Annotated in this window: 54 protein-coding genes and 1 riboswitch (2 of these 55 running past the window's edge); of the genes, 32 read left to right on the forward strand and 22 right to left on the reverse strand. The window is 41.3% G+C overall.

Features of this window, described 5'->3' with window-relative positions:
• Both IWX76_RS11095 and IWX76_RS11100 read right to left on the reverse strand, forming a co-directional pair.
• Nucleotides 1-600: the 5' portion of a fumarylacetoacetate hydrolase family protein gene (locus tag IWX76_RS11095; protein WP_196859946.1), read on the reverse strand. It extends 12 nt beyond the left edge of the window; the window shows 600 of its 612 coding nt (coding positions 1-600); the start codon lies at nucleotides 598-600; the stop codon falls past the left edge of the window.
• Between the two features lie 150 nt (nucleotides 601-750).
• The gene (locus IWX76_RS11100; RefSeq protein WP_334641742.1) at nucleotides 751-1,260 is read right to left on the reverse strand and encodes a T9SS type A sorting domain-containing protein; all 510 of its coding nucleotides are present in this window, start codon (nucleotides 1,258-1,260) and stop codon (nucleotides 751-753) included.
• Between the two features lie 112 nt (nucleotides 1,261-1,372).
• On the opposite strand from IWX76_RS11100, the gene IWX76_RS11105 reads away from it, so the two are divergent.
• Complete coding sequence (locus tag IWX76_RS11105) at nucleotides 1,373-3,325, forward strand: KUP/HAK/KT family potassium transporter (protein ID WP_196859947.1); 1,953 nt, start codon at nucleotides 1,373-1,375, stop codon at nucleotides 3,323-3,325.
• Nucleotides 3,326-3,620: 295 nt separating this feature from the next.
• Here IWX76_RS11105 and IWX76_RS11110 read toward each other — a convergent pair whose 3' ends face one another.
• Both IWX76_RS11110 and IWX76_RS11115 read right to left on the reverse strand, forming a co-directional pair.
• Nucleotides 3,621-4,412 carry an anti-sigma factor gene (locus IWX76_RS11110; protein WP_196859948.1) on the reverse strand — a complete coding sequence of 264 codons (792 nt, stop codon included), beginning with the start codon at nucleotides 4,410-4,412 and terminating at the stop codon, nucleotides 3,621-3,623.
• Nucleotides 4,409-4,960 carry an RNA polymerase sigma factor gene (locus IWX76_RS11115; RefSeq protein ID WP_196859949.1) on the reverse strand — a complete coding sequence of 184 codons (552 nt, stop codon included), beginning with the start codon at nucleotides 4,958-4,960 and terminating at the stop codon, nucleotides 4,409-4,411. Before IWX76_RS11115 ends, IWX76_RS11110 begins: the two co-directional genes overlap by 4 nt.
• A gap of 116 nt (nucleotides 4,961-5,076) precedes the next feature.
• On the opposite strand from IWX76_RS11115, the gene IWX76_RS11120 reads away from it, so the two are divergent.
• The 4 genes from IWX76_RS11120 (at nucleotide 5,077) to IWX76_RS11135 (ending at nucleotide 7,786) form a co-directional block, all read left to right on the forward strand.
• Nucleotides 5,077-5,751 (forward strand): ferritin-like domain-containing protein, encoded by a 675-nt coding sequence (locus tag IWX76_RS11120; protein WP_334641743.1) that lies wholly within the window; start codon nucleotides 5,077-5,079, stop codon nucleotides 5,749-5,751.
• A gap of 10 nt (nucleotides 5,752-5,761) precedes the next feature.
• Nucleotides 5,762-6,589: a ferritin-like domain-containing protein gene (locus tag IWX76_RS11125; RefSeq protein WP_196859951.1), complete on the forward strand. Its 828-nt coding sequence runs from the start codon at nucleotides 5,762-5,764 to the stop codon at nucleotides 6,587-6,589.
• Nucleotides 6,590-6,794: 205 nt separating this feature from the next.
• Nucleotides 6,795-7,364 carry a YdeI/OmpD-associated family protein gene (locus IWX76_RS11130; RefSeq protein WP_196859952.1) on the forward strand — a complete coding sequence of 190 codons (570 nt, stop codon included), beginning with the start codon at nucleotides 6,795-6,797 and terminating at the stop codon, nucleotides 7,362-7,364.
• 2 nt (nucleotides 7,365-7,366) lie between these two features.
• The gene (locus IWX76_RS11135; RefSeq protein WP_196859953.1) at nucleotides 7,367-7,786 is read left to right on the forward strand and encodes a DUF1801 domain-containing protein; all 420 of its coding nucleotides are present in this window, start codon (nucleotides 7,367-7,369) and stop codon (nucleotides 7,784-7,786) included.
• Nucleotides 7,787-7,799: 13 nt separating this feature from the next.
• Here IWX76_RS11135 and IWX76_RS11140 read toward each other — a convergent pair whose 3' ends face one another.
• The 4 genes from IWX76_RS11140 to yihA are packed head-to-tail and all read right to left on the reverse strand — an operon-like array spanning nucleotide 7,800 to nucleotide 13,061.
• Nucleotides 7,800-9,761, reverse strand: coding sequence for an amino acid permease (locus IWX76_RS11140; protein ID WP_196859954.1), 1,962 nt, complete (start codon nucleotides 9,759-9,761; stop codon nucleotides 7,800-7,802).
• Between the two features lie 50 nt (nucleotides 9,762-9,811).
• Nucleotides 9,812-11,527, reverse strand: a complete 1,716-nt coding sequence (locus IWX76_RS11145; RefSeq protein WP_196859955.1) for a M3 family oligoendopeptidase — start codon at nucleotides 11,525-11,527, stop codon at nucleotides 9,812-9,814.
• A gap of 10 nt (nucleotides 11,528-11,537) precedes the next feature.
• Entirely contained in the window at nucleotides 11,538-12,398 is an 861-nt protein-coding gene (locus IWX76_RS11150) for a UbiA-like polyprenyltransferase (protein WP_196859956.1), read from the reverse strand.
• A gap of 21 nt (nucleotides 12,399-12,419) precedes the next feature.
• Nucleotides 12,420-13,061 (reverse strand): ribosome biogenesis GTP-binding protein YihA/YsxC, encoded by a 642-nt coding sequence (yihA, locus tag IWX76_RS11155; protein WP_196859957.1) that lies wholly within the window; start codon nucleotides 13,059-13,061, stop codon nucleotides 12,420-12,422.
• 53 nt (nucleotides 13,062-13,114) lie between these two features.
• On the opposite strand from yihA, the gene ubiE reads away from it, so the two are divergent.
• From ubiE to IWX76_RS11225, 14 genes are all read left to right on the forward strand, one after another.
• Nucleotides 13,115-13,846: a bifunctional demethylmenaquinone methyltransferase/2-methoxy-6-polyprenyl-1,4-benzoquinol methylase UbiE gene (gene ubiE, locus IWX76_RS11160; protein WP_196859958.1), complete on the forward strand. Its 732-nt coding sequence runs from the start codon at nucleotides 13,115-13,117 to the stop codon at nucleotides 13,844-13,846.
• 10 nt (nucleotides 13,847-13,856) lie between these two features.
• The gene (gene porT / locus IWX76_RS11165) at nucleotides 13,857-14,600 is read left to right on the forward strand and encodes a type IX secretion/gliding motility protein PorT/SprT (protein WP_196859959.1); all 744 of its coding nucleotides are present in this window, start codon (nucleotides 13,857-13,859) and stop codon (nucleotides 14,598-14,600) included.
• Between the two features lie 50 nt (nucleotides 14,601-14,650).
• Nucleotides 14,651-15,409: an SDR family oxidoreductase gene (locus tag IWX76_RS11170; protein WP_442952257.1), complete on the forward strand. Its 759-nt coding sequence runs from the start codon at nucleotides 14,651-14,653 to the stop codon at nucleotides 15,407-15,409.
• A 4-nt stretch (nucleotides 15,410-15,413) separates the two neighbouring features.
• On the forward strand, nucleotides 15,414-15,860 hold the full coding sequence (locus IWX76_RS11175) for a GatB/YqeY domain-containing protein (protein ID WP_196860069.1): 447 nt from the start codon (nucleotides 15,414-15,416) through the stop codon (nucleotides 15,858-15,860).
• Nucleotides 15,861-15,964: 104 nt separating this feature from the next.
• Nucleotides 15,965-16,729, forward strand: a complete 765-nt coding sequence (locus tag IWX76_RS11180) for an alpha/beta fold hydrolase (protein WP_196859961.1) — start codon at nucleotides 15,965-15,967, stop codon at nucleotides 16,727-16,729.
• On the forward strand, nucleotides 16,729-17,391 hold the full coding sequence (locus tag IWX76_RS11185; protein WP_196859962.1) for a CBS domain-containing protein: 663 nt from the start codon (nucleotides 16,729-16,731) through the stop codon (nucleotides 17,389-17,391). The genes IWX76_RS11180 and IWX76_RS11185 overlap by 1 nt, the downstream gene beginning before the upstream one ends.
• The gene (locus tag IWX76_RS11190) at nucleotides 17,392-18,273 is read left to right on the forward strand and encodes an NAD kinase (protein ID WP_196859963.1); all 882 of its coding nucleotides are present in this window, start codon (nucleotides 17,392-17,394) and stop codon (nucleotides 18,271-18,273) included.
• A gap of 1 nt (nucleotide 18,274) precedes the next feature.
• Complete coding sequence (locus IWX76_RS11195; RefSeq protein ID WP_196859964.1) at nucleotides 18,275-19,066, forward strand: type IX secretion system protein PorG; 792 nt, start codon at nucleotides 18,275-18,277, stop codon at nucleotides 19,064-19,066.
• Between the two features lie 96 nt (nucleotides 19,067-19,162).
• The gene (locus IWX76_RS11200) at nucleotides 19,163-19,903 is read left to right on the forward strand and encodes an isoprenyl transferase (RefSeq protein ID WP_196859965.1); all 741 of its coding nucleotides are present in this window, start codon (nucleotides 19,163-19,165) and stop codon (nucleotides 19,901-19,903) included.
• 62 nt (nucleotides 19,904-19,965) lie between these two features.
• On the forward strand, nucleotides 19,966-22,530 hold the full coding sequence (gene bamA / locus IWX76_RS11205) for an outer membrane protein assembly factor BamA (RefSeq protein ID WP_334641748.1): 2,565 nt from the start codon (nucleotides 19,966-19,968) through the stop codon (nucleotides 22,528-22,530).
• 10 nt (nucleotides 22,531-22,540) lie between these two features.
• Entirely contained in the window at nucleotides 22,541-23,071 is a 531-nt protein-coding gene (locus tag IWX76_RS11210; protein ID WP_196859966.1) for an OmpH family outer membrane protein, read from the forward strand.
• 42 nt (nucleotides 23,072-23,113) lie between these two features.
• Entirely contained in the window at nucleotides 23,114-23,683 is a 570-nt protein-coding gene (locus IWX76_RS11215) for an OmpH family outer membrane protein (protein WP_196859967.1), read from the forward strand.
• A 61-nt stretch (nucleotides 23,684-23,744) separates the two neighbouring features.
• Nucleotides 23,745-24,581 (forward strand): glutamate racemase, encoded by an 837-nt coding sequence (gene murI / locus IWX76_RS11220; protein ID WP_196859968.1) that lies wholly within the window; start codon nucleotides 23,745-23,747, stop codon nucleotides 24,579-24,581.
• An 81-nt stretch (nucleotides 24,582-24,662) separates the two neighbouring features.
• Entirely contained in the window at nucleotides 24,663-26,564 is a 1,902-nt protein-coding gene (locus IWX76_RS11225) for a class II glutamine amidotransferase (RefSeq protein WP_196859969.1), read from the forward strand.
• A 67-nt stretch (nucleotides 26,565-26,631) separates the two neighbouring features.
• Here IWX76_RS11225 and IWX76_RS11230 read toward each other — a convergent pair whose 3' ends face one another.
• Complete coding sequence (locus IWX76_RS11230; RefSeq protein WP_196859970.1) at nucleotides 26,632-27,261, reverse strand: LysE family translocator; 630 nt, start codon at nucleotides 27,259-27,261, stop codon at nucleotides 26,632-26,634.
• Between the two features lie 115 nt (nucleotides 27,262-27,376).
• On the opposite strand from IWX76_RS11230, the gene IWX76_RS11235 reads away from it, so the two are divergent.
• From IWX76_RS11235 to IWX76_RS11255, 5 genes are all read left to right on the forward strand, one after another.
• Nucleotides 27,377-28,984 carry an MFS transporter gene (locus IWX76_RS11235; protein ID WP_196859971.1) on the forward strand — a complete coding sequence of 536 codons (1,608 nt, stop codon included), beginning with the start codon at nucleotides 27,377-27,379 and terminating at the stop codon, nucleotides 28,982-28,984.
• 73 nt (nucleotides 28,985-29,057) lie between these two features.
• On the forward strand, nucleotides 29,058-29,504 hold the full coding sequence (locus tag IWX76_RS11240) for a deoxycytidylate deaminase (protein ID WP_334641752.1): 447 nt from the start codon (nucleotides 29,058-29,060) through the stop codon (nucleotides 29,502-29,504).
• Nucleotides 29,505-29,514: 10 nt separating this feature from the next.
• Entirely contained in the window at nucleotides 29,515-31,044 is a 1,530-nt protein-coding gene (gene guaA, locus IWX76_RS11245) for a glutamine-hydrolyzing GMP synthase (protein ID WP_196859972.1), read from the forward strand.
• Complete coding sequence (locus tag IWX76_RS11250) at nucleotides 31,001-32,236, forward strand: ABC transporter substrate-binding protein (RefSeq protein ID WP_196859973.1); 1,236 nt, start codon at nucleotides 31,001-31,003, stop codon at nucleotides 32,234-32,236. Before guaA ends, IWX76_RS11250 begins: the two co-directional genes overlap by 44 nt.
• Nucleotides 32,233-33,399, forward strand: a complete 1,167-nt coding sequence (locus IWX76_RS11255; RefSeq protein ID WP_196859974.1) for an RsmB/NOP family class I SAM-dependent RNA methyltransferase — start codon at nucleotides 32,233-32,235, stop codon at nucleotides 33,397-33,399. Before IWX76_RS11250 ends, IWX76_RS11255 begins: the two co-directional genes overlap by 4 nt.
• Nucleotides 33,400-33,422: 23 nt before the next feature.
• On the opposite strand, the gene IWX76_RS11260 is transcribed toward IWX76_RS11255, so the two are convergent.
• From IWX76_RS11260 to IWX76_RS11270, 3 genes are all read right to left on the reverse strand, one after another.
• Nucleotides 33,423-33,989 carry a MarC family protein gene (locus IWX76_RS11260; RefSeq protein ID WP_196859975.1) on the reverse strand — a complete coding sequence of 189 codons (567 nt, stop codon included), beginning with the start codon at nucleotides 33,987-33,989 and terminating at the stop codon, nucleotides 33,423-33,425.
• Nucleotides 33,990-34,102: 113 nt separating this feature from the next.
• Entirely contained in the window at nucleotides 34,103-35,611 is a 1,509-nt protein-coding gene (locus IWX76_RS11265; protein ID WP_196859976.1) for an amino acid permease, read from the reverse strand.
• A gap of 144 nt (nucleotides 35,612-35,755) precedes the next feature.
• Nucleotides 35,756-37,972 carry a sodium-translocating pyrophosphatase gene (locus IWX76_RS11270; protein ID WP_196859977.1) on the reverse strand — a complete coding sequence of 739 codons (2,217 nt, stop codon included), beginning with the start codon at nucleotides 37,970-37,972 and terminating at the stop codon, nucleotides 35,756-35,758.
• 118 nt (nucleotides 37,973-38,090) lie between these two features.
• On the opposite strand from IWX76_RS11270, the gene IWX76_RS11275 reads away from it, so the two are divergent.
• Nucleotides 38,091-39,524 (forward strand): APC family permease, encoded by a 1,434-nt coding sequence (locus IWX76_RS11275; RefSeq protein ID WP_196859978.1) that lies wholly within the window; start codon nucleotides 38,091-38,093, stop codon nucleotides 39,522-39,524.
• A gap of 436 nt (nucleotides 39,525-39,960) precedes the next feature.
• The gene (locus tag IWX76_RS11280; protein ID WP_196859979.1) at nucleotides 39,961-40,299 is read left to right on the forward strand and encodes an iron chaperone; all 339 of its coding nucleotides are present in this window, start codon (nucleotides 39,961-39,963) and stop codon (nucleotides 40,297-40,299) included.
• Between the two features lie 38 nt (nucleotides 40,300-40,337).
• On the opposite strand, the gene IWX76_RS11285 is transcribed toward IWX76_RS11280, so the two are convergent.
• Nucleotides 40,338-41,036 carry a protein-L-isoaspartate(D-aspartate) O-methyltransferase gene (locus IWX76_RS11285; protein WP_334641757.1) on the reverse strand — a complete coding sequence of 233 codons (699 nt, stop codon included), beginning with the start codon at nucleotides 41,034-41,036 and terminating at the stop codon, nucleotides 40,338-40,340.
• Between the two features lie 443 nt (nucleotides 41,037-41,479).
• Here IWX76_RS11285 and IWX76_RS11290 point away from each other — a divergent pair, with 443 nt between their 5' ends.
• On the forward strand, nucleotides 41,480-42,085 hold the full coding sequence (locus IWX76_RS11290; RefSeq protein WP_196859980.1) for a DUF6624 domain-containing protein: 606 nt from the start codon (nucleotides 41,480-41,482) through the stop codon (nucleotides 42,083-42,085).
• A gap of 97 nt (nucleotides 42,086-42,182) precedes the next feature.
• On the opposite strand, the gene IWX76_RS11295 is transcribed toward IWX76_RS11290, so the two are convergent.
• The 6 genes from IWX76_RS11295 to IWX76_RS11320 all read right to left on the reverse strand — a co-directional run bounded on the left by IWX76_RS11295 (nucleotide 42,183) and on the right by IWX76_RS11320 (nucleotide 48,260).
• Nucleotides 42,183-42,749, reverse strand: a complete 567-nt coding sequence (locus tag IWX76_RS11295; RefSeq protein WP_196859981.1) for a DUF6580 family putative transport protein — start codon at nucleotides 42,747-42,749, stop codon at nucleotides 42,183-42,185.
• Nucleotides 42,749-43,312: a histidine phosphatase family protein gene (locus IWX76_RS11300; RefSeq protein ID WP_196859982.1), complete on the reverse strand. Its 564-nt coding sequence runs from the start codon at nucleotides 43,310-43,312 to the stop codon at nucleotides 42,749-42,751. The genes IWX76_RS11295 and IWX76_RS11300 overlap by 1 nt, the downstream gene beginning before the upstream one ends.
• Nucleotides 43,297-44,067, reverse strand: coding sequence for an adenosylcobinamide-GDP ribazoletransferase (locus IWX76_RS11305; protein WP_196859983.1), 771 nt, complete (start codon nucleotides 44,065-44,067; stop codon nucleotides 43,297-43,299). The genes IWX76_RS11300 and IWX76_RS11305 overlap by 16 nt, the downstream gene beginning before the upstream one ends.
• Before the next feature lie 72 nt (nucleotides 44,068-44,139).
• Nucleotides 44,140-45,159: a nicotinate-nucleotide--dimethylbenzimidazole phosphoribosyltransferase gene (gene cobT / locus IWX76_RS11310; RefSeq protein ID WP_196859984.1), complete on the reverse strand. Its 1,020-nt coding sequence runs from the start codon at nucleotides 45,157-45,159 to the stop codon at nucleotides 44,140-44,142.
• A gap of 35 nt (nucleotides 45,160-45,194) precedes the next feature.
• The gene (locus IWX76_RS11315; RefSeq protein ID WP_196859985.1) at nucleotides 45,195-46,265 is read right to left on the reverse strand and encodes a YncE family protein; all 1,071 of its coding nucleotides are present in this window, start codon (nucleotides 46,263-46,265) and stop codon (nucleotides 45,195-45,197) included.
• 12 nt (nucleotides 46,266-46,277) lie between these two features.
• Nucleotides 46,278-48,260: a TonB-dependent receptor plug domain-containing protein gene (locus IWX76_RS11320; RefSeq protein WP_196859986.1), complete on the reverse strand. Its 1,983-nt coding sequence runs from the start codon at nucleotides 48,258-48,260 to the stop codon at nucleotides 46,278-46,280.
• A gap of 92 nt (nucleotides 48,261-48,352) precedes the next feature.
• A riboswitch (cobalamin riboswitch) is annotated at nucleotides 48,353-48,547 on the reverse strand.
• A gap of 62 nt (nucleotides 48,548-48,609) precedes the next feature.
• Between IWX76_RS11320 and IWX76_RS11325 the strand changes: the two genes are divergently transcribed.
• The gene (locus tag IWX76_RS11325; RefSeq protein WP_196859987.1) at nucleotides 48,610-50,076 is read left to right on the forward strand and encodes an aminoacyl-histidine dipeptidase; all 1,467 of its coding nucleotides are present in this window, start codon (nucleotides 48,610-48,612) and stop codon (nucleotides 50,074-50,076) included.
• A 41-nt stretch (nucleotides 50,077-50,117) separates the two neighbouring features.
• Here IWX76_RS11325 and IWX76_RS11330 read toward each other — a convergent pair whose 3' ends face one another.
• The gene (locus IWX76_RS11330) at nucleotides 50,118-50,537 is read right to left on the reverse strand and encodes a Dabb family protein (RefSeq protein WP_196859988.1); all 420 of its coding nucleotides are present in this window, start codon (nucleotides 50,535-50,537) and stop codon (nucleotides 50,118-50,120) included.
• 197 nt (nucleotides 50,538-50,734) lie between these two features.
• On the opposite strand from IWX76_RS11330, the gene IWX76_RS11335 reads away from it, so the two are divergent.
• Complete coding sequence (locus IWX76_RS11335; protein WP_196859989.1) at nucleotides 50,735-51,685, forward strand: TIGR01212 family radical SAM protein; 951 nt, start codon at nucleotides 50,735-50,737, stop codon at nucleotides 51,683-51,685.
• A gap of 4 nt (nucleotides 51,686-51,689) precedes the next feature.
• Here the strand turns inward: IWX76_RS11335 and IWX76_RS11340 are convergent, their stop codons facing one another.
• Nucleotides 51,690-52,157: an SRPBCC family protein gene (locus IWX76_RS11340; protein ID WP_196859990.1), complete on the reverse strand. Its 468-nt coding sequence runs from the start codon at nucleotides 52,155-52,157 to the stop codon at nucleotides 51,690-51,692.
• A 251-nt stretch (nucleotides 52,158-52,408) separates the two neighbouring features.
• On the opposite strand from IWX76_RS11340, the gene IWX76_RS11345 reads away from it, so the two are divergent.
• Nucleotides 52,409-53,803 (forward strand): ammonium transporter, encoded by a 1,395-nt coding sequence (locus tag IWX76_RS11345; RefSeq protein WP_196859991.1) that lies wholly within the window; start codon nucleotides 52,409-52,411, stop codon nucleotides 53,801-53,803.
• A 38-nt stretch (nucleotides 53,804-53,841) separates the two neighbouring features.
• Nucleotides 53,842-54,882 (forward strand): outer membrane beta-barrel protein, encoded by a 1,041-nt coding sequence (locus IWX76_RS11350; RefSeq protein ID WP_196859992.1) that lies wholly within the window; start codon nucleotides 53,842-53,844, stop codon nucleotides 54,880-54,882.
• Between the two features lie 2 nt (nucleotides 54,883-54,884).
• Here the strand turns inward: IWX76_RS11350 and IWX76_RS11355 are convergent, their stop codons facing one another.
• Complete coding sequence (locus tag IWX76_RS11355) at nucleotides 54,885-55,358, reverse strand: ribonuclease H-like YkuK family protein (protein ID WP_196859993.1); 474 nt, start codon at nucleotides 55,356-55,358, stop codon at nucleotides 54,885-54,887.
• A gap of 169 nt (nucleotides 55,359-55,527) precedes the next feature.
• Here IWX76_RS11355 and IWX76_RS11360 point away from each other — a divergent pair, with 169 nt between their 5' ends.
• Nucleotides 55,528-57,671, forward strand: the 5' portion of a protein-coding gene (locus IWX76_RS11360) for a bifunctional alpha,alpha-trehalose-phosphate synthase (UDP-forming)/trehalose-phosphatase (RefSeq protein WP_196859994.1). It continues 31 nt past the right edge of the window; only the first 2,144 of its 2,175 coding nucleotides appear in the window; the start codon lies at nucleotides 55,528-55,530; its stop codon lies off the right edge, out of view.

The following is a 57,671-nucleotide window of genomic DNA, read 5'->3' on the forward strand; positions in this document are numbered from 1 at the left end:
AAAGTCCATCATTTTCTCGCCTTCCAGCCAGGCTTCCAGGTGGTCGCCGGCTTTAACCTGGCCAACACCTTCCGGTGTTCCTGTAAAAATGAGGTCTCCTTTTTTAAGGGTTATATATTGTGATACAAAAGCAATTATTTTCTCAAACGAAAACAGCAGGTTTTTAGTGTTACCTATTTGTCGAGACTGCTGATTGATTTGTAGTTCAAAGTTTAATTGGTATAGGTCTTCAAACTTTGATTTTGGCACGAACAGACTAACCGGGGCCGAATTGTCAAATGATTTAGCCAGTTCCCAGGGTAAACCTTTTTCTTTATGGCGACTTTGAATATCACGTGCCGTAAAGTCGACACCCAAGCCGATTTCCTCGTAATAATTAGCAGCAAATTTCTCCTGTATGTGTTTACCTTCCTTACTCACTTTGAGTACCACTTCCAGCTCATAATGGATATCACTGGAAAAATCGGGCAGGTAAAAAGGTTTATTATCTTTCAGCACGGCCGTATCTGGTTTCATAAAAATTACGGGGCTGGTTGGGATGGGGTTGTTTAATTCTTCAGCGTGCGCAGCGTAGTTGCGGCCAATGGCAATAATTTTCATCTATGTTCTATTTGTTTTTATCGGTAATGAAGCTATTCTAGATTGCTTATAAAGCTACATAAACGTGCATTCCTAATTCTGAGGCATGCAAAAAGTAGCAGTGCCGATGAGGGTACGTTTTCGTAAAAGTAATAAAGAAAATGTTTAAAACTATAAAACAGAGATGCGTTTTACATTTGTTTCTCCCCCAGCAACGATGCGAAGGAAATAGATGCCACTGTTTAAGCGGTTGGGAATCATATAGTTCTTAGTGGATTCACCTGCGGGGAAACGTTCATTGGCTAAAGTGATCACTTCGTTTCCTAACAGATCCATGATTTTAATGGAAAGCAGGGCTTCACGTTCTAACTTTAAAGTGATGTTAATCTGATCATCAACAGGATTTGGAGATACCTTAATGACCGTTAAAATTTTATCAGATTTACTGAGGGTAGCTTTAGCCGGACTTACTAGAAAATTATTATAAGGGATAAAGCCTAACAATGGACGATAAGGCTGTATATTTGTTTTTATTTGCGGAGTTTTACTATCGCTTTTTGAAACATTCTGATAATATACACGATTTGAATTTTGGGCCAAAACATGAGCACTACCAAATACACCCATGCAGATGATGCATAGATAGGATAAGAAGAGCGTTATTTTGGATCGTTTCATCATTTGGCTTCGGGACAAAAATATAAATTATAAAACAAAGAAATCAAACATTTTGTTTAAAAGATGTTATTTAACAATATTTAACAAAAATTCTCAATCAATCACCATTTAGGACGTGTCAGACCATAAAAGTTTTAATAAGTTAACAGCCGGAGGCTTACTCATTAGTTTAGGAATAGTATATGGTGATATTGGTACCTCCCCCTTATACACACTTCGGGCAATTTTTAACACGGTAGCCCACTCAGGCCAGGCCGTTACGCCCTTAATTGTACTGGGGGCATTATCCTGTATCATCTGGACCCTTACTTTACAAACCACCATCAAATATGTGTTGATCACACTCAGAGCCGACAACAAAGGTGAAGGTGGTATCTTTTCCCTGTATTCGCTCGTGCGAAAAAAGGCCAAATGGCTCGTGGTGCCCGCCATTCTGGGTGGCTGCGCTATGCTCGCCGATGGGATCATCACACCCAGCATTACCGTAACCAGTGCCATAGAAGGGCTGCAGGTAAAATTTCCCTGGGTACAAGTCACGCCTATCGTCATCGGTATCATTGTGTTCCTTTTTGTAATACAACAATTTGGAACCAGTTTAGTTGGTAAATTATTCGGGCCAATTATGTTTTTTTGGTTCGGTATTTTAGGTGCCCTCGGCTTCTCCTATGTTTTGCAGGACCTTAGTATCTTAAAAGCTTTAAACCCTTATTACGCCTTTCATTTGCTGACTACCAACCCCGAAGCCCTGCTTATTTTAGGGGGTGTGTTTTTGTGTACCACAGGTGCCGAAGCACTTTATTCAGATATGGGACACTGCGGCAGGAAAAACATCAGGATCAGCTGGATTTTTGTTAAAACCATGTTAATCATCAACTACCTGGGACAAGGGGTATGGCTTTTAAAACACCCAAATTATAATGGCAGCTTAAATCCATTTTATGAAATCGTGCCCGAACCCTATTTGATTGCCATGGTTGCCCTGGCCACCATTGCGGCTATTATTGCCAGTCAGGCCATGATTACAGGATCTTTTACCCTCATCTCTGAGGCGGTACGCCTCAACTTATGGCCAAAAGTGCGTATCAATTACCCAAGTAATCAAAAAGGACAAATCTATGTGCCCTCTATTAACTGGTTGTTGTGTATAGGCTGTATTGGTATTGTACTCATCTTTAAAAAATCGGTAAATATGGAAGGGGCTTATGGTTTAGCCATCAACTTAACCTTCCTGGCAACTACCATTCTGGTGGCCGTTTACATGTGGACTAAAAGAGTTCCTAAATACGTTATTGCCATATTTGTTGCAGTTTACGGACTGTTGGAACTAGTCTTCCTTGCGGGAAACATGACCAAGTTCTTTCACGGTGGTTTTGTGACCCTGTTAATCGGCGCGGCTTTATTTAGTGTGATGTGGAGCTGGTATGTATCCAGGAAAATCAAAAACCGGTTTGTCAAATATGTGGAAATCGATGATTATTACTCCATCATTGAAGAGTTGAGCAAGGATGAATCTGTGCCTAAGTTCTCCTCCCAACTGGTGTACTTAACCAGTGCTAATTTTAAAACAGAGATTGAGTCTAAGATTATTTATTCCATCATCCAAAAGGAACCTAAACGTGCCGATATTTATTGGTTGGTTCATGTTGATGTGGTGGATGAACCGTTTACAAGCGATTATAAGGTTGAATTCCTTATTCCAGGGAAACTGATTCGTATCGACTTTAAACTTGGATTCCGGGTAGAGCAGAAAGTAAACCTGCTTTACAGAAAAGTGGTGGAGGAATTGGTTAAAAATGGTGAAGTTGACATTACCAGTCAGTATACATCCTTAAAGAAACATAAGATTGCCGGCGATTTCAGGTTTGTGCTCTTAGAAAAGCATTTGTCGAAATTCACTTCTCTGAGTCTATACGAACGTTCTATCTTGGAGTACTATTTTGTGCTAAATAAGTTTAGTCTTTCGCTGGAACGTGGTTTTGGCCTGGATTCCAGTTATGTGAATGTAGAAAAGGTTCCATTGATTTTTGTTACCCCCGACGATATCGAGTTAAATCGACTGCCGGTATAATAGGGTGCCTCATACTTAAAAGATCGGTGTAGATCTTCACAGCCTGTGTTACGTCGTGTAACACAGGCTTTTTTGTGTTCCCTCTTCAAGGGAACTAGTTTTGTATAGCCAGAACAGCAATAAAAGTTGATTTTGTCTTATACTACAATACGTTTACATAAAAAAATTTGTTACGACTAATTGTTTACATTTATTTTTTGTTCCTAAATGATGTTTACATTCTTGAAAAAAAACATGGGAATATGCCTGTAGGTGGTCTACAGGTTCAAAGAAAGGAAAAGAAGGTTTAAAGTGTTTAAGGTTTTCCCGCTACCACCATTTGACTGAGCGTAGGTTCGGTGCTACCGCCTTGTTTCTCAATGGTAATGGCATAAAGTTCAGCATTATCGATGTGTAGCATTTCCTGCAGTACACTGTCGCGTTGCTGATCAATCAGTCCTGCACTTACTGGTTTGCCTTTTACGATGCCCCAAAGTTGGTACTGCTGGTTTGAAGGGAGTTTTTCAAGGGTATTGGCATTGATAAATAGCTCGCCGCTGCTGCTGAGGAATAAATTAGCTTGTTGTTTTTCGTGGCCCGCCACACCAGCCAGGTTAATGTTTATGGTCTTTACAGATGCCATCATTTCAACCTGGTCACTAGCTTGTTTTACTCTTGCCTGAAAGTTTTTATTTTCGACTAAGATTTCAAGTTTTTCCTGTTCAAGAATGGATATTTCTTGCTCATATTTATTCATTTTGTAAATATGGTAAGGCACACCAGCTACAATTAAAAGGATAGCCGCTGCAGTGAAGTAAGGGAAAAGTTTAAAACGCTTATGTTGAACCGGGCTACTTTCTTCAAGCTGTGGATTAACGGCAGAAGATTGTTGGATGGCCGACCAGATTTGATCTTTTACAGGTGCAGGAGGAGTAATCGCATGAAGTTGCGCATACTTTTCCATGGTGCGTTCTGCTTCTTCCAAAGCCGCTTGCACCTCAGGATATTTTAAACATAGTTGTTCCAGGTCGCGAGCTTCTTCTTCTCCGGCTAACCCTAACAGATAGGTTTCCAATATTCCCGACGATATGTAATCCTGTATGTTCAACTTGTTTTTAATATTTTCTTTAGTTTAATCAGCGCGTTTCTTGCCCTGGTTTTCACTGTTCCTAATGGTATTGATAATTGGCTGGCAATTTCCTGTTGTGTAAAACCTTTAAAATAAGCTAAATCTACGATCAGTTTTTCATCCTTACCTAACTCTTCTATAACTTTTGCCAAACCTAAATGATCGACAGGTATATAGGAGAATTTGTTGTGTTCGGCAATGGGTGAATCTGTTGCCAGCCGATTGGTTAGCTTTTCTTTTTTGACCAGGCCCGATCGGGTAAAATCAATGGCCGTATTTCTAGTAATCTGCAACATCCAGGTGAAAAGTCGGCCTTTGGTGGCGTCGTATGATTCAATGTTTTTCCAGATTTTGATAAAAGACTCCTGCAATATGTCTACACTTTCTTCTCTTTCTCCAAGCACTTTAACCACAATGCTGTACAATGCTGCAGCATAATTATCATACAGGTAACTATAGGCACGCCTGTCCTTTGCCCTTAATAAAAGGACAAGTTCCAGCTCAGTATAGGTTTGTTTTTCCTGCAAAATGTAAGCGAATATAATTAATTAACTTAAATATTCAATTAATTGAAATCCAAACTTCATTTATGATCGTAACTACCTATATCAATCTACAAAAAACTCGATTAACAATGGAAAAAATGATGAAAGACACCGAGCATAGCGTTTTTAAAAGACGCTCCTTTTTAAGGTATGCCGGAGCCGGCGTTGCAGTGACTGCTTTAGCCATGGCTGGATGTAAAAAAGATGATGACGGACTACACGATAATGATGGAGTCTATTTTGGAAGAGGCGATATTGCTGTACTTAACTATGCTTATGCGTTGGAACAGCTTGAAGCTGCATTTTACACGCAGGTAATGGCATCGCCTTATAGTGGCATGTCAACACTGGAACAGGGCTACCTAACCGATATCCGCGACCATGAGATTGCACACCGTGAGTTTTTTAAGGCGGCGATTGCTGATAAGGCGATTACTTCCTTGGAGGTTGACTTTTCTTCGATTAACTTTTCAAGCAGAGACAGTGTGTTAGCAACAGCTAAAGCTTTTGAGGATTTAGGGGTTTCAGCCTATAATGGTGCAGGGCGTTTAATTGAGGATGTTAAATACCTTGCTTTAGCTGGAAAGATTGTATCTGTAGAAGCCAGGCATGCTGCCCTGATCCGCGATTTAATCAGTAATGGCTCTTTTGCCGACAATTCGGTGGTGGATGCCAATGGACTTGATACCTCCAGAAGTCCTGTTGCGGTGCTAAAAATCGCTTCTACTTATATTAAAACCAAAATTAACGTAAAAGATTTACCTACCTACTAAACTTACGAAAATGAATTTATTTAACATTATTGATAATATTGAATCGGTGGATCAGGAAATTCACGATCGTTTAAATCCTAGGCGGGCGGCATTAAAACAATTCCTTAATTTTGGAACCAAGGTAAGTGTTGCGGCAATGCCCTTTGCCCTGGGTAGTTTTTTTAATAAAGCTTATGGGCAGGCACCGAGTGATGTAAAAGGCATTCTGAATTTTGCACTCACGCTCGAATACCTGGAAGCTGAATTTTATACTATGGCCGTGGCTACTGCTGGTTTGATTCCTTCGGGTCCGGCTTTGACGGCTATAACTACTATACGTGATCATGAAAACCAGCATGTTGCTTTTCTAAAAACTGCCATTGGCGCAGGTGCGGTAGCTAAACCTACATTTGATTTTACTGCTGGTGGTACATTTGCTAACGTGTTCAGTAACTATGATACTTTCCTGGCCGTAGCACAGGCTTTTGAAGATACCGGTGTAAGGGCATATAAAGGTCAGGCTGGTGGATTAAAAGGCAATAAAGATGTGTTGACTGCCGCTTTAAATATTCACTCTGTTGAAGCACGCCATGCCGCACACTTGCGACAAATGCGACGTGCGAGAGGAGGAGGCGCTGCCAGCATGAAACCCTGGATTACTGGTGCGAATGACAGCGGAATTGGCGCTGTGGTTGATCCGATTTATGCAGGGGAGGATAATAAAACGCAAGGGGGTGTTGATATTACCCAACTGATGGGAGTGATGGGAAAAATTTCAACAAATGCGGCAACCGAAGCTTTTGATGAGCCCTTAACGGCAGAAGCAGTATTGGCTATTGTAAAACCATTTATAAAATAATACACACAATTACCTGGTCATGAACCCTGGAACCTATAAAGTTGGTTCCGGGGTTTTGACTTTAATAACGTTTGATGATCAGGCACCCGTAACTTAAAAGTAGGAGACGATATTCTTCTAAAGCAACAGAATATTGTTTAAATTTATGCTCGTCGGTTTCAGGTGGCAGGTGCCCCTGGATAAATCTCCGAGGGTATAATCACATATGAAAGAAACAGTACCAAAATTTGCCGAAGAATTGTCATTACTGAAGTCGATCATCTTAAAAAGTGGCCTCACTGAAACCATTAAATGGGGTACGGAAGTGTATACCCACCAGGGAAAGAATATTGTTGGCGTTGCCGGATTCAAGAATTTTGTTGCTTTATGGTTTTATAACGGCGTTTTTCTGAAAGATGTACACCAGGTCCTCCTGTGCTCGCAGGAAGGAAAAACCAAGGCCCTAAGGAAATGGCAATTCTATGTTAAAGAGCAGATTAATGAAAGTCTGATATTAGAATATGTGCGTGAAGCCATACAAAACGAAGAACAGGGGCGCATATGGAAACCACAGAAAGCGGAGCCTGCTCAGATTCCTGCATTATTATCGGCCGCTTTTGTGGAAGATCAAGCGCTGAAGGATGCTTTTGAGCTGCTTACGCCATATAAACAAAAAGACTACATCGAACACCTGGATACTGCGAAACGCGAAGACACCAAAAAGGCCAGGCTGGAAAAAATGATCCCGTTGATATTGCAAGGAGTTGGGCTACATGATAAATACAAGAAAAGTTAAACATGGCAACAAACAAAACAATGGAAACTTCGGCTTCGGTTGCCGAATTTATAGCGGCTGTAGAAAACGAACAACAGCGTAAGGATAGTGACGAGCTCATCAAAATGATGAAAACTGTTACGGCACAGGAGCCTAAAATGTGGGGACCAAGTATTATTGGTTTTGGAAGTTATCATTATAAATATGATAGCGGCCATGAAGGCGATGCCCCTTTAATAGGTTTTTCGCCGCGCAAAACAGCAATTTCGTTATACGTTTTTACCGGACTGGAAGAACACAAGCCTTTGCTGGAAGGAATGGGGAAATTTAAAATGGGGAAGGCTTGTATTTACGTTAAAAAACTACAAGACCTCCATGAAGATAAACTCATGGAGGTGATGAAGGAAACGATTACTTTCTTAACATCGAGATACGGCAGTTAAGTATTTGTGTTAATTATTTATAGTCTGGCTGATTGATGGCGTTCAGCTTGCTGTGTTTATAACCATACAGGAAATAGACGACCAGGCCAATTAATAACCAGATACCAAAGCCTACCCAGTTGGAAATGCCCAGTTCACACATCATGTATAAACAGCTCAGTAAACCTAGTACTGGAATCAGACTGAGGTTTTTGACCACACAATAATAACAAATTACCACACAAAGGATCAGGAATATCCACATGGGTATTTTATGTGCAAATAAGCTCCAGCCACTATCGTATTTCTTTTCTGCATCGACGGTGCTGTTATCGATGAATTTTTGGTAATCTGCTTCACTCAGGCTGCCTAAATAAGCTTCCGCATCTGGGTTAATCACTGTGCTATTGGCTAACTGCTGTTCTGCGGTGATTTGATTTTGCACTGCATTAAGTTCCGTATCATTTAAAGAAGTCAGGAAACTTACCGGGTCGTAGATTTTAGTGGTGTTAAAGACAAAGTTGGTACTTTCTGTTTTGTACTTCGTAAAGGCTAATACCAGTAAAATGACAAATAATAAAGGGATGATGTATTTTGAATTGGCATAAGGAATTTTAAATTTCCCACGTTGTATATCAGGTTTGTTTTGCAACACCAATACCCCAGTACACACCAATACAAAGGCAAACAGCGTGCCTATGGAACAAAGGTCCGTTACGATGGTCAGGTTCATAAACAAGGAAGGTACAGCTACTACAAAGCCCACCACAATAGTTGCAAAAGAAGGTGTTTTGTATTTTGGGTGAATTTTGGAGAAGGATTTAGGTAAAAGTCCGTCGCGGCTCATGCTCATCCAGATTCTCGGTTGTCCCATTTGGAAAACCAATAACACACTGGCCATGGCAAAAACAGCACTCACGGCAATAATACCACTCATCATTTTCAAATCTACCTGGTCGAATACAAAGGCCAGAGGGTCACCCACTGCCAATAAGCTATAGTTAACCATACCCGTTAATACCAGGGCAATACATACGTATAAAATGGTACAGATAATAATGGCCCACATCATGGCCCTTGGTAAATCACGTTGAGGGTCTTTACACTCTTCGGCCGTTGTAGAAATGGCATCGAAGCCGATATACGCAAAAAACACCGCAGAAACTCCTTTAAGCACGCCACTTACCCCGTTTGGTGCAAAAGGGTTCCAGTTATCGGTATCTACATAAAAAATCCCTACGGATAGGACCAGTAAAATAACAGCTAATTTAACGATGACCATGGCATTACTGGCATTTCTTGATTCTTTCATGCCGCGGTAAACCAGCCAGGTAATAAAAATAATAATGCCCAGGGCAGGAAGATCGGCCACCACATGAAAGTTACCTATCTTTGGTGCGGTGATCCATGCGTTATTGGCTATACGGGTAGCTTCGTCAAGGTTGGCAAAACTTTTTCCTGCATTGACCAGGGCTTCGGCATGTTTATGGCCATTAAAGGCGGTCAGGTAATCCATCGTCATCCAATCGGGTAAATGTATTCCGTTGATGTCTAATGCTGGAATCCGGATGGAGGAGAGCAGACCCGTAAAATAATCAGACCAGGAAATGGCTACCGTAATGTTACCGATGGCGTATTCCATGATGAGGGACCAGCCGATAATCCAGGCTACGAGTTCGCCGAAAGCCACATAAGAATAGGTGTAGGCACTTCCGGAAACGGGAACCATGGATGCAAATTCTGCATAGGCAAAAGCTGCAAAGCTACAGGCCAGAGCGGTGAAGATGAATAAAAATATGACTGCCGGACCACCGTCTGCACTTGCCTTACCAATGGTGCTAAAAATACCGGCGCCAATGATTGCAGCTATACCGAAAGCGGTTAAATCTCTAACACCAAGTGTTTTACTTAGCGAAGGGTGGTGGTCTCCATATCCTTTTTCTGCATCCGCAAGTATTTTGGAAATGGATTTTTTTCGGAATAGCTGTTGGAGCATATATAAGTTTTTTCAGTTAGTTTTATCAAACATAAAAAATTGTAGCCAAACTATGCGAGTTTGTCCAATTCGTTTTTTACAAAGGCAGCAAGCTCTTTAATGTAATCTACGCTAAAATCAAACTTAATTCCCGCAGTTTTATAAATTTCATTAATAGGTTTGGTGTAACCTAAAGCAAGCGCATCCAGGTATTGTTGCAAGGCTTGATCAGGGTTTTCTTTAAAGTTTTTCCAAATGGCAATGGCACCTAATTGTGCAATACCATATTCGATATAGTAGAAAGGCACTTCAAAAAGGTGCAGTTGTTTTTGCCAGATGTTGGCAAATTCAGCTTCCTGACCTTCCCAGTCAGAAAAACCTGCCCCAAAAGAAGTGTAAATCTGTTTAAACGCTTCTTCTCTATCGGCCGCATTATGGCCAATATTCGTGTATAACCAGTGTTGAAATTTGTCGATCACTGCTACCCACTGTAAGGTTTTCAACACATCAAACAACTGTTCTTTTTTAGCACGTATTAAATCTTCTTCGTTATCGAAATATAGGTGCCAGTGATCCATAGATAGGAGCTCCATACTCATGGAGGCCAATTCAGCCACTTCAGAGGGACAGTGTTTAAAATCGTTAAGTTCTAATTTAGCAGTTAAAAAGGTGTGTACCGCATGACCACCTTCGTGTACCATGGTGGTCAAATCCCTGAGTGAGTTTGCCGAGTTCATGAAAATAAAAGGTGCTCCGGTTTCAGCAAGGGGGTAATTGTAACCACCCGGGGCCTTGCCTTTACGACTTTCGACATCAAAAAGGTTATTTTCCTTCATAATGGCCAACATTTGCCCTAGTTTAGGATCAATGGCATTAAAACAAGCGATGCTTTTATCAATGAGTTCCTGACCGTTTTTAAAAGGTTTTAATGCTGGTTTGCCCGTAGTACTTACCTCCTGGTCCCATGGTTTTAGCAGTTCCAGTCCTAAAAGCTCGGCACGGATATCGGCTTGCTCTTTTAAGATAGGTACAATTTCTTTTTCCACCGCTTCATGGAATTCATAACAATCTTGTGGGGTATAGTCGAACCTGCCCATGGCCTGGAACATATAGTCGCGGTAATTTTCAAAACCTGCGTTTAAGGCAACCTCGTTTCTCATCACAATTAACTCATCAAAAAGGATGTTCAGGTTGTCTTTATCGACTAAACGGCGTTGTTGTATGGTTTCCCAAGCCTCCTGGCGAAGAGAGCGGTTAATGTCTTTTAAAAAGTTAGCCGCTTGCTCCAGTGTATATTCCTGCTCATTGATCACCACGCTCATCGCACCGGTAATGGATTGATAACGCTGTTGGGTAACCTGCAGTTTGGTAAATAACTCGATGTTTTCTTCGCGATAAATTTCCAGTTCTTTTCTAATGCCACGCAGGTAAACAAAGTATTTTTCCTGATCTAATTGATCGATATAGGCACTGGCAACCAGTTTTTGATTTAACTGGTTGTTGAAGGGTGCTGTTTTAGGATCTATTTCTGTCGCGAAATATTGGAAGTCTTTAACCAGCTGTTCATTTGCCGTATCACAGGTCATTTTTATATAGCGCCAGGCGAAATCTTCTTCCAGAGCTGACTCCAGTTCACTTTTATCTTTTAACCAGGTTTCCAAAGCGGCTACATCATCAATTTGACGCGCCAGCAATTCTTCGAATATTGGGGCCAGATTGTCCCATTTCATGTCCAGTTGTTGAGGAATATAATTCCTTTTCTTTTTAGGTATGGTTAAATCGATCATGGGTGTTGAGTTAAAAATGAGTTCTGAATAAAGCGTCTATTAAAAAACAAAGGGCAAAAACCACCGAGGCATAACCATTGGTGGTAGCAAAGGCTTTGTTAACCTTGCTAATGTCGTTAGGTTTTACCAACAAATGCTGGTAGGTAAGCATGCCGCAGAAAAAAGCGATACCCAGATAATAGATCCAGGTAAATGGAATAAAAAACAGGGTGGTGATGACACATAAAGCCGACAGTACATGCAGGAATACCGATAAATTTAAGGCACCTTTTGTGCCTAGTGCAGCAGGTATGGAATGTAGTTTTTCTTCTTTATCAAAACCCTCATCTTGCAGGGCGTAAATGATATCAAAACCACTTGACCAGAAAAATACAGCGAAAGAGTAAAGTACAGGAACAATACCAAATTGCCCGGTTACTGCAATATAGGCCCCAATGGGGGCAAGCGCCAGGCCAAGGCCCAGCACCATATGGCATAATGCGGTGAAACGTTTGGTGTAACTATAAAATAAGACAACGAACAAGGCTACTGGCGACAGGTATAAACACAGGTTGTTGATAAAGGCCGTTGTTGCCACAAACAATAGGCAGTTAATGACCACAAAGGTCAGGGCCGATGATGCGGATATTTTTCCAGCCGGAATATCCCGCATGCTCGTTCGCGGGTTTTTGGCGTCAATGTTCCGGTCCAGATAGCGGTTAAAGGCCATGGCGGCATTGCGAGCAAACACCATACATAGCACCACTAAAACCAACAGCAACCAGTTAAAAGGTTTATCGGTAGTGGTTACACCCAGAAAAAAGCCAATCATGGCAAAGGGCATGGCAAAGATGGAATGTGCAAAAAGTACGAGCGAAAAATATTTCTTCATTGATTTTTACTAGGAAGGTAATTAATACTCAGGGGTATCTTTTTCTTTCGGTGGCAGGATAGGCATCACGAAATCTTTATTTACATCGTCAATAAATTTCAATACCTCATCACGGCCCTGGCCTTTCTCAGCAGAACTTACGACATAAGGAGGGATTTCTTCAAACCAGCCTGCTAAAGCTTTTTTGAACATCGCCACATTTTGATCTGTTTTTACAGCCGATTGTTTGTCGGCCTTAGTAAAGATCAATGCAAAGGGAACCTGGCACTCGCCAAGCCAGCAGCAGAACTCAATATCGATCTTTTGAGGCTCCAGACGGCTATCTACTAATACGAATACGCATTGGAGACTTTCTCTTTTGGTGATGTAGTTACGAATAAATTTCTCCCATTTCTCGCGGCTGCTTTTAGATACCTTAGCATAACCATATCCTGGTAAATCGACGATATACCATTTCTCATTGATTAAAAAATGGTTGATTAACTGGGTTTTACCCGGTCTTTGAGATGTTTTAGCCAATCCATGCTGGTTAACCAACATGTTTATTAAAGAAGACTTTCCGACGTTGGAACGCCCGATAAACGCATATTCCGGCATATTTGCTACCGGTAGAGGGGCAAGCTTTGTATTGCTACAAATAAAAGTTGCTGATTTTATAATCATTTTGCAAAGGTAGAAAATTAGTTTTCAACAATACTTATCTTTGCGGCACAACCATGAATGAAAAAATAACACCATACCAATCGGCATCGGCTACTAAGAAAGAACAAGTAGCGGATATGTTTAATAATATTTCTAAAACTTACGATTTTCTTAACCATTTTCTTTCCTTAGGAATTGATATTATATGGCGTAAGAAGGCCATAGGGGAGCTTAAAGCCATGAAGCCACAGTCGATACTTGATGTGGCGACCGGTACAGGCGACTTTGCCTTTGAGGCGATAAAAATACTTCAGCCTACAAAAATAGTAGGGGTTGATATTTCTGCAGGCATGCTGGCCGAGGCGCAAAAAAAGATCGATGAGCGAAAGCTTGGCGGTGTTTTTACTGTAAAAATAGGGGATTCAGAGAAATTACAATTTAGTGATAACCAATTTGACGCTGTTACGGTAGCTTTTGGGGTACGTAACTATGAGAATTTGGAAAAAGGTCTGTCGGATATGTTCCGCGTACTGAAACCAAAAGGAAAAATCGTGATTTTGGAGTTCTCCAAGCCACAGAAATTTCCGGTTAAACAAGGGTATAACTTTTATTTTCAACATATTTTACCGGTTTTTGGAAAACTATTTTCTAAAGATTCCAGGGCTTATACTTATCTTCCAGAATCTGTAGCAGCTTTTCCTGATGGAACAGCTTTTACAGCATTAATGAACAAAGTAGGTTTTAAAACCACCAAGCATATTTCATTAACCTTTGGTATTTGTTCCATTTACACGGGTATTAAATAAACCTCTAAAAATGATAAAAAAACTGCTCCTCCTGGTATGTGTCATCTTTTTCGTAATATTTTCTGCAAAGGCACAAAACTGGGGCTGGGATCAGGAGGGGGAGGGCGTTAAATTTGCTTACACCCTGCAATACCATGCCTCGCAATACAAGGTGTTTAAGATGCAGGATTGGCAAATTCCGTTTTTTGACCAGCAGGGGCAGGTGACTACCGGATTAAATGGAATTACGGCGGAGGTTAACCCTGGATTTGGCGTGGGTTTGGCTTTGTTAACCAGTCTCCACAAACAGGTGGAACTTCGGCTAAGTCCGACTTTTGTGTTAAACGACCGCATGTTAACCTACCAGTATCAGCAATCAGGTGGTTTTGTACCTCCGGCTTATGAAATTAAAAAAATGGTGCGCGCGGCTGTGGTCGACTTGCCTTTGGCGGTTAAACTACAGTCAGATCGCCGCAAGAATTTTGCCATGTATGTTGTGGCTGGCAGCAAATATTCCATCAACCTAAACTCTTCAGGACAAGGGGAAGATGCAGAAAAAGTGGCCTTTGAAAAGTTGTTAAGGAATAAAAAAGCTTTCTTTTCTTATGAGGCTGGTTTAGGGATAGACATTCATTTTGAGCATTTTAAATTGTCGCCAGAAGTGAAATACGCGTCCTCTTTTGGGGATGTATTAAAACATGAAAATACGGCTTTCTCCAGGCCAATAGATAAATTAATGCTCCGTAACGTTACATTTAGTTTATATATACAGTAAAGTTAGCGGGTAAAAAATCTTATTTTTGCGAGATAATTTTGTAGCACATGATCTCAAAAATTGCGTTAATCACAGGAGCAACTTCCGGCATCGGTGAAGCATGCGCCAATCTCTTTGCACAGCAGGGATACCAGCTTATTCTTCTGGGAAGGCGTTCTGAACGACTGGAGAAACTCTCTACTACCTTAACCGCCACTCATGCTATTCAGGTGCTGCCACTTGTTGCAGATGTAAGGGATAAAGTCACCTTAACTGCTGTACTGGAAGGGATTCCAACCGAATGGAAGAAAGTTGATGTGTTGGTTAACAATGCCGGACTGAGTCAGGGCCTGGATCCTATTGATAAAGGAGATACGGACGATTGGGATACCATGATTGACACCAATGTTAAAGGACTGCTGTATGTGTCTAAAATTGTTTCTAACTGGATGATTCCTTTTCAAAGTGGGCATATTATTAACATTGGATCCATTGCCGGAAAAGAGGTTTACCCTAATGGAAATGTATATTGTGCCACTAAACATGCGGTCGATGCATTAAACAAAGGCATGCGTATTGATTTACTTCCGCACCATATCAAGGTGACCGCCATTAATCCAGGTATGGTAGAAACCGAGTTTTCGTTGGTTCGTTTTAAAGGCGATGAAGATCGTGCAAAGAAAGTTTACCAGGGACTATTGCCTTTAATGGCTGAAGATATAGCCGATGCGATTTGGTTTGTAGTAAGCCGTCCGGCACACGTAAATATTAATGACATGCTGATTATGCCAAGTGCACAAGCCACAGCAACAATTACCAATAAAAACTAAAATGATGATATCAAATACTATAGATCAGGAAATAAAGCAAGCGATGCTTGCAAAAAACCAAAGTAAATTAAGAGGTTTAAGAGCAATAAAAGCGGCTTTATTATTAGCGAAAACTGAAAAAGGCTCTGCTGATGAAATGACCGAAGATACGGAAATGAAGATTTTGCAGAAGCTGATTAAACAACGTAAGGAATCTGCAGATATTTATAACCAGCAAGGCCGCGCAGATCTTGCCGTGGTGGAGGAGGAAGAAATTGAAGTGATTTCGAACTTTTTACCTAAGCAATTGGAAAGAGCAGAAGTGGAAGCAATCATTGCGAAGATCGTTGCCGAAACGGGAGCAAGTTCGATGAAAGATATGGGTAAAGTTGTTGGCCTGGCCAATAAAGACCTTGCCGGTAAGGCCGATGGTAAACTCATTGCTGAGATCGTTAAATCGCAATTGGCATAAATTGTGCTGATAAGGTAAGTAGTTGTTATTTTGAAAAAAGTGCTGCTAAACTGCCTTAAATTAACTTATGTCTACTAACTTAGTAGCACATCCAAAAACATAAAATGAAATACGAAGTAATAGAAGATAATGGGTACAAATATATAGAGGCAGGCGAGGGTGAAACACTGGTATTACTTCATGGTTTAATGGGTGAGTTGAGCAATTGGGAAGCTACGATAGATTACTTTAAAGATCGCTATCGTGTTTTAGTGCCAATTTTACCAATATATGAATTGCCTTTATTAACATTAGGGGTGAAAAGTTTAGCGAAATATGTTCATCGGTTTTTAAAGTTTAAAAAACTGAATCAAGTGGTTTTAATAGGAAATTCACTGGGTGGACATGTTGGATTAGTATTAACAGCTGCACACCAGGAAAATGTAAAAGCGTTGGTGTTAACAGGCAGCTCTGGTTTATATGAGAATGCGTTTGGTGGGAGTTTCCCTAAACGTGGAAGTTATGAATACATAAAAGAAAAAACCGCAGATACCTTCTATGATCCGGCAACGGCCACTAAAGAATTGGTAGATGAAGTTTTTAAAACGGTTAATGAACGTAGCCGGGTAATTAGAATCTTAGCCATGGCGAAGTCTGCTATCCGCCACAACATGTCTAAAGACCTGAGCAGAATTACCATACCTGTATCCTTAATTTGGGGTAAACAGGATAAAGTAACCCCGCCGGATGTTGCGGAGGAATTTTATGAATTGCTACCCAACTCTGAATTGAACTGGGTAGATAAATGCGGGCATGCGCCGATGATGGAGCAGCCTGAGGTTTTTAACGAATACCTGAATAAATTTTTAAATAGAATTTTACTGAAATAATGTTTGCATCTGCTTTAATATCGAACACGATCCCTCCATTAAGGACCACTGACACGGTGCAGCGGGCCTTGGAGCGTCTGTCTGATTTTAAGCTTTCGCATTTGCCAATATTAGAAGATCAGCAATACCTGGGGTTGATTGCAGAAGATGAATTGATTGAAGTTCGTGATGGTAACCAGCTTTTGGGCGGGTTATCTTTAACCATTCTCAATTCTTTCGTTTATCCTGATTCACATGTTTACGATGTGATACGCTTGTTTAACCAATTGAACCTTTCTATAGTTCCAGTGTTGGATTATAAGAAAAACTACCTGGGCATTGTCTCCTCACATAGCCTTGTGGCTTATACAGCAGATCTTTTTGCCGTAAAAGATCCCGGAGGTATTATTGTTCTGGAAATAAGTAACCGCAACAATTCCTTGTCGCACATGGCGCAGATTGTGGAAGCAGACAATGCACAGATCTTATCATCCTATATACAGTCCTTTCCAGATTCCACTAAACTGGAAGTCACCTTGAAAATTAATAAAACGGAGTTATCTGGTATTATTGCTTCTTTTGAACGCTATGATTATCAGGTTAAAGCTGTTTTTAACAGTACCGCAACAGATCAGGGAACCGAAGACAGGTTTAATTCTTTTATGAATTACTTAAACGTATAAATGAAAATTGCAATTTACGGTAGGGAGTTTAATAACACCGTTTTGCCTTATGTTCAGGAAGTTTTTAATGTACTGGAACATTTTAAGGTTCAAACCATCATCTTCGAAAAGTACCATCAATTTATTAACGACAAGGTTAAATTACCTGCGGGCTATGTTACATTCAGTAACAATGTAGAATTGGTTGGCCAGGCAGATGTTTTACTTAGCCTGGGTGGCGATGGCACCTTGCTTGATACCTTATCATTGGTTCGGGATTCGGGCATACCTGTGATCGGAATTAATTTTGGGCGCCTGGGCTTTCTGGCCAGTGTTAAAAAAGAAGAAATTAAAGGGGCTATACAGGCCCTTTTGAATAACCAGTATACCCTGGATAGGCGCAGTTTGCTAAGCCTGAAATCAGAAAATAACTTATTTGGCGACGAAAATTTCGCTTTAAACGACATCACCATTCACCGTCGTGATAATTCGGCCATGATGATTATCCATGCGTATATGGATGATGAATTCGTAAATTCTTATTGGGCCGATGGTTTAATTATGGCCACCCCCACCGGGTCTACGGCCTATTCTTTAAGCTGCGGTGGACCAATTATTTTTCCAAGCTCTCAAAGTTTTGTCATCACTCCAGTCGCTCCGCATAACTTGAATGTTCGCCCCTTGATTATTCCCGACAATGTTTCCCTGACTTTTGAGGTGGAAGCCAGGAGTTCCAAGTTTCTGGTTTCCTGCGATTCGCGCACGGAAACGGTAGATCGTACGGTTAAAATCCACTTACGTAAAGCAAATTTCGGTGTAAATTTAATCCGTTTGAATAAGGAAAGTTATTTAACTACCTTAAGGAGCAAATTACTCTGGGGTATTGACACACGTAACTATTAGTATGAAATTAAGAAACGGACTGCTATTCTTGCTGGCGCTAACCGGACTGAACTTTATGGGTATGCCTGTTAGCCAGGCACAAAATCTGGAAATAGGCTTAACTGCCGGTGGCACAGCTTACATGGGAGATTTAAATCCTGACCATCCTTTTAAAATAAGTGGTGAAGCCGCAGGTGGTTTCGTCAAACTAAATCTGGATCCATACTGGTCACTAGGGATACATTATACTTATGGCCGTATTACTGCCGACGATGCAAAATCAAGTCAGGCAGATTTTCAACAGCGTAATTTAAAATTTTATACCCCGCTTCATGAAATAGCAGCAATTGTTGATTTTAATTTTATGGAATATTTTGCGGGTGGGGGCAGAAAAAGGTTTACGCCATATGTTTATGCCGGAATTGGAGGAGTACTTTTCAATCCTAAACGTAAAGTTGATGATGAGGTGTATTACTTAAGGTTATACCGGACAGAAGATCAATACTTTCCTTACCGGAATTACTCCTTTACCATTCCTTACGGTGCCGGTGTGAAATTTAAACTGAAGTCCAACCTTACCCTCCTGGCCAACATTGGCTACCGATCTACCTTTACCGACTATATGGACGATGTAAGTGGTGTATATCACGGCATCACTGATGGTAACCTCATGCGGGAGTATCTGGCTAACCCAGCCCTGGATAACCGTAGCTTTGGTGCACAACGAGGAGATTCTCGGAAGTCTGATACCTACATGTTTTCGCAGGTGGGCCTATCTTATACGTTTCCATGCAAAGACTGTTGGACCTTTTAGCATTGAATTGCATATAAATAAGTTATTAATCATAGAAAATTTTACCTTTGTGGGCCTAAAATGTTTTACTTTTTAGGATCATTTTCATAATGTTAGATGGGATTTAAAGAACAAATTGACCTTACGCGTTTACCTGAACACATAGCCATCATCATGGACGGTAACGGCCGGTGGGCCAAAAATCAAGGAAAGTTCAGGGTTTTTGGTCATGAGAACGGTGTGCTGTCGGTGAAGGATATTGTAGAAGGATGCGCAGATATCGGTATTAAATACCTGACGATATATACCTTTTCTACCGAAAACTGGAACCGCCCGGTGGAGGAAGTAAATGCATTAATGGAGATATTTATATCAACCATTAATCAGGAAACACCAAGATTAACGAAAAATAACATCCGCTTGAATGCTATCGGTGATATCTCCTCATTGCCGCAAAAATGCATTGACGACTTAAAAAGTGCGATGGACAAAACTGCACAAAACACACGATGTACCCTCACCTTAGCGTTAAGTTATAGTGCCCGATGGGAGATTACAGAAGCAGCGAAAAAACTTGCCCAATTAGCAGTAGATCAAAAAATTAATATCAGTGATATTAAAGAAGAAGATTTCTCTGCCCAGCTGACAACCAGCGATATGCCCGATCCGGAACTAATTATCAGGACCAGTGGAGAGCACCGAATTAGCAATTTCCTACTTTGGCAAATGGCTTATACGGAGTTATACTTCACCGAAACCCTATGGCCTGATTTCAGACAGGAAGACCTGTTTGAAGCAATTGTAGACTATCAAAAACGCGAAAGACGCTTTGGTAAAATTAGTGAGCAGTTGAACTAATTTTAGTTTTAACACTTTTTAACATGTGTTTAAATTAACTTAGCGACGATTTTAAGATTGTAATGAAAAGAATATACCAACTTATATTATTGTTATTGTTTGGGTTACCAACAATGGCACAGATCACACGTCCACCTTCCAACCCCGCAACACCAACGTTGAAAGTTCAAGGTTTGAACATGGATTATTTTAGCCCTAAAGATTATATCATTGGGGGAACCACCTTAGTAGGGGTTAAACATTTAGATAAGGAAGTGATTATCACTTTATCTAAATTGATTAAAGGGGAAACCATTACTCTTCCTGGTGAAGCTACTGGAAATGCCATTAAAAACCTGTGGGCTCAGGGCTTGTTTGACGATGTTAGACTTGACGTGAGTAAACTGGATGGTGATACCGTTTATTTTGAGATCGGTGTGACAGAACGTTCGCGCCTGAGTTCATTTGAGCTGCTTGGGGTAAGTAAGTCGCAAAAGACTGACCTGACCGAGATGCTTAACGCCAGAACAGGTAAAACTGTTGTTAATGAGAACTTATATAACACCACAACCAATACGATCACAAAATACCTGAGTGAAAAAGGCTACTTTTTTACTAAAGTAGATTTTAAAACCATCCCTGATCCTAGTCAGGATAATAGTGTGGTTTTACAGGTAAATGTAGACCGTGGCCGTAAGGTGAAAGTCCATGAAATTAATTTTACTGGTAACGAGGTGTTTTCAGATGCCAAATTGCGCAAGTACCTGAAGAAAACGAAACAACAAGCTTTCTATAAAGTATTTGGTTCTGGTAAATTCAACCAGACAAAATATGACGAGGATAAGCTTAAAATGGTTTCTAAAATGCATGAAGCGGGTTACCGTGATGCAGCCATTATTAACGATAGTGTATACCGTTACAGTGATAAAGCTGTAGGTATTCACATGGACGTTTTTGAAGGTCCTAAATATTTCTTTGGAGATATTACCTGGTCTGGAAATGCGAAGTATGCAACCAAAGATTTGACCAGGGTATTAGGTATCGAAAAAGGGGAAGTCTTCAGTGAAGAAAAACTAGAGCGAAGATTAAGAGGTAACGGCGGAAGCGACGATGTATCAAGTATCTATTTAAATGATGGTTATTTAACATTCAACGTAGATCCTGTTCAAACTAAAATACATGGTGATACGGTTGATTTAGAAATGCGTATTTATGAAGGGCCTCAGTATACGAATAACAGAATTACAGTAAAAGGAAATACCATTACTAACGACCGTGTGGTGTTAAGAGAGATCAGGACTAAACCGGGTGATAAATTTTCGAAAGAATTATTAGTTCGTACGGTTAGAGAGATTGGGCAGTTAGGCAACTTTGATGAGACTAAAACTGTTCCTACGCCAAAACCAAATCCTTCGGATGGTACCGTTGATATCGAATATGCTGTGGAGGAGAAACCTTCTGACCAGATCGAATTATCAGGTGGTTTTGGTGGTGGCCGTATCATCGGAACATTAGGTTTAACTTTCAATAACTTCTCGTTAAGGAACCTGTTTAACCTGAAAGCGTACAAACCGCTTCCTAAAGGTGACGGGCAGAAATTAAGTTTACGTGGACAAACAAATGGTAAGCAGTATCAATCTTACAGTTTCTCGTTCTCTGAGCCTTGGTTAGGTGGTAAAAAACCAATCAGTTTTGGGGTTAGTGCCTTTACTTCCCTGTCGTCAAATGGTGGAGTTGGTTATTATGGTGTTGATGAAGCTGACTCACGTTTCATGAAGATCCGTTTAAATGGGGTAACCGTAAGTTTAGGTAAACGTTTGAACTGGCCAGATAACTATTTCCAATTAACACATTCCATTAATGCTCAACAATACATCCTGCAAAATTACCCTGGATACAAGTTTAGCACCGGTACTTCATACAACTTTAACTTAACACAGGAACTAAGTAGAGATTCGAGAGATTCACCTATTTTCCCTACCGGAGGTTCATATTTTAAGTTTACCGTACAGGCTACACCACCATATTCATTATTTAATGATATCAACTACGCAACAGCGCCCGATAAAGAGCGTTATAAGTTTACAGAATATCATAAATGGAAGTTAGAAGGACAGTGGTTTCAAAGGATTGCAGGTAAATTGGTGTTAATGTCGCAAGCACAATTCGGTTTCTTAGGAACCTATAATCAAGCTGTTGGCCAATCTGCATTTGAGCGTTTCAAATTAGGTGGTGATGGGATGCAAGGTTTTGACTTCCTACAAGGATCTGAGTTGATCAAGATGCGTGGTTATGCTAACAATGTGGTTATTCCAGTTGGTGCAGATCCATACATTGCGCAAAACTCTGGTAGCCCAATTTTCACTAAGTATGTCTTAGAGTTAAGGTATCCGGTTATTGCAAGTCAGCAGGCAACTGCTTATATTGTAGGCTTCGGTGAAGCAGGTAACACCTGGAACTCGTTTAAAGATTACAACCCGTTTAACGTGAGAAGATCAGCGGGTATTGGCGCAAGGATATTTTTACCGATATTTGGTATGTTAGGTATTGATTACGGTCATGCGTTTGATGCCATCCCTGGAGTAACCGATGGTGGTAAACAAGCCTTTACCTTTAGTATTGCACAACAATTAGGCGGATTTAATTAACAAATAGATTATGAAAAAATACATCTTATTAAGCTTCTTACTTTTCACCGGAATAGGTGCTTTTGCCCAGAAGTTTGCTTATGTAGACACGGAGTATATCTTAAAGCATTTACCGGAGTATAAAGCAGCGGTTGATCAGTTAACAGCTACCTCTGAACAATTTCAGGTGCAGGTAGATGGCAAGTACGCTCAGATAGACGGACTTTATAAAGCTTACCAGGCAGATCAGGTTTTGTTAACTGATGATATGCGTAAGAAAAGAGAAAACGATATCATTGAGAAAGAGAAAGAAGCAAAAGAATTTCAACGTCAGAAATTTGGTCCTGAGGGAGAACTTTTCAAGGCCCGAATCAAATTACTAAAACCTATTCAAGATAAAGTAAGTGCAACGATTGCGGAATTTGCGAAAAGCAAAACTTTAGACTTTATCTTTGATAAAAGCAGTGAGGCAACAATGATGATCTATGCTAGCGCTAATTATGACCTTAGTAAAGATGTGATCATTAAATTGGGATACAAGCCCGGAGCTCTTGTAAAATAAACGCACAACACAAATTTTAAAACAATAAATTAGAAAAATAGAATGAGAAAGTTAATTAATGTATTTTTTGTAGCAGCGGCTTTGTTGTTTTCGGCTAACGTAGCAAATGCACAGCAGAAGATTGGGCACTTAAATTCAGAAGAAGTTTTCGCTAACCTGGCCGATGCTAAGACAGCACAAACTACGCTTGAGAACTTAGCTAAAGTGAAACAAGCAGAAATTGGTAAAATGCAAACGGAGTACCAAACAAAGTATGAAGCTGCAATCGCTAAAAACAAAACGTTAAGCGAAGCCAATAAAGAAACAGTAACAAAAGAATTGCAAGTGATGGGTGAAGAATTGCAGGGCATGGAAAAACGCATTAAAGATGCGCAAACAAAAGCTCAGCAAGAAATTGCCACTAAACAAGGTGAATTGTATACACCGATCAATCAGAAATTTGAAACAGCGGTTAAAGCTGTAGCTAAAGACAAAGGTTTAGCCTATGTGTTTGACATTGCTGCACAACAAGGTGCAAACAATTTGTTATTCTCTGATGGTGGTGATGATATCACTGCTGCGGTTAAAGCAAAATTAGGTATCTCAGCTTCAGCTGCACCTGCAAAAAAATAAGTATAAAAAATTAGTTAAATTGGCGGAATGAAGGATAAACCTTCATTCCGCTTTTTTTGTTATGAACAATTCCAATGCTATAGGGGTGTTTGATTCCGGTTACGGAGGGCTAACCGTTTTTAAATCAATTATTAAAGAACTTCCTGATTATAACTACATCTATCTTGGCGATAATGCCCGTGCACCTTATGGTGATCATCCCTATGAAATTGTTTACCAGTATACGCTGGAATGCGTGGAATGGCTATTTGCACAAGGTTGTTCTTTGGTGATTTTAGCTTGCAATACCGCATCGGCAAAAGCACTGCGCAGTATTCAGCAAAAGGTGCTTCCTGTTAAGTATCCTAACCACCGGGTACTTGGTGTGATTCGCCCTACGGCTGAAGTAATAGGTAATTATACCACATCACAAACCATTGGTGTAATGGGTACCCGTGGTACCATTAATTCGCGGTCGTATCCTTTGGAAATAGAAAAGTTTTTCCCGGCTGTAAACGTAGTGCAGCAAAGTTGCCCCATGTGGGTGCCATTGATCGAGAATAACGAGCACCTTACCCCGGGTGCCGATCACTTCGTTCAAAAATACCTGCAGGAGCTCCTCTCACAGGCTCCAAACCTCGACTGCATCTTATTAGCCTGTACACATTACCCTTTACTGGTGCCCAAGCTATTGGAGTTTCTACCAGAAGGGATACAGTTGGTATCACAGGGAGAAATTGTCGCCTCAAGTTTGAATACCTATCTGTTGAATCATCCTGAAATTGAGGCTAAATTAGGCCGAAATGAACCACCCAAATTCTTTACCTCTGGTGATGCTACTGTTTTTAACGCCAGGGCATCCCTGTTTTTTGAGGAAAATGTCGCTTCAACACAGATTAAAGCCCTTCAAGATCGATAGTCATCTGCATTGCATTTTATATTTTTCTTACTAGGTTCTAAATTTTTTTAGCGGTAAATTTGCGGCTCAATTAACACACCCATGAGCGACCAGATAAAACATGAATGCGGAATTGCTTTTATTCGCCTTCTGAAACCTCTCTCTTTCTACCAGGAAAAATACGGAACAGCACTTTACGGACTAAACAAGTTGTACTTGCTAATGGAAAAACAGCATAACCGTGGTCAGGACGGCGCTGGAATTGCCACCATTAAGCTGGACGTTAAACCCGGTCACCGCTACATTAGCCGTTACCGTTCCATGGCTCAAAATGCTGTAGCAGACATATTTGGTTACGTACAGAGCAAATTTGTAGACATCGAAGCGGAAACGCCAGAACTGATGCAGGATACCGAATGGTTAAAAGCAAATGTAAGTTTCATTGGGGAAGTGTTGTTAGGGCACCTTCGTTATGGTACACATGGTAAAAACAGCATCGAGAACTGTCACCCTTTCCTTCGTCAGAACAATTGGATGACTCGTAACCTGGTCATTGCCGGTAATTTCAACATGACCAACGTGGACGAATTATTGGAGCAGCTGTATGAGTTAGGTCAGCATCCAAAAGAGCAGGCCGATACGGTTACCGTATTGGAGAAAATCGGACATTTTCTGGATGATGAAAATCAGGAGTTATTTGATGCTTATAAAAAAGAAGGATTTGATAATGTTGAAATCACACATAAAATCTCTGAAGCTTTAAATATCGCAAATATCCTTCGCCGCTCTGCAAAAACATGGGATGGTGGTTATGCCATTTCCGGTATTGTTGGTAATGGTGATGCTTTCGTTTTACGTGATCCTGCAGGCATACGCCCGGCATTCTATTATGCCGATGACGAGATTGTAGTTGCAGCTTCAGAAAGACCAGCTATTCAAACTGCTTTTAACATCCACTTTAACGATGTTAAAGAAATTGAACCCGGCCATGCCCTTATTGTAAAAAAGAATGGTACAGTGAGCATGGAAGTTTTCAGAGAACCTGAAGAAAAACGTGCCTGCTCCTTTGAAAGGATTTATTTCTCCAGGGGAAGTGATGCTGAAATCTATAAAGAAAGAAAACACCTGGGTCACCTGCTTTGCAAACAAATACTAAAAGCAGTAGAAGGCGATCTTAAAAATACAGTTTTCTCTTTCATTCCTAATACTGCAGAAGTTTCTTTCTATGGTATGGTGGAAGGAATACACGAACACATCCGCACGTTACAAAAGGATGCGCTAATCAACCGCAAGGATCAGCTTAACGATGAGCAGCTGGATGAATTGTTGTCCATTTCACCACGTGTAGAAAAGTTAGCCATTAAAGATGTAAAGCTGAGAACGTTTATTACACAGGATGCAGACCGTGGCGATATGGTTGCCCATGTATATGATACCACTTACGGTTTAATTAAAAACGATACTGACACGCTGGTGGCGATTGATGATTCCATTGTAAGGGGAACAACCCTAAAACAAAGTATCATTAAAATCATCGACAGGTTACACCCTAAAAAGATTATCATTGTTTCATCAGCACCACAAATCCGTTACCCGGATTGTTATGGTATTGATATGTCTAAGATGGGCGAGTTTGTTGCCTTTGAAGCTGCTATTCAATTGTTGAAAGCACGCGGCATGGAACAGGTGATTGAAGATGTTTACCAGAAATGTAAAGCTTCGTTGCTGTTACCAAAAGAGCAAATCATTAATCACGTTAAAGAAATCTACAGGCCATTTGCCCAGGAAGAGATTTCTGCACAGATTACAAAAATCATTACACCAGCGAATACACATGCAGAAGTACAGGTGATCTATCAAACCCTTGATAATTTACATGTAGCATGTCCTAACCATAAAGGCGATTGGTATTTCTCAGGTAATTACCCGACCCCAGGAGGTAATAAGGTCGTCAACAAAGCCTTTGTTAACTGGAAAGAAGGAAATAACCAGAGAGCTTATTAAATAGCGCTAAAACAGAAAAAGCCCGCTTTACACAAAACTGTGTGAAGCGGGCTTTTTATATTCATAACTATCCGTTGTAATATTTATAGAGCACGTCGTAAAACAGGCGCAGTGCAAAAAGCACAATGACCGCTCCGGCTATGCGGTTTAACAGTTGAATACTTCGTTCCTTGATTTTATAACGGAGTTTAGCCGCATAATAAGTTTTAATAAAGTCCATGGTAAGTTGTGTCATCATCGCAATCACAAAGAACACCACTTTCTCATTCATGTCGTAGTGCAGCTGCACAGACACCACACCACCAACCATAATCCAAAACATGAGTGTGGTAGGTGATAACAGGCACATCAGGAAACCTTTAAGCACATAACCGCGCTTTCGTATTTTAATTTCGGCTTCAATACAGTAATCCACCTTTACTTTTTTTATCAGGTAGAACAAACCTATTCCTAAGAGAAATAAACCACCAACAATACCAATATACTGACTATATTGGCTATTGTAACTAACAAACTGTGTACTGAATATGGTGGCAGAAATGAATATAACATCACTGAGTATGACGCCAACTGCTAAAGAAAAACCTGCTTTAAATCCTTTTTCTATGCTCGTTTTTATCATCGAGAAGAATACAGGACCCGTTAAAAACGAAAACAAAATACCTGCACCTATCCCTTGTAAAATTGTTTCTAACATCTAACCTAAACGTATTTTTATGCAATATGCGATTTTAAAGGCTAAAAACTCCTATTTTTTTCACTAGTTTTAGCCACTGAACAATTAACTAAATTACTTTTCACTAACCACACACATGGAACAACAATCGCAAAAAAATTATGGAACTGCATTGTATACGATCATTACAGTGTTCTTCTTTTGGGGATTTGTGGCCGCATCAAACGGGATATTTATTCCGTTTTGTAAAACCCATTTTGACCTTACTCAATTCGAATCTCAATTAGTCGATTTCACCTTTTATGGAGGTTATTTTATCGGATCTTTGATTTTGTATTTTGCATCGCAGGCTAGCAAAATTGATATCTTAAATAAAATCGGCTATAAAAAAGGTATCATCGCAGGTTTGATTATTTCAGCTGCCGGTGCCTTATTAATGATCCCCGCGGTTAACTCAGCAAGTTTTGCCTTCATCCTGATTGCATTTTTTGTTATCGCCATTGGTTTCTCTTTACAACAAACTGCAGCTAACCCTTTTGTGGTTGCTTTAGGTGCTCCACAAAGTGGTACCCACCGTTTAAACCTTGCAGGTGGTGTAAATAACTTTGGTGGTTTAATGGGACCTGTTATTGTGAGTGTGGTGTTATTTGGTACGGCAAACGATGCTGTTCCTAAAGAGATTGATATTACTTCCATTAATAACCTTTATTTAATTTTGGCTGGCTTATTTGTGGCTGTTGCCATTTTCTTTGCACTGTCCAAACTTCCTGATGTGATCAATCATGATAGGATGGAGTCTAGCTCTAAATCAAATTGGCCTTTGATCATTATGTTGGTTGCCTTTTTTATGATGATGGCAGCTGATCCATTGGTTGACTTTACCGGATTAAGCAAAGAGCTTTTTGTTTATTCTTCGTTGGCCATTATTGTGCTTACCCTCATGTATGTTTACGGCAATAAAAAAGAAAACCCTGCACAGTGGGGTGCCATGCAATACCCACAATTGATTCTGGGCATGCTGGCCATCTTTATTTACGTAGGGGTGGAAGTAACCATTCAAAGTAACCTGGGTGCCTTGTTAAACCTGTCAGAATTTGGTGGTTTGCCAGAATCAGACATCAAACAATACATTTCTCTGTATTGGGGAAGTATGATGATTGGTCGTTGGACAGGTGCCATCAGTGCCTTTAACCTTCAAAAATCAACTAAACAAATATTAACTGTTGTGGTGCCATTTATCGCCTTTGGGGTGATTCTGGTTGTGAATCATTTCACAGGTACCGATATTGGCAACATGTATATTTACGCTGTTTCTATTGCTGTCATGGTAGTAGCGGTGTTTATCGGACAAGAAAAACCAGCTAAAACGTTAGCCATTTTCAGTACCTTGGGTGTAATCGCCATGATTATTGGTTTATTCACCACAGGCGATGTATCTGTGTTTGCATTCATTAGTGGCGGTTTATGCTGTTCCATCATGTGGCCATCCATTTTCGCTTTATCCATTACTGGTTTAGGAAAATACACCAGTCAGGGTTCTTCATTTTTAATCATGATGATTTTAGGTGGTGCGATCATTCCACCGGTGCAAGGATTCCTTGCCGATACCAGCGGTATCCACCTTTCTTATGTAGTTCCTGCCATTGGTTTTGCTTACCTGATTTTCTTTGCCTGGAAAGTAAGTGGCGTATTAAAGAAACAAGGTTATGACGTAGAGCAGATTGCCTCAGAAGGCGGTCACTAATCTTATTTAAAATCTATAAAGGCCGTCTTAAATTGATTTTAAGACGGCCTTTATCATTTAAACTAACGTATATATGAAGCAAAGTTTTGCTGATATTTTCATGAACCTGGCCAGCGACCTGGCCTTTAGGTCGCATTGTGTACGTGCACAGGTAGGTGCCGTATTAACTAAAGACACTAGAATTATTTCCATCGGTTATAACGGCCCTCCCGCTGGTACACACAACTGCGATGAAGAGTGGCCGGAAACAGGTTGCGAAAAGGATTCCCGCGGAAGTTGCCTCCTGGCTTTACATGCCGAAGAAAACGCCATCTTATATGCCACTAAAAACGGCTCCAACATTGCCGGTGCAACACTTTATACCACGCTGTCGCCTTGCATCGCCTGTGCCCGCTTAATCTTGTCTTCAGGCATCAAAGCAGTGGTCTACAAACACTCCTATGCCGCCTATAAAGGATTGCCCACTGATGAAGGGGTCGATTTCTTAAAAAGATTCGGCGTTGAGGTGAATAAATATTAACTTTGTGCCCATGCTAGAAAAAATCATCATTATCGATTTTGGATCCCAATACACACAGTTAATTGCACGCAGAGTTCGAGAATTAAACGTTTATTGCGAAATATATCCTTTCCATAATATTCCAGAGTTTTCACCAGAGGTTAAAGGTGTTATTCTTTCCGGTAGTCCTTTTTCGGTTCGCCAGGACGATGCCCCTCAGATTGACCTGACCAAAATTCATCAGCAATTTCCCGTTCTAGCCGTTTGTTATGGTGCACAATACATTGCGCAGCAATCAGGTGGTGAAGTAAAACCTTCATCGACCAGGGAATATGGCAGAGCAAATTTAAACTTCGTGGCAGCAGAAAGTAAGCTGTTTAAAAATATTGCACAGGATTCACAGGTATGGATGTCACATGGTGATACTATTACCCAGGTACCTGAAACCTTTGAACTGATTGCCAGTACCGATAGTGTAAAAGTAGCAGCATACCGTGTTAAAGACACGGATACCTATGCTATACAATTCCACCCAGAGGTAACACACAGTTTAGACGGTAAACAATTGCTGGAAAACTTCCTGGTAGATATCTGCGGATGTGCACAACAATGGACCCCAGATGCTTTCGTTGATACCACTATCGCTGAGTTACAAGCGAAATTAGGTAACGACAAGGTTGTTTTAGGTTTATCAGGCGGTGTAGACAGTAGTGTAGCCGCTATCTTATTGCATAAAGCCATTGGTAAAAACCTTCACTGTATTTTCGTTAACAACGGCCTTTTACGTAAAGATGAGTACGAAGGGGTACTTGAACAATACAAACACCTTGGATTAAATATAAAAGGCGTTGATGCTACTGACCGCTTCTTAAGTCAGCTGGCCGGTGTTAAAGATCCTGAATTAAAGCGTAAAGCCATAGGCCGCGTATTTATCGAGGTATTTGATGCCGAAGCTCACCTGATACAGGATGTGAAATGGCTTGCACAAGGTACTATTTACCCTGACGTAATCGAGTCCGTATCTGTAAACGGCCCATCAGCTACCATTAAGTCACACCATAACGTTGGTGGCTTGCCAGATTTTATGAAACTTAAAGTGGTAGAACCACTGAACACTTTGTTTAAAGATGAAGTGAGAAGAGTAGGCCGTTCCTTAGGGCTTGAAGATTTCATTATTGGCCGTCACCCTTTCCCAGGTCCAGGTTTAGCCATTCGTATTTTAGGCGATGTTACTGCAGAAAAAGTAGCTATCTTACAGGAAGCCGATGCCATTTACATCAACAACCTGAAAGAAGCAGGGCTGTACGACAAAGTATGGCAGGCTGGCGCAATCTTTTTACCTGTACAATCTGTAGGGGTAATGGGAGATGAGCGTACCTATGAAAATGTTATCTGCCTCAGAGCAGTAGAATCCGTTGATGGAATGACTGCCGATTGGTGCCATTTACCTTATCCAGTATTGGCTAAGATCTCTAATGAAATAATTAACAAAGTTAAAGGAATTAACCGGGTAGTCTATGATATCAGTTCAAAACCACCTGCAACCATTGAGTGGGAATAAATATTTAATCGTCATTTTCATGGCATTGTACCTTTCGGCATGTTCGCCGAAGGTACAAACCGTGAACAAAAGTACCGCTCCTGAAGAGAAGGAAAAGGTGGAGGAAGTGATTAAGCCACCCAAAAAATTCAAAGAAGCCATGGTTTCTTTGTTAGTGCCATTTAATTTACAAGACTACAAGGCCAAACCCACCACCAAAGCGGAAATTGAAAAACATGCCATGGCCATTGATTTTTATCAGGGCTTTAAATTAGGTATCGACTCTGCCGCCTCTTTTGGTTTAAATTTTAAATTACTGGTATATGATACCCGTGAAACCACACAGCAGCTGGACGACTTATTTAGAAGCAATATCTTAACTGGAAGTCACCTGCTGGTAGGGCCTGTTTTTCCTAAGGGTCTAAAGTATATGACTGCCTATTCGAAGCAACACAACATACCCATCGTGTCGCCGCTTGCTGCCTCGCAGCCGTCGGAGTTCGCCAATCCAAACCTGATCTCCATTGTTAACAATATCGATCTTCACGCCGCTAAAATTGGTGATTATATCAGCAGGAAATATAAATCCCAACAAGCAGAAGCCGTATTGATTTCCACCAAAAGCCCAGATGATGAAGTGTTGGGCAAACCTTTAAGGGCTTACTTCCTGGCAAAACAAGAACAGTCTATTCCATTAGCGGAATATGCTTCGGTTTACACCATGGAGACCAAAGTGGTAAAAAACAAGAAATATGTGGTCATGTTAAGCTCTTCAGACTTTAAGTTTGTGACAGCCACAATTGATAAACTAAGTAAAATGAAGAAAGCTGGTTTCGATATTGACCTGTTTGGTCATCCCGACTGGCTAAAACAGAATTATAATACCGAAAAATTGCAAGCTTTAAATACCATGATTACCGCTTCACATAAAGTAAATTACAGAAGTGCAGCAGTGATTGATTTTATTAAAAAGTACAGAAGGGCATATCAATTCGAACCTGGCGAATATGCTTTTAAAGGGTTTGACATAGGATTTTATTTCGGAAGGGAGTTTACACGCCATGGCGACGACTTCCTTAAGAATTTAACTAAAGACAAATACAAAGGGTTGCACAATTCTTTCTCTTTTATACTTGATGAACAAAATGGGTATATCAATACCAATTTGAACTTGTTGCAATACAGGAACTTTGATTTAATTACCATAGAATGAAAGTAACGCATCAAATCAGGGCTTTTGAGCAAATTGTAGCGCATTATGATGGTTTACTACCGCTTCACCGTTTTCTGCTTGCCCATTACAAGAAAAACAAGAAGATGGGCTCTTCTGACCGCAGGTGGGCTACACGTTACGTATACAGTTATTTCCGATTAGGTAAAGCGCTTTTACAGGAAAGTCCGGTACAACGACTGGCCATCGCAGATTTCTTGTGTAATGATACCCCCAGTTTGGTGATCGAAAATTACCTGTCTGATTTAATGGAACAGGTAAATCTGCCGGTCCAGGCAAAATTTACACTGATCAAAGACCGATACCCGAGTTTTGATCTTCAAGCTGTATTTCCTTTTCCCGCCAACCTACTTTCCGAATCACTCGACCCGGAAGCTTTTTATATGAGTTTCTTTACTCAGCCTGATTTATTTATCCGGGTGCAAAAGAACCATGCACAAAAACTATTAACCACCTTAAAAGAGGCTGATGTAAACGTACACGAAATTAGTGAGACTACGTTTGCCTTGCCCAATGGTACCAAGCTGGAAACCATCATCCCCGAGCAGAAGCATTACCAGATCCAGGATCTTTCCTCGCAGAAAACCGGGCAATACTTCCAGCCGCAACCACATGATTACTGGTGGGACTGCTGCGCCGCATCAGGCGGGAAATCGTTGCTGCTGCATGGCCTGCAGCCTAAAATAGAGCTGTTGGTGACTGATGTGCGGGAAAATAGTTTACGTAACCTCGATGACCGCTTTGAGGTTGCCGGCTTAAAAAAATACCAGAAAAAGGTGCTTGATCTTTTGGAAAACAATGAACAGGTGCTGCACCATTATACTTTTGATGGCCTAATTCTCGATGCACCTTGTTCCGGTTCTGGTACCTGGGGCCGTACGCCTGAAATGCTGAGTTATTTTGAGGAACATAAGATCAGCTTCTTTATCAAACTGCAACAGCAGATTGCCACCAATGTGGTACCCTACCTTAAACCTGGCAAACCCTTAGTATACATTACTTGCTCTGTATTTAAACAAGAGAATGAAGATGTGGTGCACTACCTTCAGGAAGCCCTTGGCTTAACGCTGGAAAGCATGGAAGTGATTAAAGGTTATCAGGATAAAGCCGACACCATGTTTGTGGCGCGGCTACTTAAATCTTAAGCTATCGAATAAATGGGACTGTCTTACAGTCCCGTATTGGTTCTAAACAACTTGATGGCAATCGCCAGCAGAATAATTCCAAATGCTTTTCTAAGCACATGCAATCCGGTCGTCCCAAATAATTTCTCCAGCCTATTGGTGTTTTTTAACACGAAATATACAAATATCATATTGATGATGATCGCCACCAGAATGTTTTGGGTGGCATATTCAGACTTTAGAGAAAGTAAGGTGGTCATGGTTCCTGCCCCGGCAATTAATGGAAAGGCCAAGGGAATAATAGATACGGTGTCCGTGGCTTCTTCTTTAAAAAGGGTCAAGCCCAGCACCATTTCCATAGCAATGAAAAAGATGACAAAGGAGCCTGCTATGGCAAAGGATGCCACATCGATGCCAATTACTTTCAACAATTCTTCACCAACAAAGAGAAACAGGATCATTAAAGCTGTAGCCACAAGTGTAGCCTTTTCAGATTCAATATGCCCTGCTTTTTGTCGCAATTGAATCACGACAGGTATAGCACCCAGGATATCAACAATGGCAAAAATGACCATCGTGGTCGAAAGAATTTGGTTGAAATTAAATTCCATAGCAGTTAAATTATTTTTGCGAAGATAAGTAATAAATATGTTCATTTAACAAAAAAGAGGCTACTGCTTAGGTAGCCTCTTGATGAAGTTTATGTTAACGGAAATAGCCGGAATTAACTTTTGCCTTCCCTATGTTTTCTACGTACAACGGAATGTTTTTTACTGTAAGCATAGTAAATTACCATACCTAAGATCATCCAGATCAGTAAACGCTCCCAGTTATGGGCACCTAAACCAACCATCATTAAAATACATACCGCTGCACCTAAAATAGGCACGAATGGCATAAATGGCGTTTTAAATGGTCTTTCACGTAATGGATCTGTATGACGTAATACCAGTACACCAATACAAACCAGGGTAAAGGCAAATAAAGTTCCAATACTGGTCATATCACCAACTACATCTCCTGGAACAAAAGCCGCAAATAAACCAACAAACACTAAAAAAATCAGGTTAGATTTATAAGGCGTTTTGTATTTAGGGTGTACCGCAGAGAAAACTTTTGGAACCAATCCATCTTTAGACATGGAGAAGAATACGCGCGATTGGCCCAACAACATCACTAAGATTACGGAAGAGAAACCGGCTAAAATAGCCACAGTAACCAATACCGATAACCAATGGTAGCCATGCATATACGTTTCGATGGCATAAGCTACAGAAGCTTCTTTACCGGCCATGTTAAATTCCGTATAGTTGGCTACACCCGTTAATACGTGTCCGAATAATACATATAATACGGTACAGATGGCCAGAGAAACTAATATACCGATGGGCATATCTTTCTTTGGATTTTTTGCTTCCTGCGCTGCAGTAGATACGGCATCAAAACCAATAAAGGCAAAGAAAACTACACCAGCACCAGCAATAATACCACTCAAACCAAAATTACCGAAGTCGTTCACAAAGAAGTCGTAATAGCTCTGCTCACCTTTCTGCAGTTTCACCTCACCAATATTTTCTGGAATATATGGGATATGGTTATCTGGGTTCATAAAGCCCCATCCAATGGCAATAAACACCAATACAATGGCTACTTTCATGATCACAATGACCCCATTAATCGTTGCCGATTCCTGCGTTCCTCTGATCAATACGAAGGTTAATAAGATCACAATGAATAAGGCTGGCAAGTTAATAATCCCCTGCACGCCCTCCATGGAAGTTTGGAAAGGGGAGTGGCAATACTCGTAGGGGATGCTGACCCCAAAATTCTCAATGAGTTTGTTGAGGTATTCAGACCATGCAATGGCAACCGTAGCGGCACCTACGGCATATTCCAATACTAAGTCCCAACCAATAATCCAGGCAACTACCTCGCCCATGGTGGCATAAGAATACGTGTAAGCACTACCTGCAATTGGAATCATGGATGCAAATTCTGCATAACATAAACCCGCTAAGGCGCAACCCAAGGCGGCAAGGATAAACGATAAAGTTACTGCCGGACCGGAATGTTCAGCTGCTGCGGCGGCTGTTCTAACGAAAAGACCTGCACCAATAATGGCACCAATCCCTAAGGCGATAAGGTTTCCTGCACTAAGCGTACGCTTAAGGGTGCCTTCACCAGTTTCATTAGATTCCAAAATCAAGGCATCTATCGACTTTTTGAATAACATAAATGGGGGGTTAGATAAAAGTTTTAGTTGATTGTTAGTTAATTGTAAAATTGAAACCCAAACCTAATTAAAAATAATTTAATAATAAAAGGGATTTTCTTGCGGAAATCCCTTTTATAAGTAACATTAGTAATGATTCTTCAGTTAACCTATACGAATAACTTGGATGGGTTCTTTCTTCATGTGCAGCGTTTTTTCTTTTATTGGTGCAGTTTTAACAGTTGCGGTTACCCCAACAGCAATATGCGGGGCAATAATCAGCGAAACAATAGACATTAGTTTGATCAGGATATTCATAGACGGACCGGAGGTGTCTTTGAAAGGATCACCTACGGTATCTCCTGTTACAGAGGCTTTGTGCGGGTCAGATCCTTTAAATTGCATGGTGCCGTTGATCATTACTCCTTTTTCAAAGGACTTTTTGGCATTATCCCAAGCGCCACCTGCATTGGATTGAAAAATACCCATCAACACACCTGATACGGTTACCCCGGCCAAAAGGCCCCCTAATACTTCTGGACCGAAAATAAAACCTACGATGATCGGCACAATTAAAGCGATGGCACCTGGCAGCATCATCTCTCTAATCGACGCTTCAGTAGATATGGCTACACACTTTTCATACTCCGGTTTGGCTTTATATTCCATAATGCCAGGAATCTCTTTAAACTGTCTTCTCACTTCCTCTACCATGGCCATGGCTGCACGGCCAACAGCAGCTATACACAGGGCCGAAAATATAAAAGGAATCATGCCGCCTACAAATAAGCCGGCCAACACATCTGCTTTATAAATATCGATGGCCGTAATGCCTGATATACCAGCAAAGGCCGCAAACAATGCTAAAGAGGTTAAGGCCGCAGAAGCAATAGCAAACCCTTTTCCTGTAGCAGCTGTGGTATTACCCACCGCATCCAGGTTGTCGGTCCGCTCCCGCACTTCTTTAGGTAAACCACTCATTTCGGCAATGCCACCCGCATTATCGGCAATAGGGCCAAAAGCATCTATAGCCAGTTGCATGGCCGTAGTGGCCATCATTCCCGCTGCGGCTATGGCTACACCGTAAAACCCGGCAAAATGGTAGGAACCATAAATTCCAGCGGCTAACACCAGGATGGGCGCTACCGTAGATTCCATGCCTACCGACAAACCACCGATGATGTTGGTGGCATGTCCGGTTGACGACTGCCTGATGATCGATTGCACAGGTCTTTTACCCATGGCGGTATAATATTCGGTAATTAAACTCATTAAAGTACCCACTACCAATCCTACCAGGATGGAATGATATACATCGTGGGCAGTAAATTCAAATCCTCTGATCGACATGGTTTCCGGCATCAGCCAGCCTACGGCGAAGAAAGAAGCAATGGCCGTTAAAATAATCGACATCCAGTTGCCCAGGTTTAAAGCCCGCTGCACACTATCTGTTTCGTTTTTAATTTTTACAAACCAAGAAGACACGATCGATAAGATTAAACCTAAGCCTGCAATCAACATTGGCAAGAGGATGGGAGCCATACCTCCAAATTTATCAACCGAAGTAATTTCCTGACCTAATACCATGGTGGCAAGGATGGTGGCTACGTAAGAGCCAAATAAATCGGCCCCCATACCCGCTACATCACCCACGTTATCGCCCACATTGTCGGCAATGGTCGCCGGGTTACGCACATCATCTTCCGGTATACCAGCTTCCACTTTCCCCACCAAATCCGCACCTACATCGGCAGCTTTAGTATAAATACCGCCACCTACGCGTGCAAACAAAGCAATACTTTCGGCACCCAATGAAAATCCGGCTAACACTTCAATGGTTTTTTTCATTTCCATGCCTGCGGCCGATGCCCCTGCAGGCACAAAACTGTAATACAAAATAATAAATAAGCTGCCCAGGCCAAATATGGCTAGTCCGGCTACCCCGAAACCCATCACCGTACCACCAGTAAAGGAAACTTTAAGGGCATGTGGTAAGCTGGTTCTTGCCGCCTGCGTGGTTCTAACATTGGCTTTAGTGGCAATACGCATGCCCAGGTAACCTGCAAATGCAGAAAATACCGCCCCAATTAAAAAGGCAATGGCAATAACAGGACTTGAATGAATGGGGTTTTCTGGTGTACCTTTCATGGTTCCCGACCAGGCTAGTAATACCCCGGCTACGATAACGAAATAGGTAAGCACCTTCCATTCGGCTTTTAAAAAAGCCATGGCGCCATCGGCTATATGGCCGGCAAGTTCGGTCATAGTGGCATCGCCCGCAGGCTGCTTGGTTACCCAGGCACTTTGAATGGCCATCACCAGAATTCCTACCAGTCCGAAGACCGGTATCAAATAGATTAAATTGTTTTGTAAAAATTCCATAGTTAAATATTTGGTTGTTAGGTGTAAAGGCAGAAGAAAAACCCCGTATACTAATATAAATCTTTTTTTAATATCTTCGTCGACCTCAACAAATAACCTCATCTCAAAAAAACGCTAAATGGAAAAAGAAACGCAGGACCAATCTTTTAAAAGAGAATTGGGTTTACTTGACGGCACCATGCTCGTGGTCGGCTCTATGATCGGCTCCGGTATTTTTATTGTCAGTGCCGATATTACCCGCCATGTGGGTGCTGCCGGATGGCTCATTTTAATATGGGTACTTACCGGAATTATTACTGTCATTGCCGCAGTAAGTTATGGCGAGTTAAGTGCCATGTTTCCCAAAGCCGGCGGTCAGTATGTTTACCTGAAAGAAGCTTATAATAAGTTGATCGCTTTTTTGTACGGCTGGAGCTTTTTCGCCGTCATCCAAACCGGTACCATTGCAGCGGTGGGCGTAGCTTTTTCCAAATTTGCCTCCTACCTGTACGAGCCCTTTAGCGATGAAAATATCTTATACCAATTTGGTGCTTTTAATTTAAATGCGGCACAATTGGTGTCGATTGTTACCATTGTGATGCTCACCTACCTCAACAGCAGGGGCGTAAAAAACAGCAAACTTCTACAAACGGTACTCACCATTATTAAAATACTTTCCCTGTTCGGATTGATCATCTTCGGTTTCACGCTTGGTGCCAGTACCGAAGTATGGGATGCCAACTGGGCCGATGCCTGGAACACCCGTGCTTTCGACACCCACGCCAATGCCTGGGTAAGCATAGGAGGTACAGCCCTGCTTTCAGGAATCGCTGCCGCCATGGTAGGCTCCTTGTTTTCGAGTGATGCCTGGAACGGCGTAACTTTCATTGCAGGGGAGATTAAAAACCCGAAAAGAAACGTGGGCCTAAGCCTTTTTCTTGGGACTTTTATTGTTAGTGTGATCTATATTCTGGCCAATGTGATGTACGTGGCGGTAATGCCTTTAGATGAAATTGCTTTTGCCAAATCAGACCGTGTGGCTGTAGTTGGTGCCGGTTATATCTTCGGATCTATGGGAACGGTAATTATTGCCATCATGATCATGATCTCCACTTTTGCCTGTAACAATGGGTTAATTATGGCAGGTGCCCGCGTGTATTACACCATGGCTAACGATGGTTTGTTCTTTAAAAAAGCAGCCTTGCTCAACAAAGCCAGTGTTCCTGCCTGGGCCTTATGGTTTCAATGTATCTGGGCCTCGGCTTTATGCCTTACCGGTAAATATGGCGACTTACTGGACTACGTGATGATCATCGTGATTATATTCTATATCCTTACCATCTACGGTATTTTTATTCTACGTCGTAAAATGCCTGATGCCGAACGCCCGTACAGAGCTTTTGGGTATCCGGTATTGCCATTTTTATACATCATTGTGGCAGGTGCGATATGTATCTCCCTGCTGATTACCAAAACCAGTACTTGTGGCTGGGGGGTGGTGATTATGTTGGCCGGTATTCCGGTGTATTACCTGACTAAGCCGAAAGAATTGGTCACGCCGCCAGTTGAATAAGGTTTTTTTGTTGGGTTAGCCCTAGTTATCTGGGGTTTATCTAATCTAGTTTTTTAGTTTAAATAATATAGCCTGTGTCACCTTGTGTGGTCACAGGCTTTTTTGTGCGAGTGGTTTGAGGGGATAGGTAATTATGGCTAGGGTTTGAAGCCAGATCAGGACATTGATTGAGGCTGACACGAGATTCCATGTAGGTTACCGTCATTGAGGTGTTGAATGGCCGTTGCCAGGGGGTCGCGTCGTCTATGGCCGAAGCAAGGGCGACGCAAGGGCGACGAGAGGGCGAAGCAACCCCCTAGAGAGCCCCTAACAATCCAAAGACAATGTGTAGTTGTAGTCGCGTTCTAGAATTGCACGTTTTTATTGCCAAAATAGCTTTACATGGAAGGAGTAGGTAAGGAGTTTTATCATTAATTTTAATAGGCGAATTGAAACCATGAAAGAAGTTGAAAAATACATATCGCATTTTGAACCCGAAATTCAAGCGAGGTTAAACGAATTAAGGCAATTATTTTTTGATTTGTCTCCTACTATTGAAGAGCAGATTCGCTATAATATGCCTGCTTACAGGGTTGGAAAAAAATACCTTTACTTTGCAGCCTATAAAAAACACATCGGTTTTTATCCCGTATATGGATTGGAAGAAATAGAAGAGGATCTTGCTAAATACAGGGCCAAGGGAACCAAAGACACGTTGCATTTTTTACACAACCACCCTCTGCCGGTGGAGTTAATAACGAAAATCATAAATATGGTTTTCGTTAATCGGGAGTGAAGATTTCTAATTATCTTGGAAAGATTTGTTTAATGAAATTATTCCTGATCTTTATCTCTTGTAAAAGGCACAAAACGAACGGGAGAAAGTTCTCTTGTTGTAATTTTTCCATTTCTTTTGGTGACTAGCATCAGCGTTTGTACAGTGGAGGGCGATCCGATGGGAATGACCATCCTTCCTCCTTCTTTTAATTGGTTGAGGAGCGGCGGTGGAATTTGTTCGGCTGCTGCAGTAACAATAATGCCATCAAAAGGTGCTTTCGAAGCTAATCCCTGGTAGCCATCTCCAATAATGACCTCCACGTTATGATAACCCAATTTATTCAATACACTTTTTGCCTTTTCGCTCAACGCTTTTACAATTTCGATAGTGTAAACTTTATCAACAATTTCTGCCAGTACTGCGGCCTGGTACCCTGAACCGGTGCCCACTTCCAGTATCCGGTGGCCTTCCTTCGGCTGCAGCAACTGTGTCATATAGGCAACCATATAGGGCTGTGATATGGTTTGGTTGTATCCGATGAGTAAAGGGTAGTCATCATATGCATGTGGACGATATTTTGGAGGCACAAACTGATGTCGTGCTACTTTACGCATGGATTTAAGGGTAGCCCGATCGTAGATGCCGCGCTTTTCAATTTGTTCCCGCACCATTCTTTGTCGCAACTCTTCATAGTTTTGTGAATAACCAGGTTTGGACATCAACAATACCAGCAATATGGATATTAGCGATTTCATATTATTTGGTTTAACGGGAGAGAGGAATTAACAGTTGAGCATTGATTAAAGTTCTGATCAAGTGAAGTAGTTGCAATTATTACAAGGTGCATGTTGTAAGCCTAACCTTTTGCCTCCGGATCATCGCTATATGGTGGTAAATCGGTTACACCAAGCTGTTTTCTCTTTGCCTTTATAAATTGTAGTACTGTTTCTACATTATACCCTTTAGGGTGTAAAAATGAAGAAAACAGATGAAATATACCCGATAGGGTACGATTAATCGATACGCTATATTCTTTCTTAACTTACTTTAAAGCTGATATAATAAGCGATAAATTAAAGCCTTTTATATATCTTGGAGTAAGGATCACGCCAAGAAACTAATGCATATACCTGCGAAAGCCATCATTTCCATGCTTTATTCTCTCATAATTCTTTTGTCGCTAACTGTCTTTTCTTGTATGCCGTCAAAACCAGTCAGTACAACATTGGAGGGCAAAGAGAAAACAGACGTTATTAAGCAGCTTGAAGCCATATTTGATGCTGACCAAAACCCACGTCAACAATTAATGGTTTTAATCGCCAAACATGGCGTTGCATCGAAAGAAGTCAAGGACATTTGGCCTGTCATACAACGTAATGATGTTGAAAACCTGGTAAAGGTAAAAGCACTACTCGAACAATACGGTTGGTTGAGTGGGGAGGTTCTAGGAGCAAAGGCAAACGCTGCATTATTTTTAGTCATTCAGCATGCTGATTTAAAAACCTGGGAAGAGTATGTTCCTTTGATGAGGGAAGCCGTTAGAAATAAGGCTGCAAATGCTGCTGACCTGGCTAAATTAGAAGATAGGCTCGCTTTAGAACAAGGAAAAAAACAATTGTACGGTACGCAATTGGGGAAGGATGTGACGACAAATCGTTATTACGTATTCCCCATAGAAGATCCGGATCGGATCGATGCAAGAAGGAAAGCAATGGGTTTAGATAGTATGCGCCTGCATTTAAGTGCCTGGGGAATTAAATGGGACTTGAAAAGCTATAAAAAAGAGACGGGGATCAAGTATTGAAACCTGCCCCCCGTCATCTAAATTAACGCTCTCGTATATAAGACGACCGATATCGGAGAATATTGTATAAGGCTTAAAAAAAATGTAAATCTTTTTCCTAAGCGATTTTGAGATAGGCATATCTCCGCTGCAGCAAGGCGAATGCGCCAAATAAAGCAGTAACATAAAATAAATCGCCTAGGAGTGTTCCTTTTAAGAACGGAATTCCCATGGCATAACATTGCATTAAACCGGCCATGTTTTGTGTATAGGCAGGACTACCTAACCACACGCCGAAATTGGTGACCAGGAAAAACACCGCAGTAGCCATGAGGCTGCCACCCAGCATGCGCTGTAGGTTTACTTTTTTGAATAGGAGCATGGCCATACACATGATGAGCAGGTAAGTTCCGTATTGCCAATAAAAGCCTCCATAAAACCAGGTAAATTCAGGGTAATAAGCACCATAAATCACGTTATTGATAAATAAATCGCTTAACCAGGCTGCGGCAAGGGGAATAAGAAAGGCTTGCCATTTTTGCTGTAAGTGAGCAGCACCGAATAAACAGATTGCGCCCAGGGGAGAGAAATTAGGCATATGCGGGATGATCCTGGAAAATGCTGCCAATAAAATGAGAAAGGCAATTACGCTGGTGCGTAAGGTTATTTTATTTGTAGTTGTCATTAGGCGAGGGATTTTAGTTGATTAAGTTGTTTGTTTTCATGGATTTCTAATTGCACTACCGCGCCGTAATCCAGCTTTATGCGGAAGGAATTGGCTAAAGGAAGGTCCATCGCCCAGCTGATGATGCTACGGATGTTACCGGCATGGGTCACAATGGCGGCGCTTTCCTGGTCTTGTTGTAACAATTCTTGCATAAATTCAACGCTGCGTTGGTACAAAGTGGTGTAATTTTCACCACCTGGCACTTGTTCGTTTACAAAATCATCCATCCATACCTGGAGCCCACCAGCTGGAATATCGGTCCAGTTTTCCAGTTCCCAATCGCCGAAGTTGAGTTCCATTAGCCGTTTATCGGTAGTTACTGATGGGGACAATGCCTGCGCCAGCGTTAGACAGCGTTGTAAAGGGCTACTGTAAAAATGAAGTGTTTTAAAAGGTATTTTAGCGCAGATGCCGTCATATTCACTTTCAAAAAGCTCAAGGTTAAGGGCCAGGTCTGCCTGTCCGTAACAAATCCCTTTTTCCACTAAGGGGCTGGTGTGGCGGATTAAATAAATCTCCATATCGCTAAAGCATATAAAAGAATGACTACAAAACTGATTTGTTGCACCGCACCTAAACAATCGCCGGTATAACCACCGATCCACTTTTGAAAGTAAGCGGCCAGATATATTTTAAAAAGGAATAGGGGTATACAAACACCCAGTATTAACAAGGATGGAAAGAGTAAAAATGCTGGAATTACCCATATGGCGCTGATCAGAAAATCAGATATGGACAGCTTTTTTGCCAATGGTTTTACTTTGCTCGTTGCATCTTCACGGGCGTATTCATGGCTGCGCATCACGGTAACGGCTGTAAAACGACTGCCCACGTGGGCCAACATTAAAGCGTAAATACAAAACCAGAGGTCTAAACGCAATAATGCCGCGAGTGTAAATATTTTTAAAGCAAATAAGAGCAGCATGCCGACCACACCGTAAGTGCCCAGGCGACTGTCCTTCATGATCAGCAGGATTTTATCGGTCGTCCAGCCGCCACCAAATCCATCACATACATCGGCAAAGCCGTCTTCATGAAAAGCACCGGTGAGCAGTACGCTTGCCGCTAAAGCCAGGGTAACCACTATAGTAGGTGGGAAAATAAAGGATCCTGTGAAAATAACCAGGGAGGCCACCGCACCGACAATCCAGCCGATAAGTGGGAAATAGCGAGTGGCTTTATTCAGGTATTCTTCTGAATGGTCTACCCAGGAAGGGCATGGAATACGGGTGTAAAACATCAGGGCCGTAAAAAATACCTGGATTTCGTTTTTCATTAAAAGTTATCTATTAAATGGTAAGGCTTTGGTAAGCTATTGTTATTGGTGAAAATATAAGTGTGTGTGGCATTATGAAGGTTGTTTTAGAGAGCCGGAAATGCCAGCACTTTCAAAACTGGCCATTTCATTGAGGAAGAGCAGGGCACTTTGAATGATAGGATAAGCTATTGCACAACCTGTGCCTTCGCCAACACGCATGTTTAAGCTGATTAATGGTTTTGCTTGCAGGTATTCCAACAAACGCTGGTGGCCGTGTTCATTGCTTTGGTGACAAAAAATAGCATGACTGCCAATGTTTTCATTAATCATTTTTGCACATAGGAAAGCCACTGTAGCTATAAAACCATCAACCAGGATGATCATGTTGTTTTTATAGGCACACAACATGGCACCACACATCTGCGCAATCTCCAATCCGCCAAAGGTAACCAGTGCGCCTATGGGATCTGTAATTTTAGGATGTTTTACTTGCGCTTGTTTTAATAAGGCTAATTTTTGTTTTACCGCGGTTTCTGTTAACCCAGTTCCTTTTCCAACACAGTGTTGCAAGGGAATGCCAGTCAAAGCGCTCATCAGCATACTTGCAGAAGAGGTGTTACCAATGCCCATTTCGCCAAAGCCAATGGTGTTACAGCCATCCTGGGCGATGCGGTCTACCAGTAGGCTGGCATGTTTAAAACATTGTTGCAGCTGGTTACTGGTCATGGCAGGTTCATACAGAAAATTGCGGGTGCCATAAGCCACCTTGGCGTCGATTAGTCCTTCCATTTTGCCGAAGTCGTAATTCACACCTGCGTCTACTATATGCAGGTCAATCTGGTGTTGCTTGCAGAAAACGTTGATGGCCGCACCACCTTGTAAAAAGTTGCGGACCATTTGTACAGTTACAGCAGCTGGATAGGCACTCACACCTGATGCTGCTATGCCGTGGTCTGCAGCAAAAACAAGCATGGTGGGTTTGATCAGTTTAGGGCAAAGTGTGTTTTGCACCCTGGCCATCTGTAAGGCCAGTTCTTCCAGTTGGCCTAAGGCGCCGAGAGGTTTTGTTTTGGCGTCTATCTTTTGTTGGATGTCTATTTCGCTAAGCATAAGATGGGGTTGCTGGGGCTGCAAGGAGGTTTGAATTATTTGTTGATAAATACCACGTTGTTAGGGCTAATGCCTACTGCAATGGAATACTTCTTCATCCCGTTCTGACCAAAGCAAAAAACCTCGCCGCTGGTGAAGTAGTTTTTTGCATCCGTAATAAATACTTCACCTGTTAACTCATCAACTGCTACACCATACATCGCGGTAATTTTAGTATCGTCGGCAATAAAGTTTTCCTTCTCTACCGTTTCTGTTTTCACATTGTAGACTTTAAGTTTTCCACCTGAAGCTGTTATATAAGCCAGGTCGCCATTAATCACCATGTTGCCTCCACTAAAGTCTTTTTGTGAAGTCACTAAATCTGTTCTGCTGTTGATGATAGCCATGCTCGATTTAATGTTGCCGTAGTTACCTGTCGACAATACATAAACATCACCATATTGGTCGGCCACTACACCTCTTGGGTTAATAACTACACTGATCTTTTTGATTTCTGTGTTTGTGTTTAAATCGATCACAGAAACGGTGTTGTCATAATTCGGGTAATCCAATCCACCGCTATTAGCCACATATAATTTGCCATTGGCAACGGCCATTTTTTCTGGGTTACGGCCTACCTTAATGTATTTTTCGATGGCTAAGCTGGCCGTGTCGATTACCGCTACTGTTCCGTCGTAACTGGATAAGTAAGCTTTGTTTTTGTTAAATACAATGTACCTCGGCTGACGGCCTACATTATTGTCTTTAATGTCTAGTTTCTTGATCGCAACACCAGTTTTTGGATTTACAATTTCCAGGGTGCTGGATACGTTAACCACGATATACATTTTTGAGCCGTAAATTTTAATGTCATTGCCGGTATCGCCTAAACCGCGACCGTTTACTGCGGTAAACTGGTCGGCAATCAATTCCTGGTTGTCGTAATTATAATAAGAAAGGGAAGTGTTATTGGCATTCATCAATCCTTCACTCAGTACATAAATACCTTTGCGTTCTGCTGTTGGTTTTTCTGGCTCGCCGGTGCCATTATTGTCTTTTCTACAGGCAGAAAGCACGGTTAAAGCAAGTAATAAGGCAAAGAGATAGTGTTGTTTAAATTGTTTCATGTTGTATATATATTAAATAGTGATTTGAAAAGAAAGTCTGAAAGAGCGCCCTGGCATGGGGAAGCTCCTGATGAAGGCGTAGTTATGGTTAAATAAGTTGTTGACTTCGAGCGACAGGTGGATGGGTAGCTTGGCTGCCGTCATCTGGTAACTCAGCGACGCATCGCTCACACTAAATCCACTGACATAGTGCGCAGGAAGATTTTCGCTTAGGTAATAACGCGAGGAGGAATAGATGTGGTTGTAATACAGGCTTAGCGGTCCTTTGCTCAGGCCTAGGTTCATAGCCAATGTGTGTTCTGGCGTATAAGGAATGTTGTGGAGGTAATAAGTAGAACCAGGATCGGTAACGTCAATGGCTTTTTGATAGGTGTAATTTCCCGCCAGGTTTAAGGTGAATTCGTTACTTAGTGAAACCGCGGTTTTCATGGATAAATCTAACCCCCTGATGTCTACGTTCCCCAGATTCATCATAGTCCAGGTGAACAAATCCTTATTAGGAATGGCGATAATTTTATCGTTCACCTCGTTATAATAAGCGTCGGCAGTTAGGGTAAGGAACTGTATTGGGCTTGTGTAATTTTTGCTATAGGTGATCCCCAGGTTATACTGTTTGGTGTATTCGGGTTTTAAATCTCTTTTTCCAGCGCGGGTATAATAGAGGTCGTTAAAAGTAGGGTTACGGAAAATATCTTTATAAAAGGCACGTAACTGTAAGCCAGTCTCTTCAAAAGGTTCGTAACTGGCAGAGATGGCAGGCGACCAGATGGATTTTGATGGTGCGGGGCTGCCAACTTCGACCACCTCATTAATGGTGGTGTTGAGCAAATTGGCCTGGATATGCAGCTTGTCTACCTTAAATTGTGCCGCCATGGTCGTTAAAAAGGTAAGCCTGCTGGGATAAGCATAATTATATAAGTTGGTGTTCAGCTTATTATAGGCCACGTCACTCGCCAGAGAAAATGCCAGGCTGTTGCTAGCCTGGTACGACAGGGCAATGGATTCATAAAGCTCGGTCTGTTTAAAAGTCTGCTCGAGCATACCGGCGATGTTCAGGTAATCGGGATCAAGGTAACGTACGTAATTATTGGAAACCTTGCCATTTAGCAACAGGCGGAAGCCGTTGTTCCATTGGTGTGTATAGTTGCTTTGTAGAAAAAGATCACGGTTCCATAAATGCTGGTTGGAATAAGGATTGTAAAAGACTACTGCACCCGGTAGTCCCCGGTTGGAATTGGCGTAATTGATTCTAAACTGGAAACGGTTACTGTCGGCACCATTCCAATACACGGCTGCATCACTTTGAAAGGCGTCGAGATCGGCGTTGTTGCGTATGGCAAGTGTATCGGAGCCATCGCCATCAACCTGATAACGGTAACGGCCATGCGCTTTTTGCCAGGAATTGCTGAAGTTTAAGGTCCATTTGTTACTTATTTTTTGCTGGTAGCGTAAAGATGGGTGTATTAAACCAAAGGATCCTGTTTTAAAACCCAGGTTCAGGTGATAATTCTTTTCAGGGGTGAACTGTGGGGCAAGGCTTTTGATGACGAGCATGCTGGCTGAAGCGAAAGCCCTGGCTGGCTGCAACAGATCTTCTGCTTGTCCGTTGTAAAGGGTAATGGAGGCCACGTTATCCAGGTTGATCTTTCCGAGGTCAATTTGTCCGTTTTGTGCATCAGTTACCTGCACGCCATCAAACTGTACCCCGGTATGGTTGGCGCCGAGGCTGCGGACGGACACGGTTTTTAATCCACCAATACCGCCATAATCTTTGATGTTAACGCCAGAGAAATTTCTGATGGCATCAGCTACATTGTAAGCGCCATTGCGTTTAAAATCCCTGGCTTTAAGTGTTTGTGAGGGGAGTAGGGTTTGAACAGGAGGGGTTGGAACAGCAATAACCTGCACTTCTTTTAAGTGTTTGGTGCTATCTCTTTGTGCAAAAGATGCGGCACAGGTAAAAAGAAGGAAGGCCGTAACCGTAAGCTGTTTCATAATTGCGCATTTGCACAGCTTAAGGCATAGGAATACGGTAAAATGGAAACACCATCGGCATCTTCATTCCAGCTTCAATCCCCGAAAGCTATGAATTATATTATGCGATGGCAGGTATTCTGACTTACTCCCTTTGGTATGGCCTTCCCATTCTATGGAACAGTGACCTAAAGATGATACCTTAGTTGATGGAGCTTACAGTTGCGGGACAGTTCTGGATTTACACCAGATTCCCTTTTAATCCTTTCTGTTTGCACAGGGGAGGAACCAAAAGCGCTTCAAAGGTAAATAAATAATGCTTACTTTCACTTTGTACTCATATTTATAAAAAGACTAAAAACATACCAGAATGGAAGTCAATGACTTATCACCTCGTGCCTTGTGGCAAAACTTTGCACGTTTGAATGCTGTACCTCGCGCATCAAAAAAAGAGAAACAAGTAATTGATTTTATGTGGTCTTTTGGGGAAACCCTGGGGCTCGACACTTTTCAGGATGCAGCTGGAAATGTAGTCATCAAAAAGCCGGCTACGCCGGGGATGGAAAATCGCCAGACGGTCGTGTTGCAATCGCACCTGGATATGGTTCATCAAAAAAACGGAGATACAGATTTTGATTTCGATACCCAGGGCATAAACATGTATGTGGATGGCGATTGGGTAAAAGCGAAAGGAACAACTTTAGGTGCCGATAATGGCATAGGGGTGGCAACGATCATGGCGCTTCTGGCTGCTACTGATGTGGAACACCCTGCTTTAGAAGCACTTTTTACGATAGATGAAGAAACGGGTATGACAGGTGCTAAAGAGCTGGATCCTATCCCTTTTAAGGGAAAGATTCTGTTAAATCTTGATACCGAAGAAGATGATGAATTAACCATTGGTTGTGCGGGCGGCATTGATACCAATACCAGCTATACTTATGAGCAGGTTGGTGTTAGTGAGGGGCATATTGCTTTTGAAATCAATATTAAAGGTTTAATGGGGGGTCATTCAGGCATGGATATCCACAAAGGGCGCGGCAATGCCAATAAATTAATGAACCGTTTACTGCATGCGGCAAAGAAATCTATAGCGATACAATTGCACCGTGTTGATGGTGGGAGTTTAAGGAATGCCATACCGAGGGAATCAACCGCGGTGGTGGTAGTGCCGGAAGCGGAAAAACTGCTTTTTCAAGCTTTTTTCGGTATTTACACCGCGGTATTAAAAGAAGAAAACCAAACCGTGGAACCTGGTTTGCAGTTTCTGATTAACGAATGCCCATTACCGGAGATGGTGATGGCAGATGCTGATTTTGTAAACATTGTGAACGCACTGTACGCGGTACCAAATGGCGTTTACCGGATGAGTCCGGATATTGAAGGCCTGGTGGAAGCTTCGTCTAATCTGGCCAGGGTGGTGATTAAAGATGGGCGTTTTGTTACCCAATCTTTACAACGCAGCAGCGTGGAAAGTACGAAAGACGACGTTGCCCAGGCAGTAGGTGCAGGTTTTGAAAATATAGGTTGCGAGGTATCACTTAGTGGTGATTACCCGGGCTGGAAGCCGAATCCTGATTCGGCTATTCTACGTTTGATGGCTTCCTTGTATACCGATCGTTTTGGAAAAGCGCCAAAAGTGGAAGCTTGCCATGCCGGATTAGAATGCGGTATTTTAGGAGGGCACTTACCAGGCATGGATATGATTTCCTTTGGACCAACCATTCGTGGGGCACATTCTCCTGATGAAAGGGTGCAGATTTCTTCGGTAGAGAAATTCTGGTCATACCTGCTGGAGGTACTAAAAGCGATTCCTGAACGGGAAAAAACGATGTAATTAAAAAAAGCGTGTGGAGCTTATCTCTACACGCTTTTTTTTTAAGCTTCTACAATGTCATAAACTACGACCTTATCCCAAAGGTGACTGCAATTTTTGATAAACTCCTGGTGTATCGGATGGTCTTGGTAACTTTTTTGACCGACAAGGTCATCAAAAAACATTAATTCTGATACGCCCCAACTTTGGTCAACCACATCACGTTTTTCTGTATCTGCAACTACACCTACATGCAGGCCTTTAATTTCTTTAATTTTTGATAGTGTTTTTAATCCAGCTATCAATTGATCGCGGTCGGTTTTGGAATCAGGGTTCTTCATCCAAAAAAACACGTGGTGCACAATCGGGTAGTTTTTTTTCATGGTGGTGGCGGTGGTGGTGGGCATGGCCGACGCGGCAACGGTGCCTACAGAAAGCATCGCCGTGGCGCCGATAAAGTTTCTTCTATTTAATTTTTTCATTAGCGTTATTGTTTAAAAGCCTATAAGGTCATTATAAGCTGCTGTGAAGGTTAATGGGTGAAAATACAATTTTTCCTGTGAAAAGCCGATGATTGGAGAATTTAACAAATGTCATATTGTAGGTCTGAATCATGTCAAGCGCTGAACAATAGACTTAAACTTAGAATTTTTACGTAATTTTGCCAAAAAAATAGCATTTGGGAACTCCATTAGATTTAGGTATAAAAGGTTATAATAATTACGGCACACACTTGAAGCAGAAGTATGCTGGTCAGCGTGTGTTTAAAGTTATCGTTGATGGCGGTTTTACCTGTCCTAACCGTGACGGCAGTAAAGGTTATGGTGGTTGTACCTATTGTAATGTGGATTCTTTTACCCCAGAGCTATCCAGAAAATTACCTGATATTAAGGAACAACTGGAACAAGGCATGGTGCGTGGCAAAAGCTTTTATAAAGCAGATAAATTTATTGTTTATTTCCAACCCAATACAAATACTTATGCACCGGTACATTATTTGAAAATGATGTACGATGAAGCACTTTCGGTAAACCCAGAAGACGTAGTAGGTTTTTCTGTTGGCACACGCCCGGATTGTATTGATGCCGAAAAAGTAGCCCTGCTGGAAAGTTATGCAGACCGCTATGACGTAGATCTGGAAATGGGAATGGAGTCTATTTATGATGAAACCCTGGAGAAGATTAACCGCGGCTGCAGCCATGGTGAATTTGTAGAAGCGGTAAAACTGCTTGAAAATTCTAAATTAGACTTATGTGTTCACACCATATTTGGTTTTCCCTGGGAAACTGAGGATATGATGTTAGGTTATATTCATGAAATCAATCGTTTCCCACAAATAAAGTTCGTGAAATTTCACCACCTTCATATTGTTGAAGGTTCAATTATGGGGGCAAAGTATAAAAAAGAACCCTTTAAGCTATTTTCTCTAGAAGAATACACAGATCTGCTATGTAAACTGATCCCCTTGTTGCGTCCAGATATCGTTATTCAACGTTTGTTTGGTATCTCTGATTGGGATTTATTAATTGCTCCGAATTGGGGATTAAATAAATCAGCCATTCAAACCTATATTGATAAGGAGATTGAACGCAGAGGCGTAGTTCAGGGTTCTGCTTATTCCACGCTTTAACGTTTTACATTTTTCCAAATAATTCATTCACCTTTTGGGTTCTGTAACTGAAGATCTCCTGCAGCTTATTGGCGACGAACAGGTTGTTAGCCGCTTGACCAAAAATTCCGAAGGGCAGGCCATAGGTGAGAATGTCATCCATTTGCACGCCGCCATGAATGGCTTTAAAATGGTGCTGGTGATGCCAAAACTGGTAGGGGCCAAAGCGTTGTTCGTCTATAAAATATTGCTGCTCAGCAACCTGGGTGATTTCTGTCATCCAGTTCAATTTTACTCCTGAAATAGGAGAGACTTTATATGTGATAATCATTCCCGGATACATTTTTTGATCTGCTGCTAATGCAGAGGTTACCGTAAATGCCATTTCAGCTGGGGTAATTTTTGCCAGATTCAAGGGCGAAGAGAAAAAGTCCCATGCTTCAGGAAGAGAAACGGGGATGTTCTGGCTAAATTTTAAATGGTATGCTTTCATTCTTAAAGGTATATAAAATATATATCCCCTAATAATTAGGTGTTTTTACTGATTATGATAAAAAAAACCATCTTAATTGTATTTTATTTAAGCTTATTTTGAGATTTAGGTCTTTAATTTTAATTAATTTCGACAATAAACGCCATGAATTTGGTTTTTGTTTGAAAATAAATTTGTTTATGTGTGTTTTTTATCCTTAAATTTATTTTAATCTTTAAAAATAACAGAAACCTCTATAAATTAAACCTAATATGATGAAATTATCCTTAAAACAGAGTGCGCCATTTGTAATATTGCTCTTGGTAGCAGTATTTGCGCTATTTATTCCATTAAAACCTAATTTTGATCTGGGCACTTATAATGCAGCAGATGTGGCTTTTTTACTTGTGGCAACAGCCCTTGTGTTTTTGATGACGCCGGGGCTTGCTTTTTTCTATGGTGGTATGGTTCATCGGAAGAATGTATTATCCACAATGATTAAAAGTGTAGTTGCTGCTGGTGTAATTACCGTGTTATGGGTGGTAGTTGGATTTAGTCTTGCTTTTGGTGAAAGTGTTAACGGTTTGATCGGAAACCCTACTACTTTCGCATTTTTTCAAAACGTGAATTCAGGAGCCCCATGGAGTTTAGCTCCCACCATCCCCATTACGCTTTTCGCTTTATTCCAATTGATGTTTGCCATCATAACCCCTGGTTTAGTGGTTGGAGCGGTTGCAGAAAGAATACGTTTTACATCTTACATTTTATTCATTGTGTTGTTTGCCATATTTGTGTACTCTCCATTAGCGCATTGGACCTGGCATCCGGATGGCATCTTGTTTAAAATGGGTGTGCTCGACTTTGCTGGTGGTACCGTAGTTCATATTTCTGCAGGTATGGCTGCCTTAGCCGGAGCATTGGTGTTAAAAAGAAGAAAAGTACACCAGGATCATCAGGAAATTCCACCTGCCAATATACCTTATGTGTTAATCGGTACAGGTTTATTATGGTTTGGCTGGTTTGGATTTAATAGTGGCTCAGCATTAGGCGCTAACAGTTTAGCGGTGTCAGCTTTTGCCACCACTAATATAGCTGCGGGTGCTGCGGGTTTGTCATGGATGTTTTTTGACGTGTTACGCGGTAAAAAGCCATCAGTTTTAGGTTTTTGTATTGGTGCTGTTGTGGGTTTGGTAGCCATCACACCTGGGGCAGGCTTCGTATCTATACCTTCCAGTATTTTTATCGGTGCTATTGCAGCAGTCATCTCGAACCTTGTTGTGGTATGGAAATCAAAAACAAGCTTGGATGATACCCTTGATGTTTTTCCTTGTCATGGCGTAGGTGGTATTGTAGGTATGTTATTAACGGGTGTTTTTGCAACAAAAACGGTTAATGCAGCAGGCGTAGATGGTTTGTTCTATGGTAATCCTGCGTTTTTCTTTACGCAATTACAGGGTGCAGCTATTGTTATTCTCTTCAGCTTTACCATGTCTTTCGCCATTTTTAAAGTGATCAATTTGATACAGCCTATTCGTGTAAGCTCTGAAGAAGAGGAAGAAGGTCTGGATGCCTCACAACATAATGAGAAATATTCACAAGGAACCCTGGTCGTAACCACCACCACAATAGATATTGATGCTATTCCAGCCAACTTAAAAGTAAGTTAAATTACAATCAACCCTAAACCAACCTAAACCCGCTCTATATGAAATTAACTGCACTACTAACAGTTTCGGCACTTGCCTTGAGTACTTTTGCCTGCGCACAGGATAGCATCAATACCGCTTTCCAGATTTATGGATCGGTTGACACGTATTATAAATACGATTTTAACAAACAGCCAAACATTACCACCAGCTTTGATAACGACCATAATTCGATATCATTAGGTATGATTGACTTTGGGATTAAAAAAACAACAGGTAAAGCCTCTTTTGTGGGGGAAGTTTCCTTTGGACCAAGAGGTCAGTACCAGAGTCTGATTAATGGGGATAATTCACCTGCAAATGGCGATAACTCCTTCTTTATTCAAAATTTGAATGTTACTTATGCATTTACAGAAAAGCTGGCATTAACCGCCGGGTTTATGGGTACTTTTGTTGGCTATGAGGTGATCTCCCCAACGGGTAACTTTAACTATTCTACTTCTTACCTGTTTTCTGCAGGGCCTTTTCAAAATGCGGGTATTAAAGGCACCTATGCTTTTACCCCTGGCATAAGTTTAATGCTGGGCTTGTTTGATGACTGGAATGTATATAAGGATTTAAATGGCGTATCGCATTTTGGGGCACAACTTGGTATTACCCCAGTAGAAGGCTGGTCGGCATACTTTAACGTGCTGACAGGTAAAAACCAGGGTGCAGTAGCTAATGGTGCATTGTTGGATTTAACTACCTCTTACCAGATTTCGGAAAAAGTGAAGGTCGGATTCAATGCAGCTGATTATCACCTGGCTGGTGGCAATGGGGGCTATAGCGGTGCTGCTTTATACCTGCAGCACGGCTTTTCTGAAAAATTCGCCCTGGGTTTAAGGACTGAATACTTTAAAACCAAGGCCGTTGGTTTGGTTGAAGGTGAAGGAATTAAGTCTGTTACTTTATCGGGTAATTTTAAAGCTGGCGGACTTACCTTCATTCCTGAATTTAGGTTCGACGACCGTGATGAAGACTTGTTTTTAAAATCTAACTTATCTCCAACAGACAGAACTTCGCAATACTCTTTAGCCGCTGTGTATGCCTTTGAGTAAAATTAATGTACCATTTTATCTGCACAGGTAGAACTGGCAAAGGCTTCGGGTTTGGCTTTGAATATAAAACCCATGCTTAAAATATACCCCATCGCTTCATTCAATGCCTTATTCGATTTAAACATCGGATTGGTATTGATGTCGGCGTGGACTTCCAAATCAACATCATAAAGGTCTAATAAATCACAGATGGAATAGGCTGTTTCTATCGATTTCTGAACTTCAACGAGCATTCGCTCTTTAATGCTCATGCGCTGGGTGGTTTTTTCCTGATGGATATACATAAACCCTCCATGATGCTCTCTTAATAATACAATAACGGTGGCGAAATCTGTTAATGCGCCCTTTACTTGTGAATCAGTTCCAATACACACTTTAAGATGATAGCCTTTTTCCGTTTCTTGGATAATGGCTTTTTCTATTTCTTGAATAATAGGCGTGTGAATGATTTCACCGCTAAATCTTTTCCAGGTCATGTCAATTAAATTTAATTAAGGGAACGCCAAAATGTTTAATTAAATTTAAAGTATAAATTTCGAAATGCAATATTATTAAATTGTTTATTTATTAGTTATCAGTCACTTGAGGGACACGAGTTTTTCTATATAAAACAAAATTGCTTTTTAAGAGTTCTTATTAATAGATATGATGAACAATAAGACGATTATAGTATCAAATCGATTACCCGTAAAAATTACAGAAAAGAATGGAAAATATGTCCTGAGTCCTAGTGAAGGTGGACTCGCCACAGGATTGGGTTCGGTTTACAAAAAAGGAGATAATATTTGGATAGGATGGCCTGGAATTGAGGTTCCGGTGGAGCGCCAGGAAGAAGTGACCAAACAATTAGCGCTACAAAATCTAGTGCCGGTTTTTTTAACACAGGATGAAATAAACCTGTATTATGAAGGCTTCTCCAATGAAGTGCTTTGGCCGGTGTTTCACTACCTGGTTACCTATGCTCATTTTGAACAAGATTATTGGGAATCCTACAAAAGTGTAAATGATAAGTTTCGATCAGTAGTAGCAACCAAACTTCAGGAAGGTGACACCATATGGGTGCACGATTACCAGTTGTTGCTGTTACCCGGAATGATCAGAGATGTGGAACCTCACGTAACCATTGGTTTTTTTCAGCACATTCCCTTCCCTTCGTATGAAATTTTCAGGCTAATTCCCTGGCGTGAAGAACTTCTGAATGGAATTATAGGCTCAGACCTCATAGGTTTCCACACTTTTGATGATGTGAGACACTTTTTAAGTACCACTACCCGCCTCACCTCCGCTAAATCAGCTAACAACGTCATCACCTGGAAGGAACGGCAAATTGTTGTGGAAGCTTTTCCAATGGGTATTGACGACCAGAAGTTTGAAACACTGAGTAACCGGCCCCTGGTTAAAGCACATGTTGAATCTTTTAAAGAACACCGCGAGAATGAAAAAATTATACTTTCTATAGACCGTTTAGATTACAGTAAAGGAATTATCCAGCGTTTACAGGCCTATGAGTTGTTATTACAAACCATGCCTAAATATATTGGAAGATTATCTTTATGTATGGTGGTAGTACCCTCCCGAGACACTGTACCACAATACAAGGAACTGCGCGACCATATTGATCAAATGGTGGGTAACATCAATGCACATTACAGAACGATGGACTGGTTGCCTATTCATTATTTTTATCGGTCATTCTCCGTTGATTTCCTTTCCGCACTTTATTCTGCTGCCGACGTTTGTTTGGTTACACCCATGCGCGATGGAATGAACCTGGTGAGTAAAGAATATATAGCCTCCAGAACAGCTAATACGGGTGTGTTAATTTTAAGTGAGATGGCCGGGGCATCAAAAGAGTTGAATGACGCCTTATTGGTTAATCCTAACAATATAGGTGATGTGATGCGCGCCATTGTAACCGCATTAGAAATGCCGCTTGAAGAACAAACTGCAAGAATGAGCAGTATGCGATCCGTGGTGAAAAAATATAATATTCACCTTTGGGTGAAGAATTTTGTATCTAAACTAAAAGAAGTGAAAGAATTACAACAGTCATTATTAACAAAATACTTGTCCCCACAGATTAAAGAACAAATCTTTGCCGCTTATCAACAAACTTCAGAACGGTATATTTTTCTTGACTATGATGGAACGTTAGTTGGTTTTAACAGTGTAATTGATAAAGCCTCTCCTGATCCGGAATTGTATGAACTGCTTAACCAATTGATTCTTGATCCCAAAAATAAAGTGGTATTGATTAGCGGGCGTAAGTACGAGACGCTTGATCAGTGGTTTGGCCATTTAAAAGTAGGCATGATTGCAGAGCATGGGGCCTGGCAAAAAAATTCAGGCGAGGAATGGAAAAGTTTACCCTTGCTTACCGATCAATGGAAACAAGAGGTGAAGGAAGTACTGGATAGGTATACAGACAGAACGCCCGGATCTTTTATTGAGGACAAAAGTTATTCCATGGTATGGCACTACCGCAGGGTAGAAGCCGGCCTTGGCGAATTGCGGGTAAATGAAATTATTAATCACCTTCGTTTGATCGTAGCTGATAAGGGGCTGCAAATCATGCCTGGAAATAAGGTGATTGAAATTAAGAATATTGAAGTCAACAAAGGTAAGGCCGCTCAAAATTGGCTACACGACCAACAGGTAGATTTTATCCTGGCCATGGGCGATGACCATACCGATGAAGATATTTTTAAGGCCTTGCCTGATACAGCTTTCACCATTAAGGTGGGCAGCAATATTTCTGCTGCTAAATATTACCTTAGAAATCCTGAAGA

It is taken from the genome of Pedobacter sp. CAN_A7 (assembly GCF_015752175.1).
GTDB lineage: Bacteria > Bacteroidota > Bacteroidia > Sphingobacteriales > Sphingobacteriaceae > Pedobacter.

Coding starts and splice junctions, on each gene's coding strand:
- IWX76_RS11100 (WP_334641742.1), bottom strand. CDS start 1,260: ATGATGAAACGATCCAAAATAACGCTCTTCTTATCCTATCTATGCATC.
- IWX76_RS11350 (WP_196859992.1), top strand. CDS start 53,842: ATGAAATTAACTGCACTACTAACAGTTTCGGCACTTGCCTTGAGTACT.
- IWX76_RS11290 (WP_196859980.1), top strand. CDS start 41,480: ATGCCGTCAAAACCAGTCAGTACAACATTGGAGGGCAAAGAGAAAACA.
- IWX76_RS11190 (WP_196859963.1), top strand. CDS start 17,392: ATGAAAATTGCAATTTACGGTAGGGAGTTTAATAACACCGTTTTGCCT.
- IWX76_RS11140 (WP_196859954.1), bottom strand. CDS start 9,761: ATGCTCCAACAGCTATTCCGAAAAAAATCCATTTCCAAAATACTTGCG.
- IWX76_RS11320 (WP_196859986.1), bottom strand. CDS start 48,260: ATGAAACAGCTTACGGTTACGGCCTTCCTTCTTTTTACCTGTGCCGCA.
- IWX76_RS11285 (WP_334641757.1), bottom strand. CDS start 41,036: ATGAAATCGCTAATATCCATATTGCTGGTATTGTTGATGTCCAAACCT.
- IWX76_RS11230 (WP_196859970.1), bottom strand. CDS start 27,261: ATGTTAGAAACAATTTTACAAGGGATAGGTGCAGGTATTTTGTTTTCG.
- IWX76_RS11260 (WP_196859975.1), bottom strand. CDS start 33,989: ATGGAATTTAATTTCAACCAAATTCTTTCGACCACGATGGTCATTTTT.
- IWX76_RS11265 (WP_196859976.1), bottom strand. CDS start 35,611: ATGTTATTCAAAAAGTCGATAGATGCCTTGATTTTGGAATCTAATGAA.
- IWX76_RS11255 (WP_196859974.1), top strand. CDS start 32,233: ATGAAAGTAACGCATCAAATCAGGGCTTTTGAGCAAATTGTAGCGCAT.
- IWX76_RS11195 (WP_196859964.1), top strand. CDS start 18,275: ATGAAATTAAGAAACGGACTGCTATTCTTGCTGGCGCTAACCGGACTG.
- IWX76_RS11130 (WP_196859952.1), top strand. CDS start 6,795: ATGAAAGAAACAGTACCAAAATTTGCCGAAGAATTGTCATTACTGAAG.
- IWX76_RS11120 (WP_334641743.1), top strand. CDS start 5,077: ATGATGAAAGACACCGAGCATAGCGTTTTTAAAAGACGCTCCTTTTTA.
- IWX76_RS11215 (WP_196859967.1), top strand. CDS start 23,114: ATGAGAAAGTTAATTAATGTATTTTTTGTAGCAGCGGCTTTGTTGTTT.
- IWX76_RS11330 (WP_196859988.1), bottom strand. CDS start 50,537: ATGAAAAAATTAAATAGAAGAAACTTTATCGGCGCCACGGCGATGCTT.
- IWX76_RS11225 (WP_196859969.1), top strand. CDS start 24,663: ATGAGCGACCAGATAAAACATGAATGCGGAATTGCTTTTATTCGCCTT.
- IWX76_RS11250 (WP_196859973.1), top strand. CDS start 31,001: ATGATATCAGTTCAAAACCACCTGCAACCATTGAGTGGGAATAAATAT.
- IWX76_RS11145 (WP_196859955.1), bottom strand. CDS start 11,527: ATGATCGATTTAACCATACCTAAAAAGAAAAGGAATTATATTCCTCAA.
- IWX76_RS11340 (WP_196859990.1), bottom strand. CDS start 52,157: ATGAAAGCATACCATTTAAAATTTAGCCAGAACATCCCCGTTTCTCTT.
- yihA (WP_196859957.1), bottom strand. CDS start 13,061: ATGATTATAAAATCAGCAACTTTTATTTGTAGCAATACAAAGCTTGCC.
- IWX76_RS11150 (WP_196859956.1), bottom strand. CDS start 12,398: ATGAAGAAATATTTTTCGCTCGTACTTTTTGCACATTCCATCTTTGCC.
- IWX76_RS11315 (WP_196859985.1), bottom strand. CDS start 46,265: ATGAAACAATTTAAACAACACTATCTCTTTGCCTTATTACTTGCTTTA.
- IWX76_RS11200 (WP_196859965.1), top strand. CDS start 19,163: ATGGGATTTAAAGAACAAATTGACCTTACGCGTTTACCTGAACACATA.
- murI (WP_196859968.1), top strand. CDS start 23,745: ATGAACAATTCCAATGCTATAGGGGTGTTTGATTCCGGTTACGGAGGG.
- IWX76_RS11295 (WP_196859981.1), bottom strand. CDS start 42,749: ATGACAACTACAAATAAAATAACCTTACGCACCAGCGTAATTGCCTTT.
- IWX76_RS11240 (WP_334641752.1), top strand. CDS start 29,058: ATGAAGCAAAGTTTTGCTGATATTTTCATGAACCTGGCCAGCGACCTG.
- IWX76_RS11210 (WP_196859966.1), top strand. CDS start 22,541: ATGAAAAAATACATCTTATTAAGCTTCTTACTTTTCACCGGAATAGGT.
- IWX76_RS11325 (WP_196859987.1), top strand. CDS start 48,610: ATGGAAGTCAATGACTTATCACCTCGTGCCTTGTGGCAAAACTTTGCA.
- IWX76_RS11125 (WP_196859951.1), top strand. CDS start 5,762: ATGAATTTATTTAACATTATTGATAATATTGAATCGGTGGATCAGGAA.
- porT (WP_196859959.1), top strand. CDS start 13,857: ATGATAAAAAAACTGCTCCTCCTGGTATGTGTCATCTTTTTCGTAATA.
- ubiE (WP_196859958.1), top strand. CDS start 13,115: ATGAATGAAAAAATAACACCATACCAATCGGCATCGGCTACTAAGAAA.
- IWX76_RS11305 (WP_196859983.1), bottom strand. CDS start 44,067: ATGAAAAACGAAATCCAGGTATTTTTTACGGCCCTGATGTTTTACACC.
- IWX76_RS11235 (WP_196859971.1), top strand. CDS start 27,377: ATGGAACAACAATCGCAAAAAAATTATGGAACTGCATTGTATACGATC.
- IWX76_RS11300 (WP_196859982.1), bottom strand. CDS start 43,312: ATGGAGATTTATTTAATCCGCCACACCAGCCCCTTAGTGGAAAAAGGG.
- IWX76_RS11270 (WP_196859977.1), bottom strand. CDS start 37,972: ATGGAATTTTTACAAAACAATTTAATCTATTTGATACCGGTCTTCGGA.
- guaA (WP_196859972.1), top strand. CDS start 29,515: ATGCTAGAAAAAATCATCATTATCGATTTTGGATCCCAATACACACAG.
- IWX76_RS11175 (WP_196860069.1), top strand. CDS start 15,414: ATGATATCAAATACTATAGATCAGGAAATAAAGCAAGCGATGCTTGCA.
- bamA (WP_334641748.1), top strand. CDS start 19,966: ATGAAAAGAATATACCAACTTATATTATTGTTATTGTTTGGGTTACCA.
- IWX76_RS11135 (WP_196859953.1), top strand. CDS start 7,367: ATGGCAACAAACAAAACAATGGAAACTTCGGCTTCGGTTGCCGAATTT.
- IWX76_RS11275 (WP_196859978.1), top strand. CDS start 38,091: ATGGAAAAAGAAACGCAGGACCAATCTTTTAAAAGAGAATTGGGTTTA.
- IWX76_RS11345 (WP_196859991.1), top strand. CDS start 52,409: ATGATGAAATTATCCTTAAAACAGAGTGCGCCATTTGTAATATTGCTC.
- cobT (WP_196859984.1), bottom strand. CDS start 45,159: ATGCTTAGCGAAATAGACATCCAACAAAAGATAGACGCCAAAACAAAA.
- IWX76_RS11180 (WP_196859961.1), top strand. CDS start 15,965: ATGAAATACGAAGTAATAGAAGATAATGGGTACAAATATATAGAGGCA.
- IWX76_RS11280 (WP_196859979.1), top strand. CDS start 39,961: ATGAAAGAAGTTGAAAAATACATATCGCATTTTGAACCCGAAATTCAA.
- IWX76_RS11185 (WP_196859962.1), top strand. CDS start 16,729: ATGTTTGCATCTGCTTTAATATCGAACACGATCCCTCCATTAAGGACC.
- IWX76_RS11355 (WP_196859993.1), bottom strand. CDS start 55,358: ATGACCTGGAAAAGATTTAGCGGTGAAATCATTCACACGCCTATTATT.